The organism is Pseudomonas fluorescens, from assembly GCF_902497875.1.
GTDB classification, from domain to species: domain Bacteria; phylum Pseudomonadota; class Gammaproteobacteria; order Pseudomonadales; family Pseudomonadaceae; genus Aquipseudomonas; species Aquipseudomonas fluorescens_BR.
The window spans coordinates 172,227-215,685 of sequence record NZ_CABVHY010000012.1 but is presented as its reverse complement, the minus strand read 5'-3'; the positions used below and the strand labels follow the sequence as shown (position 1 = coordinate 215,685).

Annotated in this window: 48 protein-coding genes, 4 tRNA genes and 2 rRNA genes (1 of these 54 running past the window's edge); 53 read left to right on the top strand and 1 reads right to left on the bottom strand. The window is 55.4% G+C overall.

The genetic code is table 11. The features are described 5' to 3' along the window. The 52 genes from F8N85_RS14530 to bfr form a co-directional block, all read left to right on the top strand. Positions 1-2,624, top strand: a 23S ribosomal RNA gene (locus F8N85_RS14530); the annotation flags it as partial. A 172-nt stretch (positions 2,625-2,796) separates the two neighbouring features. Then, positions 2,797-2,912: ribosomal RNA gene (gene rrf, locus F8N85_RS14525) — 5S ribosomal RNA — on the top strand. A gap of 216 nt (positions 2,913-3,128) precedes the next feature. Further along, a complete protein-coding gene (gene birA / locus F8N85_RS14520) occupies positions 3,129-4,088 on the top strand; it encodes a bifunctional biotin--[acetyl-CoA-carboxylase] ligase/biotin operon repressor BirA (RefSeq protein WP_150804253.1) in 960 nt (319 codons plus the stop codon). Then, positions 4,078-4,827 (top strand): pantothenate kinase, encoded by a 750-nt coding sequence (locus F8N85_RS14515; protein ID WP_150804252.1) that lies wholly within the window; start codon positions 4,078-4,080, stop codon positions 4,825-4,827. Before birA ends, F8N85_RS14515 begins: the two co-directional genes overlap by 11 nt. A 7-nt stretch (positions 4,828-4,834) precedes the next feature. Further along, positions 4,835-5,281, top strand: a complete 447-nt coding sequence (locus tag F8N85_RS14510; protein WP_150804251.1) for a hypothetical protein — start codon at positions 4,835-4,837, stop codon at positions 5,279-5,281. Between the two features lie 142 nt (positions 5,282-5,423). Next, a tRNA-Tyr gene (locus F8N85_RS14505) sits at positions 5,424-5,508 on the top strand. A gap of 23 nt (positions 5,509-5,531) precedes the next feature. After that, positions 5,532-5,605: transfer RNA gene (locus F8N85_RS14500), tRNA-Gly, on the top strand. A 26-nt stretch (positions 5,606-5,631) separates the two neighbouring features. Continuing rightward, positions 5,632-5,707: transfer RNA gene (locus F8N85_RS14495), tRNA-Thr, on the top strand. Positions 5,708-5,791: 84 nt separating this feature from the next. Further along, positions 5,792-6,985, top strand: a complete 1,194-nt coding sequence (gene tuf, locus F8N85_RS14490; protein WP_150804250.1) for an elongation factor Tu — start codon at positions 5,792-5,794, stop codon at positions 6,983-6,985. 54 nt (positions 6,986-7,039) lie between these two features. Continuing rightward, positions 7,040-7,115, top strand: a tRNA-Trp gene (locus F8N85_RS14485). A 45-nt stretch (positions 7,116-7,160) separates the two neighbouring features. Further along, positions 7,161-7,529: a preprotein translocase subunit SecE gene (gene secE, locus F8N85_RS14480; RefSeq protein WP_150642951.1), complete on the top strand. Its 369-nt coding sequence runs from the start codon at positions 7,161-7,163 to the stop codon at positions 7,527-7,529. Positions 7,530-7,538: 9 nt separating this feature from the next. Beyond that, a complete protein-coding gene (gene nusG, locus F8N85_RS14475) occupies positions 7,539-8,072 on the top strand; it encodes a transcription termination/antitermination protein NusG (protein WP_150804249.1) in 534 nt (177 codons plus the stop codon). 118 nt (positions 8,073-8,190) lie between these two features. Next, positions 8,191-8,622: a 50S ribosomal protein L11 gene (gene rplK, locus F8N85_RS14470; RefSeq protein WP_003210097.1), complete on the top strand. Its 432-nt coding sequence runs from the start codon at positions 8,191-8,193 to the stop codon at positions 8,620-8,622. Beyond that, complete coding sequence (gene rplA, locus F8N85_RS14465; RefSeq protein ID WP_150642949.1) at positions 8,622-9,317, top strand: 50S ribosomal protein L1; 696 nt, start codon at positions 8,622-8,624, stop codon at positions 9,315-9,317. The genes rplK and rplA overlap by 1 nt, the downstream gene beginning before the upstream one ends. 198 nt (positions 9,318-9,515) lie before the next feature. Further along, complete coding sequence (gene rplJ, locus F8N85_RS14460) at positions 9,516-10,016, top strand: 50S ribosomal protein L10 (RefSeq protein WP_010467255.1); 501 nt, start codon at positions 9,516-9,518, stop codon at positions 10,014-10,016. Positions 10,017-10,096: 80 nt separating this feature from the next. Next, entirely contained in the window at positions 10,097-10,462 is a 366-nt protein-coding gene (gene rplL, locus F8N85_RS14455; RefSeq protein ID WP_150804248.1) for a 50S ribosomal protein L7/L12, read from the top strand. Positions 10,463-10,682: 220 nt separating this feature from the next. Next, positions 10,683-14,756, top strand: a complete 4,074-nt coding sequence (gene rpoB / locus F8N85_RS14450) for a DNA-directed RNA polymerase subunit beta (RefSeq protein ID WP_150804247.1) — start codon at positions 10,683-10,685, stop codon at positions 14,754-14,756. Between the two features lie 64 nt (positions 14,757-14,820). After that, positions 14,821-19,020, top strand: a complete 4,200-nt coding sequence (gene rpoC / locus F8N85_RS14445; protein ID WP_150804246.1) for a DNA-directed RNA polymerase subunit beta' — start codon at positions 14,821-14,823, stop codon at positions 19,018-19,020. 220 nt (positions 19,021-19,240) lie between these two features. After that, positions 19,241-19,612, top strand: a complete 372-nt coding sequence (rpsL, locus tag F8N85_RS14440) for a 30S ribosomal protein S12 (RefSeq protein ID WP_002555494.1) — start codon at positions 19,241-19,243, stop codon at positions 19,610-19,612. 118 nt (positions 19,613-19,730) lie between these two features. After that, on the top strand, positions 19,731-20,201 hold the full coding sequence (gene rpsG, locus F8N85_RS14435) for a 30S ribosomal protein S7 (RefSeq protein ID WP_010490886.1): 471 nt from the start codon (positions 19,731-19,733) through the stop codon (positions 20,199-20,201). A gap of 30 nt (positions 20,202-20,231) precedes the next feature. Beyond that, positions 20,232-22,334 carry an elongation factor G gene (gene fusA, locus F8N85_RS14430; protein WP_150804245.1) on the top strand — a complete coding sequence of 701 codons (2,103 nt, stop codon included), beginning with the start codon at positions 20,232-20,234 and terminating at the stop codon, positions 22,332-22,334. A 30-nt stretch (positions 22,335-22,364) separates the two neighbouring features. Beyond that, positions 22,365-23,558 carry an elongation factor Tu gene (tuf, locus tag F8N85_RS14425; RefSeq protein WP_150804244.1) on the top strand — a complete coding sequence of 398 codons (1,194 nt, stop codon included), beginning with the start codon at positions 22,365-22,367 and terminating at the stop codon, positions 23,556-23,558. Between the two features lie 140 nt (positions 23,559-23,698). Next, positions 23,699-24,010, top strand: coding sequence for a 30S ribosomal protein S10 (gene rpsJ / locus F8N85_RS14420; RefSeq protein ID WP_003186070.1), 312 nt, complete (start codon positions 23,699-23,701; stop codon positions 24,008-24,010). A gap of 80 nt (positions 24,011-24,090) precedes the next feature. Beyond that, the gene (gene rplC / locus F8N85_RS14415; protein ID WP_150804243.1) at positions 24,091-24,726 is read left to right on the top strand and encodes a 50S ribosomal protein L3; all 636 of its coding nucleotides are present in this window, start codon (positions 24,091-24,093) and stop codon (positions 24,724-24,726) included. 12 nt (positions 24,727-24,738) lie between these two features. Next, positions 24,739-25,341: a 50S ribosomal protein L4 gene (rplD, locus tag F8N85_RS14410; RefSeq protein WP_150642942.1), complete on the top strand. Its 603-nt coding sequence runs from the start codon at positions 24,739-24,741 to the stop codon at positions 25,339-25,341. Beyond that, the gene (gene rplW / locus F8N85_RS14405; protein WP_002555488.1) at positions 25,338-25,637 is read left to right on the top strand and encodes a 50S ribosomal protein L23; all 300 of its coding nucleotides are present in this window, start codon (positions 25,338-25,340) and stop codon (positions 25,635-25,637) included. Before rplD ends, rplW begins: the two co-directional genes overlap by 4 nt. Positions 25,638-25,651: 14 nt before the next feature. After that, positions 25,652-26,476 carry a 50S ribosomal protein L2 gene (gene rplB, locus F8N85_RS14400; protein ID WP_003176423.1) on the top strand — a complete coding sequence of 275 codons (825 nt, stop codon included), beginning with the start codon at positions 25,652-25,654 and terminating at the stop codon, positions 26,474-26,476. A 16-nt stretch (positions 26,477-26,492) separates the two neighbouring features. Further along, positions 26,493-26,768 (top strand): 30S ribosomal protein S19, encoded by a 276-nt coding sequence (gene rpsS / locus F8N85_RS14395; RefSeq protein WP_002555486.1) that lies wholly within the window; start codon positions 26,493-26,495, stop codon positions 26,766-26,768. Between the two features lie 13 nt (positions 26,769-26,781). Continuing rightward, positions 26,782-27,114 carry a 50S ribosomal protein L22 gene (rplV, locus tag F8N85_RS14390; RefSeq protein ID WP_003210077.1) on the top strand — a complete coding sequence of 111 codons (333 nt, stop codon included), beginning with the start codon at positions 26,782-26,784 and terminating at the stop codon, positions 27,112-27,114. A gap of 13 nt (positions 27,115-27,127) precedes the next feature. Further along, positions 27,128-27,814 carry a 30S ribosomal protein S3 gene (gene rpsC / locus F8N85_RS14385; protein WP_003176422.1) on the top strand — a complete coding sequence of 229 codons (687 nt, stop codon included), beginning with the start codon at positions 27,128-27,130 and terminating at the stop codon, positions 27,812-27,814. Between the two features lie 12 nt (positions 27,815-27,826). Then, the gene (gene rplP / locus F8N85_RS14380) at positions 27,827-28,240 is read left to right on the top strand and encodes a 50S ribosomal protein L16 (RefSeq protein WP_150804242.1); all 414 of its coding nucleotides are present in this window, start codon (positions 27,827-27,829) and stop codon (positions 28,238-28,240) included. Then, the gene (gene rpmC, locus F8N85_RS14375) at positions 28,240-28,431 is read left to right on the top strand and encodes a 50S ribosomal protein L29 (RefSeq protein WP_002555481.1); all 192 of its coding nucleotides are present in this window, start codon (positions 28,240-28,242) and stop codon (positions 28,429-28,431) included. The genes rplP and rpmC overlap by 1 nt, the downstream gene beginning before the upstream one ends. A gap of 2 nt (positions 28,432-28,433) precedes the next feature. Continuing rightward, a complete protein-coding gene (gene rpsQ, locus F8N85_RS14370; protein ID WP_003176419.1) occupies positions 28,434-28,700 on the top strand; it encodes a 30S ribosomal protein S17 in 267 nt (88 codons plus the stop codon). A 23-nt stretch (positions 28,701-28,723) separates the two neighbouring features. Beyond that, on the top strand, positions 28,724-29,092 hold the full coding sequence (gene rplN / locus F8N85_RS14365; protein WP_002555479.1) for a 50S ribosomal protein L14: 369 nt from the start codon (positions 28,724-28,726) through the stop codon (positions 29,090-29,092). Positions 29,093-29,103: 11 nt separating this feature from the next. Continuing rightward, positions 29,104-29,418 (top strand): 50S ribosomal protein L24, encoded by a 315-nt coding sequence (gene rplX, locus F8N85_RS14360; RefSeq protein WP_033059465.1) that lies wholly within the window; start codon positions 29,104-29,106, stop codon positions 29,416-29,418. A gap of 22 nt (positions 29,419-29,440) precedes the next feature. Further along, positions 29,441-29,980, top strand: a complete 540-nt coding sequence (gene rplE, locus F8N85_RS14355; RefSeq protein WP_003186044.1) for a 50S ribosomal protein L5 — start codon at positions 29,441-29,443, stop codon at positions 29,978-29,980. Positions 29,981-29,993: 13 nt separating this feature from the next. Continuing rightward, the gene (rpsN, locus tag F8N85_RS14350) at positions 29,994-30,299 is read left to right on the top strand and encodes a 30S ribosomal protein S14 (RefSeq protein WP_003176414.1); all 306 of its coding nucleotides are present in this window, start codon (positions 29,994-29,996) and stop codon (positions 30,297-30,299) included. Between the two features lie 209 nt (positions 30,300-30,508). Continuing rightward, on the top strand, positions 30,509-30,901 hold the full coding sequence (rpsH, locus tag F8N85_RS14345) for a 30S ribosomal protein S8 (protein ID WP_003186040.1): 393 nt from the start codon (positions 30,509-30,511) through the stop codon (positions 30,899-30,901). 12 nt (positions 30,902-30,913) lie between these two features. Then, positions 30,914-31,447, top strand: a complete 534-nt coding sequence (rplF, locus tag F8N85_RS14340) for a 50S ribosomal protein L6 (protein ID WP_003176412.1) — start codon at positions 30,914-30,916, stop codon at positions 31,445-31,447. A gap of 10 nt (positions 31,448-31,457) precedes the next feature. Next, on the top strand, positions 31,458-31,808 hold the full coding sequence (gene rplR, locus F8N85_RS14335; protein ID WP_003186037.1) for a 50S ribosomal protein L18: 351 nt from the start codon (positions 31,458-31,460) through the stop codon (positions 31,806-31,808). Between the two features lie 3 nt (positions 31,809-31,811). Next, the gene (gene rpsE, locus F8N85_RS14330; protein WP_003186035.1) at positions 31,812-32,312 is read left to right on the top strand and encodes a 30S ribosomal protein S5; all 501 of its coding nucleotides are present in this window, start codon (positions 31,812-31,814) and stop codon (positions 32,310-32,312) included. 2 nt (positions 32,313-32,314) lie between these two features. Then, positions 32,315-32,491: a 50S ribosomal protein L30 gene (gene rpmD, locus F8N85_RS14325; RefSeq protein WP_003444363.1), complete on the top strand. Its 177-nt coding sequence runs from the start codon at positions 32,315-32,317 to the stop codon at positions 32,489-32,491. 3 nt (positions 32,492-32,494) lie between these two features. Next, the gene (rplO, locus tag F8N85_RS14320; protein WP_002555470.1) at positions 32,495-32,929 is read left to right on the top strand and encodes a 50S ribosomal protein L15; all 435 of its coding nucleotides are present in this window, start codon (positions 32,495-32,497) and stop codon (positions 32,927-32,929) included. Next, positions 32,930-34,258, top strand: coding sequence for a preprotein translocase subunit SecY (gene secY, locus F8N85_RS14315; RefSeq protein WP_150804241.1), 1,329 nt, complete (start codon positions 32,930-32,932; stop codon positions 34,256-34,258). A 28-nt stretch (positions 34,259-34,286) separates the two neighbouring features. Then, a complete protein-coding gene (rpmJ, locus tag F8N85_RS14310) occupies positions 34,287-34,403 on the top strand; it encodes a 50S ribosomal protein L36 (protein ID WP_002555468.1) in 117 nt (38 codons plus the stop codon). Positions 34,404-34,532: 129 nt separating this feature from the next. Beyond that, positions 34,533-34,889: a 30S ribosomal protein S13 gene (rpsM, locus tag F8N85_RS14305; protein ID WP_003186020.1), complete on the top strand. Its 357-nt coding sequence runs from the start codon at positions 34,533-34,535 to the stop codon at positions 34,887-34,889. A 30-nt stretch (positions 34,890-34,919) separates the two neighbouring features. Beyond that, positions 34,920-35,309: a 30S ribosomal protein S11 gene (rpsK, locus tag F8N85_RS14300; RefSeq protein ID WP_002555466.1), complete on the top strand. Its 390-nt coding sequence runs from the start codon at positions 34,920-34,922 to the stop codon at positions 35,307-35,309. Positions 35,310-35,327: 18 nt separating this feature from the next. Next, complete coding sequence (rpsD, locus tag F8N85_RS14295) at positions 35,328-35,948, top strand: 30S ribosomal protein S4 (RefSeq protein ID WP_003210056.1); 621 nt, start codon at positions 35,328-35,330, stop codon at positions 35,946-35,948. 22 nt (positions 35,949-35,970) lie between these two features. Then, entirely contained in the window at positions 35,971-36,972 is a 1,002-nt protein-coding gene (locus F8N85_RS14290; RefSeq protein ID WP_003176403.1) for a DNA-directed RNA polymerase subunit alpha, read from the top strand. Between the two features lie 41 nt (positions 36,973-37,013). Then, a complete protein-coding gene (gene rplQ, locus F8N85_RS14285; protein ID WP_007924175.1) occupies positions 37,014-37,400 on the top strand; it encodes a 50S ribosomal protein L17 in 387 nt (128 codons plus the stop codon). A gap of 236 nt (positions 37,401-37,636) precedes the next feature. Continuing rightward, on the top strand, positions 37,637-39,085 hold the full coding sequence (locus F8N85_RS14280; RefSeq protein ID WP_150804240.1) for a catalase: 1,449 nt from the start codon (positions 37,637-37,639) through the stop codon (positions 39,083-39,085). A 154-nt stretch (positions 39,086-39,239) separates the two neighbouring features. Next, positions 39,240-39,704 carry a bacterioferritin gene (gene bfr, locus F8N85_RS14275; RefSeq protein WP_150804239.1) on the top strand — a complete coding sequence of 155 codons (465 nt, stop codon included), beginning with the start codon at positions 39,240-39,242 and terminating at the stop codon, positions 39,702-39,704. Between the two features lie 214 nt (positions 39,705-39,918). Here bfr and uvrA read toward each other — a convergent pair whose 3' ends face one another. Then, positions 39,919-42,753 carry an excinuclease ABC subunit UvrA gene (gene uvrA, locus F8N85_RS14270; protein WP_150804238.1) on the bottom strand — a complete coding sequence of 945 codons (2,835 nt, stop codon included), beginning with the start codon at positions 42,751-42,753 and terminating at the stop codon, positions 39,919-39,921. 177 nt (positions 42,754-42,930) lie between these two features. Between uvrA and F8N85_RS14265 the strand changes: the two genes are divergently transcribed. Continuing rightward, a protein-coding gene (locus F8N85_RS14265; protein WP_150804237.1) for an MFS transporter crosses the window boundary here: on the top strand, positions 42,931-43,459 show its 5' end (the start). The gene runs 869 nt beyond the window's last position; 529 of the gene's 1,398 nt are visible here — the first part of the coding sequence; it begins with the start codon at positions 42,931-42,933; its stop codon lies off the right edge, out of view.

Genomic DNA, 43,459 nt, shown 5'->3' with positions numbered 1-43,459 from the left:
CTTAAGTGGCTTTGAGATTAGCGGAACGCTCTGGAAAGTGCGGCCATAGTGGGTGATAGCCCTGTACGCGAAAATCTCTTAGTCATGAAATCGAGTAGGACGGGGCACGAGAAACCTTGTCTGAATATGGGGGGACCATCCTCCAAGGCTAAATACTACTGACTGACCGATAGTGAACTAGTACCGTGAGGGAAAGGCGAAAAGAACCCCGGAGAGGGGAGTGAAATAGATCCTGAAACCGTATGCGTACAAGCAGTGGGAGCCCACTTTGTTGGGTGACTGCGTACCTTTTGTATAATGGGTCAGCGACTTATTTTCAGTGGCGAGCTTAACCGAATAGGGGAGGCGTAGCGAAAGCGAGTCTTAATAGGGCGTCTAGTCGCTGGGAATAGACCCGAAACCGGGCGATCTATCCATGGGCAGGTTGAAGGTTGGGTAACACTAACTGGAGGACCGAACCGACTACCGTTGAAAAGTTAGCGGATGACCTGTGGATCGGAGTGAAAGGCTAATCAAGCTCGGAGATAGCTGGTTCTCCTCGAAAGCTATTTAGGTAGCGCCTCATGTATCACTGTAGGGGGTAGAGCACTGTTTCGGCTAGGGGGTCATCCCGACTTACCAAACCGATGCAAACTCCGAATACCTACAAGTGCCGAGCATGGGAGACACACGGCGGGTGCTAACGTCCGTCGTGAAAAGGGAAACAACCCAGACCGTCAGCTAAGGTCCCAAAGTTATGGTTAAGTGGGAAACGATGTGGGAAGGCTTAGACAGCTAGGAGGTTGGCTTAGAAGCAGCCACCCTTTAAAGAAAGCGTAATAGCTCACTAGTCGAGTCGGCCTGCGCGGAAGATTTAACGGGGCTCAAACCATACACCGAAGCTACGGGTATCACTTAGGTGATGCGGTAGAGGAGCGTTCTGTAAGCCTGTGAAGGTGAGTTGAGAAGCTTGCTGGAGGTATCAGAAGTGCGAATGCTGACATGAGTAACGATAATGGGTGTGAAAAACACCCACGCCGAAAGACCAAGGTTTCCTGCGCAACGTTAATCGACGCAGGGTTAGTCGGTCCCTAAGGCGAGGCTGAAAAGCGTAGTCGATGGAAAACAGGTTAATATTCCTGTACTTCTGGTTATTGCGATGGAGGGACGGAGAAGGCTAGGCCAGCTTGGCGTTGGTTGTCCAAGTTTAAGGTGGTAGGCTGAGATCTTAGGTAAATCCGGGATCTTAAGGCCGAGAGCTGATGACGAGTGTTCTTTTAGAACACGAAGTGGTTGATGCCATGCTTCCAAGAAAAGCTTCTAAGCTTCAGGTAACCAGGAACCGTACCCCAAACCGACACAGGTGGTTGGGTAGAGAATACCAAGGCGCTTGAGAGAACTCGGGTGAAGGAACTAGGCAAAATGGCACCGTAACTTCGGGAGAAGGTGCGCCGGTGAGGGTGAAGCATTTACTGCGTAAGCCCATGCCGGTCGAAGATACCAGGCCGCTGCGACTGTTTATTAAAAACACAGCACTCTGCAAACACGAAAGTGGACGTATAGGGTGTGACGCCTGCCCGGTGCCGGAAGGTTAATTGATGGGGTTAGCTAACGCGAAGCTCTTGATCGAAGCCCCGGTAAACGGCGGCCGTAACTATAACGGTCCTAAGGTAGCGAAATTCCTTGTCGGGTAAGTTCCGACCTGCACGAATGGCGTAACGATGGCGGCGCTGTCTCCACCCGAGACTCAGTGAAATTGAAATCGCTGTGAAGATGCAGTGTATCCGCGGCTAGACGGAAAGACCCCGTGAACCTTTACTATAGCTTTGCACTGGACTTTGAATTTGCTTGTGTAGGATAGGTGGGAGGCTTTGAAGCGTGGACGCCAGTTCGCGTGGAGCCAACCTTGAAATACCACCCTGGCAACTTTGAGGTTCTAACTCAGGTCCGTTATCCGGATCGAGGACAGTGTATGGTGGGTAGTTTGACTGGGGCGGTCTCCTCCTAAAGAGTAACGGAGGAGTACGAAGGTGCGCTCAGACCGGTCGGAAATCGGTCGTAGAGTATAAAGGCAAAAGCGCGCTTGACTGCGAGACAGACACGTCGAGCAGGTACGAAAGTAGGTCTTAGTGATCCGGTGGTTCTGTATGGAAGGGCCATCGCTCAACGGATAAAAGGTACTCCGGGGATAACAGGCTGATACCGCCCAAGAGTTCATATCGACGGCGGTGTTTGGCACCTCGATGTCGGCTCATCACATCCTGGGGCTGAAGCCGGTCCCAAGGGTATGGCTGTTCGCCATTTAAAGTGGTACGCGAGCTGGGTTTAGAACGTCGTGAGACAGTTCGGTCCCTATCTGCCGTGGACGTTTGAGATTTGAGAGGGGCTGCTCCTAGTACGAGAGGACCGGAGTGGACGAACCTCTGGTGTTCCGGTTGTCACGCCAGTGGCATTGCCGGGTAGCTATGTTCGGAATAGATAACCGCTGAAAGCATCTAAGCGGGAAACTAGCCTCAAGATGAGATCTCACTGGGACCTTGAGTCCCCTGAAGGGCCGTCGAAGACTACGACGTTGATAGGTTGGGTGTGTAAGCGCTGTGAGGCGTTGAGCTAACCAATACTAATTGCCCGTGAGGCTTGACCATATAACACCCAAGCAATTTGCATGCTTCGAGCTGAAAAGCGAAAAGGCACCAGATTGCGGTGTGTGAAGACGAAACGAACCGAAAGTTCGAGATACTCAGAAAACACCGAAAGCTATCACATACCCAATTTGCTGAAGCGAGGCCAACTGGCCACGACTCAGTACCCGAATTTCTTGACGACCATAGAGCATTGGAACCACCTGATCCCATCCCGAACTCAGCAGTGAAACGATGCATCGCCGATGGTAGTGTGGGGTTTCCCCATGTGAGAGTAGGTCATCGTCAAGATTAAATTCCGAAACCCCTATCTGCGTACGCAGGTAGGGGTTTTGTTTTTGCGCGCGATTTGCAGGAGCTGCCGCCAGGCGGCGATAAGGCCGCAACGGCCTTTAAAATAGAGCAGGCCCGACGAGATCTACAGTCGATCCGCATCTCTCTCGCCCTTTCTATGCAAGGGCTCTACGCATGGCTATCATGCGTGCCTTATTGTGAGGCGAGACTTGCATGCTGACGTTGTTGAAGCTTCTGAAGGATGGCCGATTCCATTCCGGGCAGGCGCTCGGTGCTGCTTTGGGCATCAGCCGCAGTGCTGTGTGGAAGCAACTGCAGCAGCTGGAAATCGAGCTGGGTTTGTCTATTCATAAGGTCCGTGGTCGCGGTTATCAGCTGGCTGCGCCGCTTACCCTGTTGAGTGCTGCCGAAATTGGCGAGCATTCGACCGCGTGTGCCTGGCCTGTTCTAGTCTTTGATTCCATCGACTCCACTAATGCAGAAGCCTTGCGCTCCATAGAGCGCGGGATGGCTGCGCCGTTCCTGGTGCTCGCCGAGCGGCAGACTGCTGGTCGTGGTCGACGTGGTCGCAAGTGGGTCAGTCCGTTTGCCGAAAATGTTTATTACAGCCTGGTGCTGCGTATCGAGGGCGGGATGCGTCAGTTGGAGGGGCTCAGTCTGGTTGTAGGGTTGGCGGTAATGCGCACCCTGCAAGAGTTGGGTATCTCTGGTGCAGGTTTGAAGTGGCCAAATGATGTGCTGGTCGGTCAGAAGAAGATCGCCGGGATCTTGCTGGAGTTGGTCGGAGACCCGGCAGATGTGTGTCATGTCGTGCTGGGTGTCGGGATTAATGTGAATATGCAGATGACCGAAGAGGTCGATCAGCAATGGACATCAGTACGGCTCGAGACGGGCAAGGCCTTTGATCGCAATCTGCTGGTGGCTCGCCTGGGAGACATGCTCCAGGCCTACTTGATTCGCCATCAGGAGTCAGGTTTTGCGGCTATCCAGGCGGAATGGGAGCAGAACCATTTGTGGCAAGGATGCGCGGTTTCCTTGATTGCCGGGGTGAACCGGATTGACGGCATTGTAATGGGCATCGATCGGCAGGGAGGGCTGCGTTTGAAGGTGGGTGCTGTGGAAAAGGTCTTCAGTGGTGGTGAGCTCAGTTTGAGGTTGCGTAATGATTCTTGAGCTTGACTGCGGTAATAGCTTCATCAAATGGCGCGTGCTTCATGCGGATGCCGCTCGGATGTTTTCCGAGGGCGTGGTTGATTCGGATCTCGCGTTGCTCGAGAGCTTGCGTGGCCTTGATGGTCTCGCCCTGAAGCACTGTCGGTTGGTCAGTGTCCGGACCAACGAGGAAACCGCTGTGCTGGTCTCTTCATTGGTCGAGGAGTTCGGCGTGTCGATTGCGCGCGCGCTGCCGGCGCGTGAAATGGCCGGGGTTCGTAACGGCTATGAGGATTACGAGCGGCTGGGGCTGGACCGCTGGCTCGCGATGCTCGGAGGCTTTCACCTCGCATCCGGAGCTTGCCTGGTGCTTGATTTCGGAACGGCGGTGACGGCTGACTTCATTGCTGCCGATGGTCAGCACCTGGGAGGCTTTATCTGTCCGGGGATACCGCTGATGCGCAATCAGTTGCGGACCCATACACGGCGAATCCGCTATGACGACCTGGCAGCCGAGCGCGCCCTGGAAAAGCTGGTTCCGGGTGTTACGACTGTCGAGGCGGTCGAGCGCGGATGCTCGTTGATGCTCAGAGGGTTTGTCCTGACTCAGCTGGAGTTGGCGCGCAGCTACTGGGGTGAAGATTTTGTGGTGTTTCTCACCGGTGGTGATGCGGGTCTGGTGTCCGAAGTCGTGCCTGGGGCGCGGGTTGTTCCGGATCTTGTATTTGTAGGCTTGGCCATGGCGTGTCCTTTGTCTTGAGGTTTTTATGCGTTGGTTGTTTCTGTTGTTGCTGGTTCTCAATGGGTTCTATTACGTCTGGCATCAACAGGAAGCGCCCATGCGAGCGAAGGACGTAACGCCACTGTCCTTGTATCGCGGCTCGCAGCAGGATATTCGTCTGTTGAGTGAGTCGGCTGGAGCGACGGCGGGGCGTGACAAGGTCAAGGCGGCCGATGTGGACAGCAATTGCCTCTTTATTGGAGGCTTTGCTCGTCAGGAAGCTGTCCAGGCGCTTGAGCGACGCTTGAGCGGGCTGGATATCAATACCAGGCCTCTGGCGCCCGGTCGTGCAGGCGACGCCGGTTATTGGCTGCGCGTGGCGCCGGAGAGCAGGCATTTGGCCAATGATTTGCTGCTGCAAAACCTTGCTAAAGAATTCAATGAGTTAAAACATAAAATAATGCTGTGCGAAGGCATTGCAACTGTCGAATAGTTTGCATAGAATGGCGCCCGCTTCGCAGTGAAGACCTTTAACGGTCAACGGTGTGAAACGAGGTCAACGCAGCTAACCTCAGGTTTTTAATGAGAAAATGCTTGACAGAAGGGCAGCATGATATAGAATGCTGCCTCGCTTAGGAGGGGTTCCCGAGCGGCCAAAGGGATCAGACTGTAAATCTGACGTCTACGACTTCGAAGGTTCGAATCCTTCCCCCTCCACCAATTTAGCGCGAGCTGAAAGCTCCGCGGGTATAGTTTAGTGGTAGAACCTCAGCCTTCCAAGCTGATGATGCGGGTTCGATTCCCGCTACCCGCTCCAAGTTTTCAGGTTGTGCAATGTGTTTCGCTCTTGTAGCTCAGTTGGTAGAGCACACCCTTGGTAAGGGTGAGGTCAGCGGTTCAAATCCGCTCAAGAGCTCCATATAACAAGGCAGATATGAAAATATCTGCCTTTGTTTTAATGGCTAGTGTGACCTGCTTAATTCTTCTCCTGAGGGTGATTTCGATGGCTAAGGAAAAGTTCGAACGTAATAAGCCGCACGTCAACGTGGGTACCATTGGTCACGTCGACCACGGTAAAACTACTCTGACTGCTGCCTTAACCCGCGTTTGCTCCGAAGTTTTCGGTAGCGCGAAGGTTGACTTCGACAAGATCGATAGCGCCCCGGAAGAAAAAGCTCGTGGCATTACCATCAACACCGCTCACGTTGAATATGACTCGGCCGTGCGTCACTACGCACACGTCGACTGCCCAGGTCACGCTGATTATGTGAAGAACATGATCACCGGTGCTGCGCAGATGGATGGTGCAATCCTGGTTTGCTCGGCCGCTGATGGTCCGATGCCGCAAACCCGTGAGCACATTCTGTTGTCGCGTCAGGTTGGTGTTCCGTACATCGTTGTCTTCCTGAACAAGGCTGACATGGTTGATGACGCGGAGCTGCTCGAACTGGTTGAAATGGAAGTGCGCGATCTGTTGAGCACTTACGATTTCCCGGGCGACGACACTCCGATCATCATTGGTTCCGCGCTGATGGCGCTGAACGGTCAAGACGATAACGAAATGGGCACTACTGCCGTTCGTAAGCTGGTCGAGACTCTGGATAGCTACATTCCTGAGCCGGTTCGCGCTATCGACAAGCCGTTCCTGATGCCGATCGAGGATGTGTTCTCGATCTCCGGTCGCGGTACTGTTGTAACCGGTCGTATCGAGCGTGGCATTGTAAAGATTCAAGAAGAGATCGAAATTGTCGGTCTGCGTGACACCATTAAGACAACCTGTACGGGTGTCGAGATGTTCCGCAAGCTACTCGACGAAGGTCGTGCTGGCGAGAACTGCGGTGTGTTGCTGCGTGGCACCAAGCGTGACGATGTCGAGCGTGGCCAGGTACTGGTCAAGCCGGGTAGCGTCAAGCCGCATACCAAGTTCGTTGCTGAAGTTTATGTTCTGAGCAAGGAAGAAGGTGGCCGTCATACGCCATTCTTCAAGGGCTACCGTCCGCAGTTCTACTTCCGTACGACTGACGTGACTGGTAACTGTGAGCTGCCAGAAGGCGTTGAGATGGTAATGCCAGGTGATAACGTTCAGATGACCGTTACCCTGATCAAGACCATCGCGATGGAAGATGGCTTGCGTTTTGCCATTCGTGAGGGCGGTCGTACCGTCGGAGCGGGTGTCGTGGCGAAAGTTATCGAGTAAGTTGTTGAAGTATCTTTGTCGGGCCGACATAATGGTCGGCCTGATTTTGTTTTTAGGTCAGTAGCTCAATTGGCAGAGCGACGGTCTCCAAAACCGTAGGTTGGGGGTTCGATTCCCTCCTGACCTGCCAGATTCACTCGGTGTGTCTGGCTTTCTTTTCACAGGATTTTCTTAGATGACTCCCAAGGCTGAAGCTCAAGGTTCTCGCTTCGATCTGCTCAAGTGGCTTGTAGTAGTCGCTTTGGTGGTTGTTGGTGTCGTGGGTAATCAGTATTACTCCTCTTCGCCGATCCTGTATCGCGTACTCGCTTTGCTTGTCATTGCTGCTGTAGCTGCTTTTGTAGGCCTACAGACCGCCAAGGGCAAGTCTTTCTTTGTACTCGCTAAGGAAGCTCGCACCGAAATTCGTAAAGTCGTATGGCCAACTCGCCAAGAAACCACGCAGACCACGTTGATCGTAGTGGCTGTTGTTCTGGTTATGGCGTTGCTGTTGTGGGGGCTTGATTCCCTGCTCGGCTGGCTTGTTTCCTTGATTGTTGGCTAAGGGTGTCCCGTGGCTAAGCGTTGGTACGTTGTGCATGCTTACTCGGGTTACGAGAAGCATGTCATGCGCTCGTTGATGGAGCGTGTAAAGCTGGCTGGCATGGAAGAAGGCTTCGGCGAAATTCTGGTTCCCACTGAAGAAGTGGTTGAAATGCGTAATGGCCAGAAACGCAAAAGCGAGCGCAAGTTCTTTCCAGGTTATGTGCTGGTACAGATGGATATGAATGAGGGTACTTGGCACTTGGTCAAGGATACCCCTCGCGTCATGGGCTTCATCGGCGGAACCGCTGACAAGCCTGCACCGATCACCGACAAAGAGGCGGAAGCAATTCTGCGTCGTGTTGCTGACGGTAGCGACAAGCCGAAGCCGAAAACGCTGTTCGAACCGGGTGAAGTGGTACGTGTCACCGACGGTCCGTTCGCCGATTTTAACGGCACGGTTGAAGAAGTTAACTACGAAAAGAGCCGTATCCAAGTGGCAGTGCTCATTTTCGGACGCTCTACTCCGGTAGAGCTAGAGTTCAGTCAGGTCGAAAAGGCATAACTGAACAAGCATCCCATACCCCGCAGCCTAAGGCTGTGGGGTTTTGTCGTCACTGGGATAAACGCGCAAGTAACCGGGGAGCCTTTCGAGGCGTTCGAACCCGTAATTGGAGTGCCTCATGGCCAAGAAGATTACCGCTTACATCAAGCTGCAAGTGAAGGCCGCTCAGGCTAACCCAAGCCCACCTGTTGGTCCTGCTCTGGGTCAGCACGGCGTGAACATCATGGAATTCTGCAAGGCTTTCAACGCCCGTACTCAGGGTATTGAACCAGGTCTGCCGACTCCAGTGATCATCACTGTCTACAGCGACCGTAGCTTCACGTTCGAAACCAAATCCACCCCTGCTTCGGTTCTGCTGAAGAAGGCTGCTGGTCTGACTAGCGGTTCCGCTCGTCCGAACACCGTTAAGGTTGGCACAGTTACTCGTGCTCAGCTGGAAGAAATCGCGAAAACCAAAAACGCGGATCTGACTGCAGCTGATATGGATGCAGCCGTGCGTACTATCGCCGGTTCTGCTCGTAGCATGGGCCTTAACGTGGAGGGTGTGTAATGGCTAAGCTGACCAAGCGCCAAAAGGCTATCGCCGGCAAAATCGAAGCAGGCAAGGCCTACAACTTTGTAGACGCTGCTGCACTGCTGACCGAGCTGTCGACTGTCAAGTTCAGCGAATCGGTTGATATCGCTGTAAACCTGGGTGTTGACCCGCGTAAATCCGACCAGGTTGTTCGTAGCGCTACTGTGCTGCCACACGGCACTGGCAAGACTGTTCGCGTTGCTGTGTTCACCCAGGGTCCAGCTGCCGAGGCCGCTCTGGCTGCCGGCGCTGACCGTGTAGGCATGGACGACCTGGCTGCCGAAATGAAGGGCGGCGACCTGAACTATGACGTAGTTATCGCATCCCCGGATGCCATGCGCGTTGTAGGCCAGTTGGGTCAGATCCTCGGTCCACGCGGTCTGATGCCTAACCCTAAAGTCGGCACCGTAACGCCAGACGTAGCTACCGCGGTTAAAAACGCCAAGGCTGGTCAGGTTCGTTATCGCACCGACAAAAACGGCATCATTCACACTTCCGTTGGCAAGGTCGGTTTCGACGCCGTCAAGCTGAAGGAAAACGTTGAAGCCCTGATCGCTGATCTGAAGCGTATCAAGCCAGCTTCCTCGAAAGGTATCTACGTCAAGCGCGTTACCCTGAGCACCACTATGGGCCCAGGTCTGGTCATCGACCAAGGCTCGCTGGACGTATAAGACACAGGTTGGCGCAAGCGATTGCGCCAATTGAAAGATTGGGGTCCCTGCCTGGCGGGGGCTATCCAAGACCGTAGGCGACGCAAGTCTTAAACCTCAAGCCTACGCAGATGGTGCTCCCGGTTCCTTACCGAATCAGACACCAAAACGACATCCGGCTTCGGTTGGATGAAACGGTAACAAGCAGGAGTTTTTCCCGTGGCAATTAAACTTGAAGACAAGAAGGCCATCGTCGCTGAAGTCAACAAGGCTGCCCAAGTTGCTCTGTCCGCTGTCGTGGCTGATGCCCGTGGCGTAACAGTAGGCGCTATGACCGGACTCCGTAAAGAGGCTCGTGAAGCTGGCGTTTACGTACGTGTTGTACGTAACACCCTGCTCAAGCGCGCCGTTGCTGGCACTCAATATGACGTGCTCAACGACGTGTTCACTGGCCCGACCTTGATTGCATTCTCCAAAGAACATCCGGGCGCTGCTGCTCGTATCTTCAAGGAATTCGCAAAAGGTCAGGACAAGTTCGAGATCAAGGCAGCTGCGTTCGAGGGCAAGTTCCTCGCAGCTAATCAGATCGACGTACTGGCAAGCCTGCCGACCCGTGACGAAGCAATTTCTCAGCTGATGAGCGTGATTCAAGGCGCTACCAGCAAATTGGCTCGTACTCTGGCGGCTCTTCGCGACCAGAAAGAAGCTGCCGCAGCCTGAGGCTGAGCAACTCCTTTTTACGTTTATTGTTTATTTCGATGGCCGCGTAGGCCGTCACCCCAATACAGGAATTTATAGTCATGTCTCTGACTAACGAGCAAATCATCGAAGCAATCGGCGAAAAATCCGTTCTGGAAATCGTTGAACTGATCAAAGCCATGGAAGAGAAGTTCGGCGTTTCCGCTGCTGCTGCTTCCGCTGGCCCAGCTGTTGCTGCTGCCGTTGTTGAAGAACAAACTGAATTCAACGTCAATCTGGTTGAGACTGGCGAGAAGAAAGTTAACGTGATCAAGGCTGTACGTGAGCTGACCGGTCTGGGCTTGAAAGAAGCCAAGGCAGTAGTTGACGGCTGCCCAGGCATGGTTCTGGAAGCAGTATCGAAAGACGCTGCTGAAAAAGCCAAGGCCGTGCTGGAAGAAGCAGGCGCTAAAGTCGAGCTGAAGTAAGCATCGACTTTGCGTCTCCAGCCCAAGCGTTAAGCGGAAGGCTGATGGCTGGTGGCTCTTGCCACCGGCCTTTTTCCGTTATTGGCAATCGACTCGGTCGTCGCCTCTAACGCGCTGTAACCACCCGATGCGGTGGCGCAAACCATGGGGTTTGCAAGATTTTCTGGCTGCTCCCGTCGGGAGGGGCCAAACAAGCAGGTGACCAAGCTGGGGAACGCTGATGGCTTACTCATATACTGAGAAAAAACGTATCCGCAAGGACTTTAGCAAGTTGCCGGACGTCATGGATGTGCCGTATCTCCTGGCAATCCAGCTGGATTCGTATCGTGAATTCTTGCAGGCGGGAGCGACTAAAGATCAGTTCCGCGACGTGGGCCTGCATGCGGCCTTCAAATCCGTTTTCCCGATCATCAGCTACTCCGGCAATGCTGCGCTGGAGTACGTCGGTTATCGCCTGGGCGAACCGGCATTTGATGTCAAAGAATGCGTGCTGCGCGGTGTCACGTACGCCGTACCTTTGCGGGTAAAAGTCCGTCTGATCATTTTCGACAAAGAATCGTCGAACAAAGCGATCAAGGACATCAAAGAGCAAGAAGTCTACATGGGTGAAATCCCCCTGATGACTGAGAACGGTACCTTCGTAATCAACGGTACCGAGCGTGTAATCGTTTCCCAGCTGCACCGTTCCCCGGGCGTGTTCTTCGACCACGACCGCGGCAAGACGCACAGCTCCGGTAAACTGCTGTACTCGGCGCGTATCATTCCTTACCGCGGTTCGTGGCTGGACTTCGAGTTCGACCCGAAAGACTGCGTGTTCGTGCGTATCGACCGTCGTCGCAAGCTGCCTGCATCGGTATTGCTGCGCGCGCTCGGCTATACCACCGAACAAGTGCTCGACGCGTTCTACACCACCAACGTTTTCCATGTGAGCGGTGAAACCCTCAACCTGGAACTGGTGCCTCAGCGCCTGCGCGGTGAAATCGCCGTCATCGACATCCTCGATGACAAAGGCAAGGTTATTGTCGAGCAGGGTCGTCGTATCACCGCTCGCCACATTAACCAGCTGGAAAAAGCCGGGATCAAAGAGTTGGTCATGCCCCTGGAATACGTTCTGGGTCGCACTACCGCCAAGGTCATCGTGCATCCGGCAACCGGCGAAATCCTGGCTGAGTGCAACACCGAGCTGAACACCGAGATCCTGGCGAAAATCGCCAAGTCCCAGGTCGTCCGCATCGAGACGCTGTACACCAACGATATCGACTGCGGTCCGTTCGTCTCCGACACGCTGAAGATCGACTCCACCAGCAACCAATTGGAAGCGCTGGTCGAGATCTATCGCATGATGCGTCCAGGCGAGCCGCCAACCAAGGACGCTGCCGAGACCCTGTTCAACAACCTGTTCTTCAGCCCTGAGCGCTATGACCTGTCTGCGGTCGGCCGGATGAAGTTCAACCGTCGTATCGGTCGTACCGAGATCGAAGGTTCGGGCGTGTTGTGCAAGGAAGACATCGTCGCGGTTCTGAAGACTCTGGTCGACATCCGTAACGGTAAAGGCATCGTCGATGACATCGACCACCTGGGTAACCGTCGTGTTCGCTGCGTAGGCGAAATGGCTGAGAACCAGTTCCGCGTTGGCCTGGTGCGTGTTGAGCGTGCGGTCAAAGAGCGTCTGTCGATGGCCGAAAGCGAAGGCCTGATGCCGCAAGACCTGATCAACGCCAAGCCAGTGGCTGCGGCGGTGAAAGAGTTCTTCGGTTCCAGCCAGCTTTCCCAGTTCATGGACCAGAACAACCCGCTGTCCGAGATCACCCACAAGCGTCGTGTCTCTGCACTCGGCCCTGGCGGTTTGACTCGTGAGCGTGCTGGCTTTGAAGTGCGTGACGTACACCCGACTCACTACGGTCGTGTATGCCCGATTGAAACGCCGGAAGGTCCGAACATCGGTCTGATCAACTCCCTGGCTGCCTATGCGCGCACCAACCAGTACGGCTTCCTCGAGAGCCCGTACCGTGTGGTGAAAGACGCTCTGGTCACCGACGAGATCGTATTCCTGTCTGCCATCGAAGAAGCTGATCACGTGATCGCTCAGGCTTCGGCCGCGATGAACGACAAGAAAATGCTGATCGACGAGCTGGTAGCTGTTCGTCACTTGAACGAGTTCACCGTCAAGGCGCCGGAAGACGTCACCTTGATGGACGTATCGCCGAAGCAGGTAGTTTCGGTTGCAGCGTCGCTGATCCCGTTCCTCGAGCACGATGACGCCAACCGTGCGTTGATGGGTTCGAACATGCAGCGTCAAGCTGTACCAACCCTGCGTGCTGACAAGCCGCTGGTCGGTACCGGCATGGAGCGTAACGTAGCCCGTGACTCCGGCGTTTGCGTCGTGGCTCGTCGTGGCGGCGTGATCGACTCCGTTGATGCCAGCCGTATCGTGGTTCGTGTTGCTGATGACGAAGTTGAAACCGGTGAAGCTGGTGTCGACATCTACAACCTGACCAAGTACACCCGCTCCAACCAGAACACCTGCATCAACCAGCGTCCGCTGGTTCGCAAGGGTGATCGGGTTCAGCGCAGCGACATCATGGCTGATGGTCCGTCCACCGATATGGGTGAGCTGGCTTTGGGTCAGAACATGCGCATCGCGTTCATGGCCTGGAACGGTTACAACTTCGAAGACTCCATCTGCCTGTCCGAACGTGTTGTTCAGGAAGATCGCTTCACCACGATCCACATCCAGGAACTGACCTGTGTGGCACGTGACACCAAGCTTGGGCCAGAGGAAATCACTGCAGACATCCCGAACGTGGGTGAAGCTGCACTGAACAAGCTGGACGAAGCCGGTATCGTTTACGTAGGTGCTGAAGTTGGCGCAGGCGACATCCTGGTCGGTAAGGTCACTCCGAAAGGCGAGACCCAACTGACGCCGGAAGAAAAACTGCTGCGTGCCATCTTCGGTGAAAAAGCCAGCGACGTTAAAGACACCTCCCTGCGCGTGCCTACCGGCACCAAGGGTACCGTCATCGACGTACAGGTCTTCACCCGCGACGGCGTTGAGCGTGATGCTCGTGCACTGTCGATCGAGAAGACTCAACTCGACGAGATCCGCAAGGATCTGAACGAAGAGTTCCGTATCGTTGAAGGCGCCACTTTCGAACGTCTGCGTTCCGCTCTGGTCGGCCACAAAGCCGAAGGCGGCGCCGGCCTGAAGAAAGGTCAGGACATCACCGACGAAATTCTCGACGGTCTTGAGCACGGCCAGTGGTTCAAACTGCGCATGGCTGAAGATGCTCTGAACGAGCAGCTCGAGAAGGCTCAGGCCTACATCGTTGATCGCCGCCGTCTGCTGGACGACAAGTTCGAAGACAAGAAGCGCAAACTGCAGCAGGGCGATGACCTGGCTCCGGGCGTGCTGAAAATCGTCAAGGTTTACCTGGCAATCCGTCGCCGCATCCAGCCGGGCGACAAGATGGCCGGTCGTCACGGTAACAAAGGTGTGGTCTCCGTGATCATGCCGGTTGAAGACATGCCGCACGATGCTAATGGCACCCCGGTCGACGTCGTCCTCAACCCGTTGGGCGTACCTTCGCGTATGAACGTTGGTCAGATCCTTGAAACCCACTTGGGCCTCGCGGCCAAAGGTCTGGGCGAGAAGATCAACCGCATGATCGAAGAGCAGCGTAAAGTTGCCGATCTGCGCAAGTTCCTGCACGAGATCTACAACGAGATCGGCGGTCGCAACGAAGATCTGGACAGCTTCTCCGACCAGGAAATCCTGGATCTGGCGAAGAACCTGCGTGGCGGCGTTCCAATGGCCACTCCAGTGTTCGACGGTGCCAAGGAAAGCGAAATCAAGGCCATGCTGAAACTGGCGGACCTGCCAGAAAGCGGCCAGATGCAGCTGACCGACGGCCGTACCGGCAACAAGTTCGAGCGCCCGGTTACTGTTGGCTACATGTACATGCTGAAGCTGAACCACTTGGTAGACGACAAGATGCACGCTCGTTCTACCGGTTCGTACAGCCTGGTTACCCAGCAACCGCTGGGTGGTAAGGCGCAGTTCGGTGGTCAGCGTTTCGGGGAGATGGAGGTCTGGGCACTGGAAGCATACGGTGCTGCATACACTCTGCAAGAAATGCTCACAGTGAAGTCGGACGATGTGAACGGCCGGACCAAGATGTACAAAAACATCGTGGACGGCGATCACCGTATGGAGCCGGGCATGCCCGAGTCCTTCAACGTGTTGATCAAGGAAATTCGTTCCCTCGGCATCGATATCGATCTGGAAACCGAATAACACGTGACGCGAATCGAGAGCGGGGCAGGATTGCCCGCTCTCTGCTCCGCCAGGAGGAAAGGCCTTGAAAGACCTACTGAATTTGCTGAAAAACCAGGGTCAAGTCGAAGAGTTCGACGCCATCCGTATTGGATTGGCCTCGCCTGAGATGATCCGTTCGTGGTCGTTCGGTGAAGTTAAAAAGCCGGAAACCATCAACTACCGTACGTTCAAACCAGAGCGTGACGGTCTGTTCTGCGCCAAGATCTTTGGCCCGGTAAAGGATTACGAGTGCCTGTGCGGTAAGTACAAGCGCTTGAAGCACCGTGGTGTGATCTGCGAGAAGTGCGGCGTTGAAGTCGCACTGGCCAAGGTTCGTCGTGAGCGCATGGCGCACATCGAACTGGCTTCGCCAGTTGCCCACATCTGGTTCCTGAAATCGCTGCCGTCGCGTATCGGCTTGCTGATGGACATGACCCTGCGTGATATCGAACGCGTTCTCTACTTCGAGAGCTATGTCGTTATCGATCCAGGCATGACCACCCTTGAAAAAGGTCAACTGCTGAACGATGAGCAGTATTTCGAAGCGCTGGAAGAGTTCGGCGACGATTTCGATGCCCGCATGGGTGCCGAAGCCGTTCGTGAACTGCTGCACGCTATCGACCTGGAACACGAGATTGGCCGTCTGCGTGAAGAGATTCCGCAAACCAACTCCGAAACCAAAATCAAGAAGCTGTCCAAGCGTCTGAAGTTGATGGAAGCCTTCCAGGGTTCCGGCAACCTTCCAGAATGGATGGTGCTGACCGTTCTGCCGGTTCTGCCGCCAGATCTGCGTCCGCTGGTACCGTTGGATGGTGGTCGTTTCGCGACGTCCGACCTCAACGACCTGTACCGCCGCGTGATCAACCGTAACAACCGCTTGAAGCGTTTGCTCGATCTGTCCGCTCCGGACATCATCGTGCGCAACGAAAAGCGTATGTTGCAAGAAGCTGTCGATGCCTTGCTCGACAACGGTCGTCGTGGCCGCGCTATCACCGGTTCCAACAAGCGTCCTCTGAAATCCCTGGCTGACATGATCAAGGGTAAGCAGGGTCGTTTCCGTCAGAACTTGCTCGGTAAGCGTGTTGACTACTCGGGTCGTTCGGTAATTACCGTAGGTCCGACCCTGCGTCTGCACCAGTGCGGTCTGCCGAAGAAAATGGCTCTCGAGCTGTTCAAACCGTTCATTTTCGGCAAGCTGGAAATGCGTGGTCTTGCTACCACCATCAAAGCTGCCAAGAAGATGGTCGAGCGCGAACTGCCAGAGGTCTGGGACGTTCTCGCTGAAGTGATTCGCGAACACCCGGTTCTCCTCAACCGTGCACCGACCCTTCACCGTCTGGGTATCCAGGCGTTTGAACCGGTACTGATCGAAGGTAAGGCTATCCAGCTGCACCCTCTGGTCTGTGCTGCGTACAACGCCGACTTCGACGGCGACCAAATGGCCGTGCACGTACCGCTGACGCTGGAAGCCCAGCTCGAAGCGCGTGCGTTGATGATGTCGACCAACAACATTCTGTCGCCAGCCAACGGTGAGCCAATCATCGTTCCGTCGCAGGACGTTGTATTGGGTCTGTACTACATGACTCGTGAAGCGATCAACGCCAAGGGCGAAGGTCGTGTGTTCGCGGATCTGCAGGAAGTTGACCGTGTGTTCCGTGCCGGCGAAGCCGCACTGCACGCCAAGGTCAAAGTGCGGATCAACGAAACCGTCAACGATCGTGATGGTGGCAGCGTCAAGAACACCCGTATCGTCGACACCACTGTCGGCCGTGCGCTGTTGTTCCAGGTTGTTCCACCTGGCCTGTCGTACGACGTGGTCAACCAGCCGATGAAGAAAAAGGCGATCTCCAAGCTGATCAACCAGTGCTACCGCGTGGTTGGTTTGAAAGAGACCGTGATCTTCGCTGACCAGTTGATGTACACCGGTTTTGCCTATTCGACCATTTCCGGCGTTTCCATCGGTGTTAACGACTTCGTTATCCCGGATGAGAAAGCGGCCATCATCGGTGCTGCTACCGATGAAGTGAAAGAGATCGAAAGTCAGTACGCCTCCGGCCTGGTAACCCAGGGCGAGAAGTACAACAAAGTGATCGACCTTTGGTCCAAGGCGAACGACGAAGTGTCCAAGGCGATGATGTCGAACCTCTCGAAAGAGAAGGTTATCGACCGTCACGGCGTCGAAGTCGACCAAGAGTCCTTCAACTCGATGTACATGATGGCCGACTCGGGCGCGCGGGGTTCTGCTGCGCAGATCCGTCAGCTCGCCGGTATGCGTGGCCTGATGGCCAAGCCGGACGGTTCCATCATTGAAACGCCGATTACTGCGAACTTCCGTGAAGGTTTGAGCGTACTTCAGTACTTCATCTCCACTCACGGTGCTCGTAAAGGTTTGGCGGATACCGCGTTGAAAACTGCGAACTCCGGTTACCTGACTCGTCGTCTGGTAGACGTGGCGCAGGATCTGGTTGTGACCGAGATCGATTGCGGCACCGAACATGGCCTGGTAATGACTCCGCACATTGAAGGCGGTGACGTTGTAGAGCCGTTGGGTGAGCGCGTATTGGGTCGTGTCATTGCCCGTGACGTATTCAAGCCAGGTACCGAGGACGTTATCGTTCCTGCCGGCACCCTGGTGGATGAGAAGTGGGTCGAGTTCATCGAACTCAACAGCATCGACGAAGTGATCGTACGTTCGCCGATCAGCTGCGAAACCCGCTATGGCATCTGTGCCAAGTGCTACGGCCGTGACCTGGCTCGTGGTCACCAGGTGAACATCGGTGAAGCGGTCGGCGTTATCGCTGCCCAGTCCATCGGTGAGCCGGGTACCCAGCTGACGATGCGTACGTTCCACATTGGTGGTGCGGCAAGCCGGACCTCCGCGGCCGACAGCGTTCAGGTGAAAAATGGCGGTACCGTCCGTCTGCACAACCTGAAGCACGTTGAGCGAGTGGATGGCTGCCTGGTTGCTGTGTCCCGTTCCGGTGAGTTGGCGATCGCTGATGACTACGGTCGTGAGCGCGAGCGCTACAAGCTGCCGTACGGTGCTGTGATTTCGGTTAAAGAAGGTGACAAGGTCGACGCTGGCGCAATCGTGGCCAAGTGGGATCCGCACACTCACCCAATCGTTACCGAAATGAAAGGTACCGTGACCTACGTGGGCATGGAAGAAGGCATCACGATCAAGCGTCAGACTGACGAATTGACCGGTATGACCAACATTGAAGTACTCGACGCCAAAGACCGTCCAGCTGCCGGTAAAGACATCCGTCCTGCCGTGAAGATGGTCGGTGTCGATGGCAAGGATCTGCTGTTGCCAGGTACCGACGTACCGGCTCAGTACTTCCTGCCAGCCAACGCCCTGGTCGGCGTGGCGGATGGTGTGCAGGTTGCGATCGGTGATGTTATCGCGCGTATCCCGCAAGAAACTTCGAAAACCCGTGACATCACCGGTGGTCTGCCGCGTGTTGCCGACTTGTTCGAAGCCCGTCGTCCGAAAGAAGCCTCGATTCTGGCTGAAGTCAGCGGCACCATCGCGTTCGGTAAAGAGACCAAAGGCAAGCGCCGTCTGGTCATTACCCCGAACGACGGTACCGATCCGTATGAAGAGCTGATTCCGAAGTGGCGTCACCTGAACGTCTTCGAAGGCGAACAGGTTAACCGCGGCGAAGTTATCTCCGACGGTCCGAGCGATCCACACGACATCCTGCGTCTGCTGGGTGTGAGTGCGCTGGCCAAGTACATCGTTAACGAGATCCAGGACGTTTACCGTCTGCAAGGCGTGAAGATCAACGATAAGCACATCGAGACCATCCTGCGTCAGATGCTGCGTAAAGTTGAAATCGCTGAATCTGGCGATTCCACTTTCATCAAGGGCGACCAGATGGAATTGACTCACGTTTTGGTCGAGAACGAGCGTTTGAGCGCGGACGAGAAATTCGTTTCCAAGTTCACTCGTGTGTTGCTGGGTATCACCAAGGCGTCGTTGTCCACCGAATCGTTCATCTCGGCGGCCTCTTTCCAAGAGACCACTCGCGTACTGACCGAAGCGGCGGTAACCGGCAAGCGCGATTACCTGCGCGGCCTGAAAGAAAACGTGGTCGTGGGTCGTCTGATCCCGGCCGGTACCGGTCTGGCTTATCACAGCGAGCGCAAGCGTCGCCGTGATGCTGACAAACCGTTGCGCGTGAGCGCCAGTGAAGTGGAAGCTGCACTGACCGAAGCGCTGAACTCGAGCGGTAACTGAGTTCTGCGGTAAATAAGTGTCGGGCCCTGGCAGCCCTGCCTGACCAGCCTGGGGGATTTTTTCCCTGGGGTTGGTAGGGTAGGGAGGTCGGGGCCTTGCCTTGACTGGGGACGAGAACCTCTTTAGACTCTTGTACCCCTAAATTTGGCGGGAATTCGTTCCTGCCATTTTGCTTTTCTTGCAAGACAATAGCGTCGCAAGACAACAGTGGAGCTAGTAGATGGCAACTATCAACCAGCTGGTACGTCAGCCGCGTAAGCGTATCGTCGAGAAATCCGACGTGCCTGCGCTGCAGAACTGCCCGCAACGTCGTGGCGTATGCACCCGTGTGTATACCACCACGCCGAAAAAACCTAACTCGGCACTGCGTAAAGTATGCCGTGTGCGTCTGACCAACGGTTTCGAGGTTTCCTCGTACATCGGCGGTGAAGGCCACAACCTGCAAGAGCACAGCGTGGTACTGATCCGCGGCGGTCGTGTAAAAGACTTGCCAGGTGTTCGTTACCACACCGTTCGCGGCTCCTTGGATACTTCCGGCGTTAAAGGTCGTAACCAGGGTCGTTCGAAGTACGGTACCAAGAAGCCTAAGTAGTAGTGGCTTTTTGTAAAAAACTGAATTCTATTTTTCTGAGTCGATAAGAGTAAGGTCGGAGGCGTCCCGCAAGGGCACCGATTCCGAGCGAACCTGAAGACCGTTTGAGGGCTTATCCATGCCAAGAAGACGCGTAGCAGCCAAGCGCGAAGTGCTTGACGATCCAAAATACGGAAGCCAAATCCTGGCCAAGTTCATGAACCACGTGATGGAAAGCGGCAAGAAAGCCGTTGCCGAGCGTATCGTTTATGGCGCGCTGGACAAGGTTAAAGAACGCAAGAACAGCGATCCCCTGGAAATCTTCGAGAAAGCTCTCGACGCCATCGCTCCGCTGGTCGAAGTAAAGTCGCGCCGTGTAGGCGGTGCTACTTACCAGGTTCCGGTCGAAGTTCGTCCGTCCCGTCGTAACGCCCTGGCAATGCGCTGGTTGGTAGACTTCGCCCGCAAGCGCGGCGAGAAGTCTATGGCTCTGCGTTTGGCTGGCGAACTGTTGGACGCTGCTGAAGGTAAAGGTGCTGCAGTTAAGAAGCGTGAAGACGTGCACCGTATGGCTGAAGCCAACAAGGCTTTCTCGCACTACCGCTTCTAATTTTAGCGTCAATAATTTTGCGAGGGCTTTATGGCTCGTACTACTCCGATTAACCGCTACCGTAACATTGGTATCGTTGCTCACGTGGATGCTGGCAAAACCACCACCACCGAGCGCGTCCTTTTTTACACTGGCGTAAACCACAAGATGGGCGAGGTGCATGACGGCGCCGCGACCACAGACTGGATGGTGCAGGAGCAGGAGCGTGGTATTACCATTACTTCTGCTGCGATCACTACCTTCTGGCAAGGTTCTTCCAAGCAGTACGACAAGTACCGCTTCAACGTCATCGACACCCCGGGCCACGTTGACTTCACGATTGAAGTTGAGCGTTCCCTGCGTGTACTCGATGGCGCGGTCGTTGTGTTCTGCGGTACCTCGGGTGTTGAGCCTCAGTCGGAAACCGTATGGCGTCAAGCCAACAAATACGGCGTTCCACGTCTTGTTTACGTCAACAAGATGGACCGTGCTGGTGCGAACTTCCTGCGCGTGATCGAACAGATCAAAAAGCGTCTGGGTCACACCCCGGTGCCTATCCAGTTGGCTATCGGTGCCGAAGACAAGTTCCTGGGTCAGATCGATCTGATCAACATGGAAGCTGTGTACTGGGACGACGCTGACAAGGGCATGGTTCCTCGTCGCGAAGCTATCCCTGCAGATATGCAGGAATTGGCTGAAGAGTGGCGTGACAACCTGGTGCAGGCAGCCGCCGAAGCCAACGATGAACTGATGAACAAGTACCTCGAAGGTGAAGAACTCACCATCGCGGAAATCAAGGGTGCTCTGCGTCAGCGTACTATCGCTGGCGAAATCGTCCTGGCTGTTTGCGGTTCTTCCTTCAAGAACAAGGGTGTTCCCCTGGTTCTCGACGCCGTTATCGATTACCTGCCGGCACCCGTCGACATTCCTGCCATCAAGGGTACCGACCCGGATGACGAGACTATCGAACTGGAGCGTCATGCAGACGACAGCGAACCGTTCTCGGCGCTGGCGTTCAAGATCGCTACCGACCCATTCGTGGGTACTTTGACCTTTGTCCGGGTTTACTCGGGCGTGTTGAGCTCCGGTGACGGCGTGATCAACTCGGTTAAAGGCAAGAAAGAGCGCGTGGGTCGTATGGTGCAAATGCACGCAAACGCCCGTGAAGAAATCAAGGAAGTACGCGCTGGTGACATCGCGGCCTTGATCGGCATGAAGGACGTCACCACTGGCGAGACTTTGTGCACCGCTGACAAGCCAATCATCCTGGTTCGCATGGACTTCCCGGAGCCGGTTATTTCGGTCGCCGTTGAGCCCAAGACCAAGGACGACCAGGAAAAAATGGGTATCGCTCTGGGCAAACTTGCTCAGGAAGATCCATCTTTCCGCGTCAAGACTGATGAAGAGACCGGTCAAACGATCATCTCTGGCATGGGCGAGTTGCACCTGGACATCCTGGTTGACCGGATGCGCCGTGAGTTCAACGTCGAAGCCAACATCGGCAAGCCACAGGTTTCCTACCGTGAGAAGATCACGAAGGCCTGTGAGATCGAAGGCAAGTTCGTTCGCCAGTCCGGCGGTCGTGGTCAGTTCGGCCACTGCTGGATCCGTTTTGCACCTGCTGACGAAGGTCAGGAAGGTCTGCAATTCGTGAACGAAGTGGTTGGTGGTGTGGTTCCTAAGGAATACATCCCGGCTATCCAGAAGGGTATCGAAGAGCAGATGAAGAACGGCGTTGTGGCCGGCTATCCGCTGATCGGCCTGAAGGCGACCGTTTTCGATGGTTCTTACCACGACGTCGACTCCAACGAGATGGCGTTTAAGGTGGCTGCTTCCATGGCAACCAAGCAACTGGCTACCAAAGGTGGTGGTGTGTTGCTTGAGCCGGTGATGGCGGTAGAGGTTGTTACACCTGAGGACTATATGGGTGACGTGATGGGCGACTTGAATCGTCGTCGCGGCATGATTTTGGGTATGGAAGACACGGTCTCCGGCAAAGTGATTCGCGCCGAAGTTCCGCTGGGTGAGATGTTCGGTTATGCGACCGACGTCCGTTCCATGTCCCAGGGTCGCGCGAGCTACTCTATGGAATTCAAAAAATACGATGTAGCTCCGTCGCATATCGTCGAAGCTGTCACTAAAAAACAAGGCTGATTCAGTCCTTTAGGCAAGGAGTTAATTGTCGTGGCTAAAGAAAAATTTGTACGTGACCTCCCGCACGTCAACGTTGGCACCATCGGTCACGTTGACCATGGTAAAACCACGCTGACCGCAGCTCTGACTCGCGTCTGCTCCGAAGTTTTCGGTTCGGCCGTTGTTGCTTTCGACAAGATCGACAGCGCTCCGGAAGAAAAGGCTCGTGGTATCACCATCAACACTGCGCACGTTGAATACAACTCGCTGATCCGTCACTACGCTCACGTTGACTGCCCAGGTCACGCTGACTATGTGAAGAACATGATCACCGGTGCTGCGCAGATGGATGGCGCGATCCTGGTTTGCTCGGCCGCTGATGGTCCGATGCCACAGACTCGTGAGCACATCCTGCTGTCCCGTCAGGTAGGCGTACCGTACATCGTTGTCTTCCTGAACAAGGCTGACATGGTTGACGACGCTGAGCTGCTGGAACTGGTTGAGATGGAAGTGCGCGATCTGCTGAGCACTTACGACTTCCCGGGCGACGACACTCCGATCATCATCGGTTCCGCTCTGATGGCTCTGAACGGCCAAGATGACAACGAAATGGGCACCACTGCCGTTCGTAAACTGGTTGAGACTCTGGACAGCTACATTCCAGATCCAATCCGTGTTATCGACAAGCCGTTCCTGATGCCAATCGAAGACGTATTCTCGATCTCGGGTCGCGGTACTGTTGTGACCGGTCGTATCGAGCGCGGTATCGTCAAGGTTCAGGATCCGCTGGAAATCGTTGGTCTGCGTGACACTACCCTCACCACCTGCACCGGTGTTGAAATGTTCCGTAAGCTGCTCGACGAAGGTCGTGCTGGCGAGAACTGCGGCGTTCTGTTGCGTGGTACCAAGCGTGACGACGTTGAGCGTGGCCAGGTTCTGGTCAAGCCAGGTTCGGTCAAGCCGCACACTACCTTCGAAGCTGAAGTGTACGTGTTGAGCAAAGAAGAAGGCGGTCGTCACACTCCGTTCTTCAAAGGCTACCGTCCACAGTTCTACTTCCGGACCACTGACGTGACCGGTAACTGCGAACTGCCGGAAGGCGTTGAAATGGTAATGCCAGGCGACAACATCAAAATGGTTGTCACCCTGATCAAAACCATCGCAATGGAAGATGGTCTGCGTTTCGCTATTCGTGAAGGCGGTCGTACCGTCGGCGCTGGCGTCGTAGCCAAAATCATCGCCTAAGCGTTGATTGATAAAAGAGCCCCCGCTTGCGGGGGCTTTTTTATTGGGTTGACACTTTGTGGGCCCGTCTATAGAATTGCGCCTCCTTTTAACGGGCGTATTGCGCTCGGTGGGAATAGCAGCCTGGAGTCTGAAATCCAATGCAAAATCAGCAAATCCGTATCAGGTTGAAGGCTTTTGACCATCGCCTGATCGACCAATCCACCCAGGAAATCGTGGAAACCGCGAAACGTACTGGTGCTCAAGTGCGTGGTCCGATTCCACTGCCTACCCGTAAAGAACGGTTCACCGTTCTGGTCTCTCCGCACGTCAACAAAGACGCGCGCGACCAGTATGAGATCCGTACTCATAAGCGCGTACTGGACATCGTCCAGCCAACGGATAAAACCGTTGATGCACTTATGAAGCTTGATCTTGCGGCCGGTGTGGAAGTACAGATCAGCCTCGGCTAAGACTCGGTCTTAGTCGTGTAACGCTCTGAAATGGGCGGCCATAGCGGGTGAAAGCCCCGTACACTCATGAGGTTTACAACATGACTATTGGTGTAGTCGGTCGTAAATGCGGTATGACCCGTATTTTCACCGAAGAAGGTGTCTCCATTCCGGTCACGGTCATTGAGATCGAGCCGAATCGCGTCACCCAGTTCAAAACTGAAGAAACCGATGGCTATCGTGCAGTGCAAGTCACTGTCGGCGAGCGTCGTGCTTCGCGTGTGACTGCTGCTCAAGCAGGTCACTTCGCTAAAGCAAACGTTGCAGCTGGTCGCGGCGTCTGGGAGTTCCGTCTTGAAGAAGGCGAGTACCAGGCTGGCGATCTGATCAACGCTGAAATCTTCGCCGCTGGTCAACTGGTCGATGTGACCGGTCAGTCCAAGGGTAAAGGCTTCCAGGGTACGATCAAGCGTTGGAATTTCCGTGGCCAAGACAACACTCACGGTAACTCCGTTTCCCACCGCGTCCCGGGCTCTATTGGCCAGTGCCAGACTCCTGGTCGTGTATTCAAGGGCAAAAAAATGTCCGGTCATATGGGCGCTGAGCGCGTGACCGTGCAGTCCCTCGAAGTAGTGCGCGTCGACGCTGAACGCAATCTGTTGTTGGTCAAGGGTGCTGTTCCTGGCGCTACTGGCGGCAACCTGGTTGTACGTCCAGCGGCCAAGGCTCGCGGTTAAGGGGAAGCTGACATGCAATTAAATGTAAATGACGCTCAAGCGATCGAAGTTTCCGAACTGACATTTGGCGGCGAGTTCAACGAGACACTGGTTCACCAAGCAGTCGTGGCCTACATGGCCGGCGGCCGTCAGGGTACCAAGCAGCAAAAGACCCGTTCCGACGTTCGTGGTGGCGGTAAGCGCCCTTGGCGTCAGAAAGGTACTGGCCGTGCTCGTGCCGGTACTATCCGTAGCCCAATCTGGCGTGGCGGCGGTACCACTTTCGCAGCTCGTCCACAGGATCACTCCCAGAAGCTCAACAAGAAGATGTACCGCGCAGCAATGCGTTCCATCCTTGCTGAACTGGTGCGTACTGATCGTCTGGTCGTGGTTCAGGACTTCGCTGTTGAAGCACCGAAAACCAAAGATCTGCTGAACAAGCTGAATGGCATGGGTCTGACTGATGTCCTGATCGTGTCCGATGCTGTTGATCAGAACCTGTACCTGGCTGCTCGCAACCTGCCACACGTTGATGTACGTGACGTGCAAGGTTCCGATCCAGTTAGTCTGATCGCATACGACAAGGTGTTGATCACCGTGTCGGCCGTGAAGAAATTCGAGGAGCTGCTGGGATGAACCAGGAACGCGTATTTAAAGTTCTGCTTGGCCCGCACGTTTCCGAGAAGGCTACGGTTCTGGCAGACAAGAAAGGCCAGTTCGTTTTCAAGGTTGCTACTGATGCAACCAAGCTGGAAATCAAGAAGGCCGTCGAAAGCCTGTTCAGCGTGAAAGTAGAGCGTGTTACTACCCTGAATGTTCTGGGTAAGAGCAAGCGCACTGCTCGCGGTCTGGGCAAGCGTAATGACTGGAAGAAGGCAGTTATCTCCCTTCAGCCAGGCCAAGATCTCGATTTCAGCAGCAGTGCTGAGTAAGGAAGGGGTGCATCATGGCAATCGTTAAATGCAAACCGACTTCCCCTGGCCGCCGTTTTGTGGTCAAGGTGGTCAACCAGGAGCTGCATAAAGGCGCTCCTCACGCACCGCTGCTCGAGAAGAAATCGAAGACTGGTGGTCGTAACAACAATGGTCGCATTACCACTCGTCACATCGGTGGTGGCCATAAGCAGCATTATCGTCTGGTCGATTTCCGTCGCAACGACAAAGATGGCATCTCTGCCACTGTCGAGCGTATTGAATACGATCCAAACCGTACTGCTCACATCGCTCTGCTGCTGTACGCAGATGGCGAGCGTCGCTACATCATCGCCCCTAAAGGCGTGAGCGCTGGCGACCAGCTGATCGCAGGTGCCTTGGCGCCGATCAAGCCGGGCAACGCTCTGCAACTGCGTAACATTCCAGTTGGTAGCACCGTACACGGCATCGAATTGAAGCCGGGTAAAGGCGCGCAAATCGCTCGTTCCGCTGGTGCTTCGGCTCAGCTGATCGCTCGTGAAGGTGTCTACGTGACCCTGCGTCTGCGCTCTGGTGAGATGCGTAAAGTATTGGCTGAATGCCGTGCGACCCTGGGCGAAGTCTCGAACTCCGAGCACAGCCTGCGTTCGCTGGGTAAAGCTGGTGCCAAACGCTGGCGTGGCGTTCGCCCAACCGTTCGTGGTGTTGCCATGAACCCGGTTGACCACCCACATGGTGGTGGTGAAGGTCGTACCTCTGGTGGTCGTCATCCGGTATCGCCATGGGGCTTCCCGACTAAGGGCGCGAAGACTCGTGGTAATAAGCGTACCGACAAAATGATCGTCCGTCGTCGCAAGTAAATAGAGGGATACGACAGTGCCACGTTCTCTGAAAAAAGGTCCTTTTATTGATCTTCACCTACTGAAGAAGATCGAAGTGGCGGCGGAAAAGAACGATCGCAAACCAGTGAAAACCTGGTCGCGCCGTTCCATGATCCTGCCACAAATGGTCGGTCTGACCATTGCTGTGCATAACGGTCGTCAACATGTTCCAGTTCTCGTGAACGAAGACATGGTCGGCCACAAACTAGGCGAGTTTGCCGGTACCCGCACATATCGTGGGCACGTGGCAGACAAGAAAGCCAAGCGTTAAGGGGTAAGGAATGATGGAAGTAGCCGCTAAGTTGTCGGGCGCTCGAATCTCCGCCCAGAAAGCCCGCTTGGTCGCCGACCAGATCCGCGGGAAGAAGGTGGGCGAAGCGCTCAACCTGTTGGCTTTCAGCAGTAAGAAAGCCGCCGAGATCATCAAGAAAGTGCTGGAGTCGGCCGTAGCCAACGCCGAGCATAACGAAGGCGCAGACGTTGATGACCTTAAAGTCAGCACCGTTTTCGTCAACGAAGGGCGTTCGCTGAAGCGAATCATGCCACGAGCCAAAGGCCGTGCTGATCGCATCGTCAAGCGGTCTTGCCATATCACTGTCAAGGTTGCTGACAAGTAACGGAGTCGAAGAGATGGGTCAGAAAGTACATCCCATTGGCATTCGCCTGGGAATCGTCAAGGAACACACCTCCGTCTGGTATGCAGACGGCCGGACTTATGCGGACTATTTGTTCGCTGATCTGAAGGTGCGTGAGTATCTCCAAGACAAACTAAAAAGCGCGTCCGTAAGCCGTATCGATATCCATCGTCCGGCTCAAACTGCACGTATCACCATCCACACCGCTCGCCCGGGTATCGTTATCGGGAAGAAAGGTGAAGATGTTGAGAAACTGCGTCAGGACCTGACCAAGCAAATGGGTGTGCCTGTGCACATCAATATCGAAGAGATCCGCAAGCCGGAGCTCGACGGTATGCTGGTTGCGCAGAGCGTAGCTCAGCAGCTGGAGCGTCGCGTAATGTTCCGTCGCGCTATGAAACGCGCTGTACAGAACGCCATGCGCATTGGTGCCAAAGGCATCAAAATCCAAGTGAGCGGTCGTCTCGGCGGTGCTGAAATCGCACGTACTGAATGGTATCGCGAAGGTCGTGTGCCACTGCACACCCTGCGTGCCGACATCGACTATGCCAACTACGAAGCTCACACCACTTATGGTGTGATCGGTGTAAAGGTTTGGATCTTCAAAGGCGAAGTAATTGGTGGTCGCCAAGAAGAGCTGAAACCACAAGCACCAGCGCCTCGTAAAAAAGCTGCTAAGTAAGGGGTACGCCAAATGTTGCAACCAAAGCGTACGAAGTTCCGCAAGCAGATGACTGGCCACAACCGTGGCTTGGCATTGCGCGGTAGCAAAGTCAGCTTCGGCGAATATGCGCTGAAGTCTGTAGCTCGTGGTCGTCTCACCGCTCGTCAGATCGAGTCAGCGCGTCGTGCTCTGACCCGTCACGTTAAACGTGGCGGCAAGATCTGGATCCGTGTATTCCCGGACAAGCCTGTCACCAAAAAGCCACTCGAAGTTCGGATGGGTAAAGGTAAGGGTAACGTGGAGTACTGGGTTGCCCAGATTCAGCCAGGCAAAGTCCTGTATGAAATCGAGGGTGTTACTGAAGAGCTGGCGCGTGAGGCTTTTGCCCTGGCTGCTGCAAAGCTGCCGCTCGCCACCGCCTTTGTTAAACGGACGGTGATGTGATGAAAGCGAATGAACTTCGTGAAAAATCCGCACAGCAGCTGAACGAGCAACTGCTCGGCCTGCTGCGCGACCAGTTCAATCTGCGTATGCAGAAAGCAACTGGCCAGTTGGGGCAGTCTCATCTGCTCTCGCAAGTTAAGCGTGACATTGCTCGCGTGAAGACTGTGCTCAACCAGCAGGCAGGTAAGTGATCATGGCTGAAGCCGAAAAAACTGTCCGTACGCTGACTGGCCGTGTTGTCAGCGACAAGATGGACAAAACCATCACCGTTCTGATCGAGCGCCGCGTTAAGCACCCGATCTACGGTAAATATGTTAAGCGTTCGACTAAGCTGCACGCGCACGACGAAACCAATCAGTGCCACATCGGCGACAAAGTCACTATTCGTGAAACTCGTCCCCTGGCCAAGACCAAGTCTTGGGCACTGGTTGATGTTCTCGAACGCGCTGTGGAAGTCTAAGGACTAGGGGTCGGAGAAATTATATGATTCAGACTCAATCCATGCTCGATGTGGCCGATAACAGCGGCGCTCGCCGTGTTATGTGCATCAAGGTGCTGGGTGGCTCCCATCGTCGTTACGCTGGTATCGGTGACATCATCAAAGTTACCGTGAAGGAAGCAATTCCTCGCGGTAAAGTGAAAAAAGGCCAAGTGATGACTGCTGTTGTAGTCCGCACTCGTCACGGCGTTCGCCGTGCAGATGGCTCCATTATCCGCTTTGATGGCAACGCTGCTGTTCTTCTGAACAACAAGCAAGAGCCGATCGGCACCCGTATCTTTGGGCCAGTGACCCGTGAACTTCGTACTGAGAAGTTCATGAAGATCGTCTCGCTCGCCCCAGAAGTGCTGTAAGGAGATCCGACATGCAAAAGATTCGTCGTGACGACGAGATCATCGTGATCGCCGGCAAAGACAAAGGTAAGCGCGGTAAGGTGCTTAAGGTTCTCGCTGACGACCGTCTGGTCGTTGGTGGTCTGAACCTGGTCAAGCGTCATACCAAGCCTAACCCGGCGTCGGGCGTACAAGGCGGTATCGTCGAAAAAGAAGCGCCACTGCACGCTTCTAACGTCGCCATTTTCAACGGCGAAACCAACAAGGCTGACCGCGTTGGTTTCAAAGTAGAAGACGGCAAGAAAATTCGTGTCTTCAAGTCGACCCAAAAAGCGGTTGATGCTTGAACACTGCTAGGTAGATAAGACCATGGCACGACTAAAAGAGATTTACCGGAAGGAAATCGCTCCGAAACTTAAGGAAGAACTTAAGCTTTCGAACGTGATGGAAGTTCCGCGCGTTACCAAAATCACCCTGAACATGGGTCTGGGCGAAGCGATCGGCGACAAAAAAGTCATCGAGCACGCTGTTGCTGACCTGGAAAAGATCACCGGTCAAAAAGTCGTTGTGACTTACGCTCGGAAATCCATCGCTGGCTTTAAAGTCCGTGAAGGTTGGCCGATCGGCGTCAAAGTGACTCTGCGCCGTGAGCGTATGTATGAATTCCTGGATCGTCTGCTGTCGATCTCCCTGCCTCGGGTTCGCGACTTCCGCGGCCTGAATGCCAAGTCCTTCGATGGTCGTGGTAACTACAGCATGGGCGTTAAAGAGCAGATCATCTTCCCGGAAATCGACTACGACAAGATCGATGCTCTCCGCGGTCTGGACATTACCCTGACCACCACTGCTCGGACAGATGATGAAGGTCGCGCACTGCTGCGCGCTTTCAAATTCCCGTTCCGCAACTGATTGGAGTAGGAAAATGGCCAAGATGAGCATGAAAAACCGCGAGCTGAAGCGTCAGCTCACGGTTGCCAAGTACGCCAAAAAGCGTGCAGCACTGAAAGCTATCATCGTTGATCTGAACGCAAGTCCAGAAGCACGTTGGGAAGCTACAGTTGCTCTGCAGAAGCAGCCACGTGACGCAAGCGCTTCGCGCATGCGTAACCGCTGCCGCCTGACCGGTCGTCCACACGGCGTTTACCGCAAGTTCGGCCTTGGCCGTAACAAACTGCGTGAAGCTGCAATGCGTGGTGACGTACCTGGTCTGGTTAAAGCCAGCTGGTAAGCACTGTCAAAGTCTCGATGGCCAGGATCGCAAGATCCTGACCGTCGGTGGCCTTGAATCTGAATCAAGCCCCTTTTGGGGCTTGATTCATTTGTGGGGTGTGTCTAGAATACCCGGCTCGCCTGAGCCCGTACTTTTTTCGTACGGATGTACTCGGCGACACGTAGTAGCCGCAAGGCTAATTTTTTTGTATTAGGAGCGTCTAGCCCATGAGTATGCAGGACCCGTTAGCGGACATGCTAACTCGAATCCGTAATGCCCAGATGGCTGAAAAGTCCGTCGTAAGCATGCCATCTTCTACTTTGAAGGTAGCTGTTGCCAAAGTCCTGAAGGACGAAGGTTACATTGCGGGTTATCAGATCAGCAGCGAAATCAAGCCACTGCTGTCTATCGAGCTGAAATATTTCGAAGGCCGTCCGGTCATCGAAGAAGTGAAGCGCGTTAGCCGTCCAGGCCTGCGTCAGTACAAGTCCGTCGATGATCTGCCGAAAGTTCGTGGCGGTCTCGGTGTGTCTATCGTCTCCACCAACAAAGGTGTGATGACGGATCGTGCTGCGCGCGCTGCCGGTGTCGGCGGCGAAGTTCTTTGCACTGTGTTCTAAGGGGGGATAAGCATGTCACGCGTCGCTAAGAACCCCGTTAAGCTGCCAGCCGGTGTCGAAGTCAAATTCGCAGGCCAACAGCTTTCGGTGAAGGGTGCCAAGGGTACTCTCGAACTGAACATCCATTCGTCCGTTGAGATTGTTGAAGAAGCCGGTGAGCTGCGTTTTGCTGCTCGCAATGGCGATCAACAGACTCGCGCAATGGCTGGTACCACTCGTGCGTTGGTAAACAACATGGTCCAAGGCGTAAGCCAAGGCTTCGAGCGCAAGCTCCAGCTGGTCGGTGTTGGTTACAAAGCGCAAGCAAAAGGCACAGTGCTGAACCTGGCTCTTGGCTTCTCGCACCCAGTGGATTATGAACTGCCGGAAGGCATCACCGCTGAGACTCCTAGCCAGACCGATATCCTGATCAAGGGCATCGATAAGCAGCTGGTAGGTCAAGTGGCCGCCGAGATCCGCGACTTCCGTCCACCAGAGCCGTACAAAGGCAAAGGTGTGCGCTACGCGGACGAAGTCGTCCGTCGTAAAGAAGCCAAGAAGAAGTAGGGCATAGCAAATGACCGACAAAAAAGTTACTCGACTGCGTCGCGCTCGCAAAGCACGCCTGAAAATGCACGAACTCGAAGTCGTGCGTCTCTGCGTGTTCCGTTCGTCGCAGCACATCTACGCCCAGGTCATTTCGGCCGACGGCAACAAAGTCCTGGCAAGTGCCTCGACTTTGGATAAAGAACTGCGTGATGGCGCCACTGGCAACATCGACGCGGCCACTAAGGTTGGCCAGCTGGTCGCTACGCGTGCTAAAGCCGCTGGCGTCTCGCAGGTGGCTTTCGACCGCTCTGGCTTCAAGTACCACGGTCGCGTTAAGGCGCTGGCTGATGCTGCTCGTGAAGCTGGGCTGGAGTTCTAAGTTATGTCAAATAACGACCAAAAGCGCGACGAAGGCTACATCGAGAAGCTGGTTCAAGTTAACCGCGTAGCCAAAACCGTTAAAGGCGGCCGTATCTTCACTTTCACCGCGTTGACCGTGGTGGGTGATGGTAAAGGGCGCGTTGGCTTCGGCCGTGGTAAGTCACGTGAAGTGCCTGCCGCGATCCAGAAGGCAATGGAAGCTGCTCGCCGCAACATGATCCAAGTTGATCTGAACGGCACCACGCTGCAGTACGCAATGAAGTCCGCCCATGGCGCTTCGAAGGTGTACATGCAGCCTGCTTCTGAAGGTACCGGTATCATCGCTGGCGGCGCTATGCGTGCTGTCCTCGAAGTTGCTGGCGTTCAGAACGTTCTGGCCAAGTGCTATGGCTCGACTAACCCGGTAAACGTGGTTCACGCCACTTTCAAAGGTTTGAAAGCTATGCAGTCTCCTGAATCCATTGCCGCCAAGCGTGGCAAAAGCGTCAAGGAGATCTTCTGATCATGGCTACCGTTAAAGTAACGCTGATCAAAAGCATGACCGGCCGTATCCCTAATCACAAATTGTGCATCAAGGGTCTGGGTCTGCGTCGCATCGGTCACACTGTAGAAGTACTTGATACTCCCGAGAATCGCGGGATGATCAACAAGGCTTACTACATGCTGCGTGTCGAGGGTTAATCGATGAAACTCAATGATCTGAGTCCAGCGCCGGGTTCCCGTCGCGAAAAGCATCGTCCGGGCCGTGGTATCGGTAGTGGTTTGGGCAAGACCGGTGGCCGTGGCCACAAAGGTCAGTCCTCCCGCTCCGGTGGCACCATTGCTCCAGGCTTTGAAGGCGGTCAACAGCCGCTGCATCGTCGTCTGCCGAAGTTCGGTTTCGTTTCCCTGAAGGCCATGGACCGCGCAGAAGTGCGTCTGTCCGAGCTGGCTAAAGTGGAAGGCGACATCGTCACCGTGCAGTCCCTGAAGGATGCCAACGTGATTAACCAAAACGTACAACGTGTGAAAATCATGTTGTCCGGTGAAGTTACTCGCGCAGTCACCATCAAGGGTATCGCCGCCACCAAAGGTGCGCGTGCGGCTATCGAAGCAGCTGGCGGCAAGTTCGAGGAATAAATGGCTAAGCAAGGTGCTCTCTCTGCGCTCGGCAAAGGCGGTATGTCTGAACTCTGGGCTCGTCTGCGTTTTCTGTTCCTGGCGATTATCGTCTACCGAATAGGCGCACACATCCCGGTTCCAGGTATCAACCCGGACCGACTCGCAGACCTGTTTCGACAGAATGAGGGGACCATTCTTAGCTTGTTCAACATGTTTTCCGGCGGCGCGCTGGAACGGATGAGCATCTTTGCACTGGGGATCATGCCGTACATCTCGGCATCGATCATCATGCAGCTGATGACCGCCGTCAGCCCGCAGCTGGAGCAGTTGAAGAAGGAAGGTGAAGCTGGCCGTCGCAAGATTAGCCAGTACACCCGCTACGGCACCGTCGTCCTTGCTCTTGTTCAGGCTATCGGCATGTCCGTTGGTCTGGCAGGGCAGGGCGTTGCGTTCACTGGTGACTTTGGCTTCCATTTCATCGCGGTATCCACTTTTGTGGCTGGTGCGATGTTCATGATGTGGCTGGGTGAACAGATTACTGAGCGTGGTGTTGGTAACGGTATCTCGATGTTGATTTTCGCAGGTATCGTCGCCGGTCTTCCGAGTGCAGTCGGGCAGTCTTTCGAGTCTGCGCGTCAGGGTGATATCAATATTTTCGCCCTGGTTGCCATCGGTTTGCTGGCAGTAGCGATTATCGGTTTTGTGGTGTTCATTGAGCGTGGTCAGCGGCGTATCGCCGTTCATTACGCCAAGCGTCAGCAAGGCCGCAAGGTGTTTGCTGCGCAGACTAGCCACTTGCCGCTGAAAGTGAATATGGCCGGTGTTATTCCTGCTATCTTCGCGAGCAGCATTTTGCTGTTCCCGGCTTCGTTGGGTGCCTGGTTCGGTCAGTCTGAAGGTATGGGCTGGTTGCAGGACATCTCGCAGTCGATCGCTCCTGGTCAGCCGTTGAATATTCTGCTGTTTAGTGCAGGGATTATTTTCTTCTGCTTCTTCTATACGGCGTTGATGTTCAATCCGAAAGACGTAGCGGAAAACCTGAAGAAGTCCGGTGCCTTTATTCCGGGCATCCGTCCAGGCGAGCAGTCTGCGCGCTACATTGATGGCGTTCTGACCCGTTTGACCATGTTCGGTGCTCTATATATGACGGCCGTGTGCTTGCTGCCCCAGTTCCTGGTGGTTGCAGCAAACGTACCGTTCTACCTTGGCGGGACCTCGTTGCTGATCGTCGTCGTGGTTGTGATGGACTTCATGTCCCAAGTACAATCGCACCTCGTTTCGCACCAGTACGAATCCCTGATGAAGAAAGCCAACCTGAAGGGCTACGGCAGCGGCATGCTGCGCTGAAGCACCCATAAGGTTCGAGGAGTTGGTGATGAAAGTTCGTGCATCGGTGAAAAAGCTGTGCCGTAACTGCAAAATTATTCGCCGCGAAGGTGTTGTTCGAGTAATTTGCAGCGCGGAACCGCGTCACAAACAGCGCCAAGGCTGAGTGTGATCCGCTTGAAGCCCAGCAGCTAGTGCGCTGCTGGGTTGATTATTTGTTATTACAGCGATATTATCTCGCGCCCTATTTCTTGGCTTCCGGGGCGTAGGTAGCTGTCAATTGGAGTCCCACTGAATGGCCCGTATTGCAGGCGTTAACATTCCAGATAACAAGCACACTGTTATCTCGCTGACCTACATCTATGGTGTTGGTCGCACTACTGCACAGAAAATTTGTGCAGTGACTGGGGTAAACCCAGCCGCAAAGATCAAGGATCTGAGCGACGAGCAGATTGAACAGCTGCGTGGCGAAGTGGCGAAGTTCACCACTGAAGGTGACCTGCGTCGCGAAATCAACATGAAAATCAAGCGTTTGATGGACCTCGGTTGCTATCGCGGTCTGCGTCATCGTCGTGGTCTTCCAGTACGCGGTCAGCGTACCAAGACTAACGCGCGTACCCGTAAAGGTCCGCGTAAGCCGATCCGCAAGTAATCGCCCCAGCGAATCGACAGGAAATTAATCATGGCAAAACCTGCTGCTCGTCCTCGTAAAAAAGTCAAAAAGACAGTGGTTGATGGCATCGCCCACATCCACGCGTCTTTTAACAACACCATCGTGACCATTACCGACCGTCAGGGTAACGCGCTTTCTTGGGCTACCTCCGGTGGTTCGGGTTTCCGCGGTTCTCGCAAGTCCACCCCGTTCGCTGCTCAAGTAGCTGCTGAACGTGCTGGTCAAGCTGCGCTGGAATATGGCCTGAAAAACCTCGACGTCAACGTCAAAGGTCCAGGTCCAGGTCGTGAGTCTGCTGTCCGTGCATTGAACGGCTGTGGCTATAAGATCGCCAGCATCACCGACGTGACGCCAATCCCGCACAACGGGTGCCGTCCGCCGAAGAAGCGCCGCGTGTAATCCAGGAGATTGTAAAGAATGGCTCGTTACATTGGTCCAAAATGCAAACTCGCTCGTCGCGAAGGCACCGATCTCTTCCTGAAGAGCGGCGTGCGCGCGATCGAATCGAAGTGCAACATCGAAGCAGCACCTGGTATCCACGGCCAACGCCGCGGTCGCCAGTCCGATTACGGCACCCAACTGCGTGAAAAGCAGAAAGTCCGTCGTATCTACGGCGTTCTCGAGCGTCAATTCAGCGGCTACTACAAAGAAGCTGCTGGCAAGAAAGGTGCAACCGGTGAAAACCTGCTGCAACTGCTCGAATGCCGTCTGGACAACGTTGTATACCGTATGGGCTTTGGTTCGACTCGTGCCGAATCCCGTCAGCTGGTATCGCACAAATCCGTCAGCGTTAACGGTCAGACCGTAAACGTGCCGTCGTACCAGGTTCGTGCTGGTGACGTGGTCGCGATTCGCGAGAAAGCAAAGAACCAACTTCGCATTGTCCAAGCTCTCGATCTGTGTGCCCAACGTGGCCGCGTAGAATGGGTAGAAGTAGACACTGAGAAGAAGTCGGGCGTTTTCAAGAACGTTCCTGCTCGCAGTGATCTGTCCGCCGACATCAACGAAAGCCTGATTGTCGAGCTCTACTCCAAGTAAGGGCTAGAAAATAGGTGCATCCATGCAGATTTCGGTAAATGAGTTCCTGACACCCCGTCACATTGATGTGCAGGTTGTCAGTCCAACCCGCGCCAAGATCACTCTCGAGCCTCTCGAGCGTGGTTTTGGCCACACCCTGGGCAACGCGCTGCGCCGCATCCTGTTGTCCTCAATGCCCGGCTGTGCAGTAGTCGAGGCCGAGATTGACGGTGTGCTCCACGAGTACAGCGCCATCGAAGGTGTACAGGAAGACGTAATTGAAATCCTGTTGAACCTTAAAGGTCTGGCTATCAAGCTGCACGGCCGTGACGAAGTTACGCTGACCTTGTCGAAGAAGGGTTCGGGGGTGGTTACCGCTGCCGATATTCAGCTGGATCATGATGTCGAGATCGTTAATCCCGATCACGTAATCGCTAACCTGGCGTCTAACGGCGCCCTGAACATGAAGCTCACCGTAGCTCGTGGTCGTGGTTATGAACCGGCCGACTCGCGTCAGAGCGATGAAGACGAAAGCCGCAGCATTGGTCGCTTGCAGCTTGACTCTTCGTTCAGCCCGGTTCGCCGTATCGCATACGTGGTGGAAAACGCCCGTGTCGAGCAGCGTACTAACCTGGACAAGCTGGTTATTGATCTGGAAACCAACGGTACCCTGGATCCTGAAGAGGCTATCCGTCGTGCTGCAACCATCCTGCAACAGCAGTTGGCTGCGTTCGTCGACCTCAAAGGTGACAGTGAGCCAGTGGTAATCGAGCAAGAAGACGAGATCGATCCGATCCTGCTTCGCCCGGTTGACGATCTGGAACTGACTGTACGTTCGGCTAACTGCCTTAAGGCGGAAAACATTTACTACATCGGCGACCTGATTCAGCGTACCGAAGTAGAACTGTTGAAGACTCCGAACCTGGGCAAGAAATCCTTGACTGAAATCAAGGACGTTCTGGCCTCCCGCGGTCTGTCCCTCGGCATGCGCCTCGACAACTGGCCGCCTGCAAGTCTTAAGAAGGACGACAAGGCGACTGCCTGATCGTCGTAATCACCGAACGTGAGTTTGGTAAGGAATGAACCATGCGTCATCGTAAAAGTGGTCGTCACCTGAGCCGTACCAGCTCGCACCGCAAGGCCATGTTTCAAAACATGGCGGTGTCGCTGTTCGAGCACGAGCTGATCAAAACTACACTGCCAAAAGCCAAAGAACTGCGTCGCGTTGCTGAGCCGCTGATCACTTTGGCCAAGACAGACAGCCTGGCTAACCGCCGTCTGGCCTTCGACCGTACTCGTTCGAAAGCCATCGTTGGTAAGCTCTTCAACGACCTGGGCAAGCGTTACGCTACCCGTGAGGGTGGCTACCTGCGCATCCTCAAGTGCGGTTTCCGCGCTGGCGACAACGCGCCTATGGCGTACGTCGAGTTGGTTGATCGTGCTGTCGGCGGTGAAGCTGTATCCGCTGAGTAAGACGTCAAATACAAAAAACCGGGCCTAGTGCCCGGTTTTTTGTGTCCGCTCGATAAGCAAACCTTCCTTTATCTCAGCCCCTGCGCTGCTGCAGTGCTGCCATCTGCTCATTGGTGTCATTAGTTATTTTCTATCGAAGCCCACAAATTAATGAATTTGATGGTGACATGTTGATGGTCAATACTCCCTCCCAGCCGATTAGCCGGCAGTTAAAGACTGACAGAGGAAGTTTGAGCATGAGCCAGAATAAAACGCTAACGACAGCCAGTGGCGCTCCAGTCGCCGACAACCAGAATTCCCGCTCAGCCGGCCCCCGTGGTCCGCTGCTGCTCGACGATTTCCATCTGCTCGAGAAACTTGCACACTTCAACCGCGAAAACATCCCGGAGCGGCGAGTCCATGCCAAGGGTTCGGGTGCTTACGGTACGTTCACGGTGACCCGTGATATCACCCAGTACACCAGCGCCAAGCTGTTTGAATCCGTTGGCAAGCAGACCCCGACCTTCCTGCGTTTCTCTACCGTAGGCGGCGAGCGCGGCTCGGCGGATACCGAGCGCGACCCACGCGGCTTCGCGCTGAAGTTCTATACCGAAGAAGGCAACTGGGACATTGTTGGCAACAACACCCCGGTGTTCTTTATCCGTGACCCACTGAAATTCCCCGACTTTATCCACACCCAGAAGCGCTTGCCGCAGAGCAATCTGAAGAGCGCGCAGATGATGTGGGACTTCTGGTCGCATTCGCCTGAGGCGTTGCACCAGGTCACCATCCTGTTTTCGGATCGCGGGATCCCTGATGGCTACCGGCACATGCACGGCTTCGGTAGCCACACCTATAGCCTGATCAGCGCCAATGGCGAACGGCACTGGGTAAAATGGCACTACAAAACCAGGCAAGGCATCAAGAACCTGGCTCCGGCAGAAGCGGCGCGACTGGCCGGTACTGACCCGGACTACGCCCAGCGCGACCTGTTCGGTGCCATCGAGCGCGGGGAGTTCCCGAAATGGCGCGTGTGCATTCAGATCATGACCGAGGCCCAGGCCGCGGCGCACTACGAGAACCCGTTCGACGTAACCAAAACCTGGTCGCAGAAGGAGTTCCCGCTGATCGAAGTGGGTGAGCTGGAGCTGAACCGCAACCCGCAGAACTATTTCGCGGAAGTCGAACAGGCGGCGTTCGGGCCAAGCAATATGGTGCCAGGTGTCGGTCTGTCGCCGGACCGCATGCTGCAAGGTAGGGTCTTCGCCTATGCCGATGCCCATCGTTACCGTGTCGGCACCAATCACCAGCAGCTGCCGGTGAATGCCCCACGCAACACCGTCAATACTTACCAGCGCGATGGCTCCATGGCCTTTGGCAGCAACGGTGGCGGTGCTCCGAACTACGAGCCCAACAGCTACGCCGATGCGCCGAAACAGGCTCCGCAATACGCCGAACCTGCGCTGGCTTTGAGCGGTGCGGCAGATCGTTATGATCACCGCGAAGACACCGACTACTACAGCCACGCCGGTGCCTTGTTCCGTTTGATGAACGACGAACAGAAAACCCTGCTGATCAACAACATTGCAGGTGCCATGGCCGGGGTTTCTACCGATGTGGTTCAGCGTCAGTTGCAGCATTTCTTCAAGGCAGATGTCGCTTATGGAGAGCGGATCGCAACGGCCTTGGGCGTAGCGCTTAACTAAGTCTAAACGAGAAGCAGAACCGCCCTCATTTGGGCGGTTTTTGCGTTATTTAACCTGCTTTTCTCAGAATATCTTCGCTTTTATTGCGATAGGCGAGTGACCTGCAAGTCAGCTTGGTTCAAACTATAGACTTTCAAGCAGGGAGATTCAGGCGATGCAAGGCCACCCGGATGTAATCGATTATCTCAACACGTTGCTAACGGGCGAACTGGCGGCGCGCGATCAATATTTCATCCATTCGCGGATGTATGAGGACTGGGGCTTTACCGAGCTCTACGAGCGCATCAACCACGAGATGGAAGAAGAGACCCAACACGCTGACGCCCTGATGCGCCGGATCCTGATGCTCGAAGGCACACCGCGCATGCGTGCGGACGATCTGGACGTCGGCGCCACGGTGCCTGAGATGCTTGCCTGCGACCTGCGCCTGGAATACAAGGTGCGTGCCGCGCTGTGCAAGGGTATCGAGCTCTGCGAGCTGCACAAGGACTATGTCAGCCGCGAGATCCTGCGTCTCCAGTTGGCCGACACCGAAGAAGATCACGCCTACTGGCTGGAAAAACAGCTGGGTCTGATCAAGCTGGTGGGCCTGGAGAACTACCTGCAGTCGCAGTTCTGAAGTTGAGTCGACCCCCGGTCCGTAGCAGCTGCCGAAGGCTGCGTTCGGCCGCGCAGCGGTCGTGATATAGGGTTGCGAGACTCTGCAGGAAGAATAGGGAGTCCGGATTTACGACGGCTTCGCCGCCGAACGCAGGCTGCGCCAGCTGCTACGGTTCCTGAGACACAAAAAAGCCCCTGTCACTGACGAAGTGACAGGGGCTTTTTCATTGGGCTCAGGCCCTGTCGCGTTCCAGCAGCGGCTTCAGGTAGTAGCCGGTATACGACTGCTCCATTTCCGCCACTTCTTCCGGGGTGCCGACAGCAATGATCTGTCCGCCCTTGGAGCCCCCTTCAGGTCCCAGGTCCACCAGCCAGTCGGCGGTCTTGATCACGTCCAGGTTGTGCTCGATCACCACCACAGTGTTGCCGTGGTCGCGCAGGCGATGCAGGACGTCGAGCAGTTGCTGGATATCGGCGAAGTGCAGGCCAGTGGTCGGCTCATCGAGGATATACAGGGTCTTGCCGGTATCGCGCTTGGACAGTTCGCGAGACAGCTTGACCCGCTGCGCCTCGCCACCGGACAAGGTAGTCGCCGATTGTCCCAGCTTGATATAGGACAGACCGACGTCCATCAACGTCTGAAGCTTGCGCGCCAGAGCCGGCACCGCATCGAAGAACACTCGCGCTTCCTCGATGGTCATCTCGAGGGTTTCGTGGATGTTCTTGCCCTTGTACTTGATCTCCAGCGTTTCGCGGTTGTAGCGCTTGCTCTTGCAGACGTCGCACGGCACATAGATGTCCGGCAGGAAGTGCATTTCCACCTTGATAAGGCCATCGCCCTGACAGGCCTCGCAGCGCCCACCCTTGACGTTAAACGAGAAGCGCCCCGGGCCGTAACCGCGGGAGCGTGATTCCGGCACACCGGCGAACAGCTCGCGAATCGGTGTGAACAGCCCGGTATAGGTCGCCGGGTTGGAGCGCGGGGTACGACCGATCGGGCTTTGGTCGATATCCACCACCTTGTCCAGATGCTGCAGGCCGTCGATGCTGTCGTGGGCCGAAGCCTCGAGGGTAGTCGCACCGTTCAGCGCCGTGGCGCTGAGCGGGAACAGCGTGTTGTTGATCAGCGTCGATTTGCCCGAGCCGGACACACCGGTAACGCAGGTCAGCAGGCCGATCGGAATATCCAGGTCGACATCGCGCAGATTGTTGCCGCGGGCGCCCTTGAGCGACAACGAGAGCTTCTTGTTGCGTGGCGTACGTTTGGCCGGCACGGCGATCTTCACCCGGCCGGACAGGTACTTGCCGGTCAGTGAATCGGGGTGGGCCATGACTTCGGCCGGTGTACCTTCGGCGACGATGTGCCCGCCGTGTATGCCAGCCCCCGGGCCGATATCCACCACATAGTCGGCCAGACGAATCGCATCTTCGTCATGCTCGACCACAATCACCGTGTTGCCGATATCGCGCAGATGTTTCAGGGTGCCGAGCAGTCGGTCGTTATCGCGCTGATGCAAGCCGATCGACGGTTCGTCGAGGATATACAGCACCCCGACCAGACCGGCGCCGATCTGGCTGGCCAGACGGATACGCTGGGCTTCGCCGCCGGACAAAGTGTCGGCACTGCGATCCAGGGACAGGTAGTCCAACCCGACATTGACCAGGAACTGCAAGCGCTCGCGGATTTCCTTGAGAATCTTGTCGGCGATTTCGCCACGTCGACCGGTCAGTTTCAGGCCGCCGAAGTACTCACACGCATCGCCAATCGGCAAGCTGGTGACCGCCGGCAGGGTCTTCTCGCCGACCCACACATGCCGTGCCTCGCGCCGTAGCCGGGTGCCACGACAATCCGGGCACGATTGGGTAGCGAGGAACTTGGCCAGTTCTTCGCGCACGGAGGCCGACTCGGTTTCCCGGTAGCGCCGCTCCAGGTTTGGCACGATGCCCTCGAACGGGTGCGAGCGTTTGACGATATCGCCACGGTCGTTCAGGTATTTGAAGTCGACATTTTGGGAGCCGCTGCCATGCAGAATGAATTTCTGCTGATCGGCCGGCAGCTCATTGAATGGCTCCTCCAGGCTGAACTTGTAATGGGAGGCCAGCGACCCGAGCATCTGGAAGTAATAAACGTTGCGCCGGTCCCAGCCGCGAATCGCGCCCTCGGCCAGGGTCAGTTCGCCATTGACCAGGCGCTTGATATCAAAGAACTGCTTCACCCCCAGACCGTCGCAAGTCGGGCAGGCACCGGCCGGGTTGTTGAAGGAGAACAGCTTGGGTTCCAGCTCGCTGATGGCGTGGCCGCAGATCGGGCAGGCAAAGCGCGCGGAAAAAATGATTTCTTCGCCGGGCTCGTCGTCCATCGGCGCCACCAGGGCTATGCCGTCGGCGAGTTTCAAGGCGGTTTCGAAGGACTCGGCCAGACGCTGCTGCAAGTCGGGGCGAACCTTGAAGCGGTCGACCACCACATCAATCGAATGCTTCTTCTGTTTATCCAGCTTCGGCAACTCATCCAGTTCGCAGAGCTTGCCATTCACCCGGGCTCGCACGAAGCCCTGGGCGCGCAGTTCTTCGAACACCGAAAGGTGCTCGCCTTTGCGCTCGCGAATCACCGGGGCCAGCAGCATCAGCTTGCTGCCTTCGGGCTGCGCCATCACCAGATCGACCATCTGGCTGACGGTCTGCGCCTCCAATGGGATATCGTGGTCCGGGCAGCGTGGCATGCCGACGCGAGCGTACAGCAGACGCAGGTAGTCGTAGATTTCGGTGATGGTGCCGACGGTCGAGCGCGGGTTGTGCGAAGTCGACTTCTGTTCGATGGAGATCGCCGGTGACAGACCTTCGATGGTATCGACGTCAGGTTTTTCCATCATCGACAGGAATTGCCGGGCGTAGGCCGACAGCGATTCGACGTAGCGTCGCTGGCCTTCGGCGTACAGCGTGTCAAAAGCCAGGGACGACTTGCCGGATCCGGACAAGCCGGTGATGACGATCAGTTTGTCCCGTGGCAGGGTCAGGTCGATATTCTTCAGGTTGTGGGTTCGGGCCCCACGAATCAGGATCTTGTCCAAAGTGGCCTCGCTCGGCGGGCGTAAACGTAGGAGTATAAGGCCAAATACTGGATGGATGCACACTATCAAATGAGCGTGACGTAGCCATATATCAAAGCTGCGCGTCAAAGCGTCGCGATGTACCCCGTCAATCGATGGGACTGGTAGAATCGCCGCCGGTTCACATGAGGTTTATCCATGCACGATCCCCACAGCGAACGCATGAGTGGCAGCGAGACCCGCGCGGCAAGCGGTCTGGCCCTGGTGTTCGCCTTCCGTATGCTTGGCATGTTTATGGTGTTGCCGGTCCTGGCGACCTATGGCATGGATCTCGCGGGAGCGACCCCGGCCCTGATCGGGCTGGCGATTGGCGCTTACGGCCTGACCCAGGCGATGTTCCAGATACCGTTCGGAATCGTTTCCGACCGCATAGGCCGGCGCCCGGTCATCTACCTGGGGCTGATTGTCTTTGCCCTCGGCAGTGTGCTGGCGGCCAACGCCGATTCGATCTGGGGCGTGATCGCCGGACGGATCCTGCAAGGCGCCGGGGCGATTTCCGCGGCGGTCATGGCCTTGCTGTCAGACCTGACCCGGGAACAGCATCGGACGAAAGCCATGGCCATGATCGGCATGACGATCGGTCTGTCGTTCGCTGTCGCAATGGTTGTAGGACCGTTGCTGACCCGTGCCTTCGGTCTGTCCGGGTTGTTTCTCGCCACAGGCGCCA

Excerpts from the sequence above, each read along its gene's own strand:
- birA (WP_150804253.1), top strand. The coding sequence starts at position 3,129 with ATGCTGACGTTGTTGAAGCTTCTGAAGGATGGCCGATTCCATTCCGGG.
- F8N85_RS14515 (WP_150804252.1), top strand. The coding sequence starts at position 4,078 with ATGATTCTTGAGCTTGACTGCGGTAATAGCTTCATCAAATGGCGCGTG.
- F8N85_RS14510 (WP_150804251.1), top strand. The coding sequence starts at position 4,835 with ATGCGTTGGTTGTTTCTGTTGTTGCTGGTTCTCAATGGGTTCTATTAC.
- tuf (WP_150804250.1), top strand. The coding sequence starts at position 5,792 with ATGGCTAAGGAAAAGTTCGAACGTAATAAGCCGCACGTCAACGTGGGT.
- secE (WP_150642951.1), top strand. The coding sequence starts at position 7,161 with ATGACTCCCAAGGCTGAAGCTCAAGGTTCTCGCTTCGATCTGCTCAAG.
- rplK (WP_003210097.1), top strand. The coding sequence starts at position 8,191 with ATGGCCAAGAAGATTACCGCTTACATCAAGCTGCAAGTGAAGGCCGCT.
- rplA (WP_150642949.1), top strand. The coding sequence starts at position 8,622 with ATGGCTAAGCTGACCAAGCGCCAAAAGGCTATCGCCGGCAAAATCGAA.
- rplL (WP_150804248.1), top strand. The coding sequence starts at position 10,097 with ATGTCTCTGACTAACGAGCAAATCATCGAAGCAATCGGCGAAAAATCC.
- rpoB (WP_150804247.1), top strand. The coding sequence starts at position 10,683 with ATGGCTTACTCATATACTGAGAAAAAACGTATCCGCAAGGACTTTAGC.
- rpsL (WP_002555494.1), top strand. The coding sequence starts at position 19,241 with ATGGCAACTATCAACCAGCTGGTACGTCAGCCGCGTAAGCGTATCGTC.
- rpsG (WP_010490886.1), top strand. The coding sequence starts at position 19,731 with ATGCCAAGAAGACGCGTAGCAGCCAAGCGCGAAGTGCTTGACGATCCA.
- fusA (WP_150804245.1), top strand. The coding sequence starts at position 20,232 with ATGGCTCGTACTACTCCGATTAACCGCTACCGTAACATTGGTATCGTT.
- rpsJ (WP_003186070.1), top strand. The coding sequence starts at position 23,699 with ATGCAAAATCAGCAAATCCGTATCAGGTTGAAGGCTTTTGACCATCGC.
- rplC (WP_150804243.1), top strand. The coding sequence starts at position 24,091 with ATGACTATTGGTGTAGTCGGTCGTAAATGCGGTATGACCCGTATTTTC.
- rplD (WP_150642942.1), top strand. The coding sequence starts at position 24,739 with ATGCAATTAAATGTAAATGACGCTCAAGCGATCGAAGTTTCCGAACTG.
- rplW (WP_002555488.1), top strand. The coding sequence starts at position 25,338 with ATGAACCAGGAACGCGTATTTAAAGTTCTGCTTGGCCCGCACGTTTCC.
- rplB (WP_003176423.1), top strand. The coding sequence starts at position 25,652 with ATGGCAATCGTTAAATGCAAACCGACTTCCCCTGGCCGCCGTTTTGTG.
- rplV (WP_003210077.1), top strand. The coding sequence starts at position 26,782 with ATGGAAGTAGCCGCTAAGTTGTCGGGCGCTCGAATCTCCGCCCAGAAA.
- rpsC (WP_003176422.1), top strand. The coding sequence starts at position 27,128 with ATGGGTCAGAAAGTACATCCCATTGGCATTCGCCTGGGAATCGTCAAG.
- rplP (WP_150804242.1), top strand. The coding sequence starts at position 27,827 with ATGTTGCAACCAAAGCGTACGAAGTTCCGCAAGCAGATGACTGGCCAC.
- rpmC (WP_002555481.1), top strand. The coding sequence starts at position 28,240 with ATGAAAGCGAATGAACTTCGTGAAAAATCCGCACAGCAGCTGAACGAG.
- rpsQ (WP_003176419.1), top strand. The coding sequence starts at position 28,434 with ATGGCTGAAGCCGAAAAAACTGTCCGTACGCTGACTGGCCGTGTTGTC.
- rplN (WP_002555479.1), top strand. The coding sequence starts at position 28,724 with ATGATTCAGACTCAATCCATGCTCGATGTGGCCGATAACAGCGGCGCT.
- rplX (WP_033059465.1), top strand. The coding sequence starts at position 29,104 with ATGCAAAAGATTCGTCGTGACGACGAGATCATCGTGATCGCCGGCAAA.
- rplE (WP_003186044.1), top strand. The coding sequence starts at position 29,441 with ATGGCACGACTAAAAGAGATTTACCGGAAGGAAATCGCTCCGAAACTT.
- rpsN (WP_003176414.1), top strand. The coding sequence starts at position 29,994 with ATGGCCAAGATGAGCATGAAAAACCGCGAGCTGAAGCGTCAGCTCACG.
- rpsH (WP_003186040.1), top strand. The coding sequence starts at position 30,509 with ATGAGTATGCAGGACCCGTTAGCGGACATGCTAACTCGAATCCGTAAT.
- rplF (WP_003176412.1), top strand. The coding sequence starts at position 30,914 with ATGTCACGCGTCGCTAAGAACCCCGTTAAGCTGCCAGCCGGTGTCGAA.
- rplR (WP_003186037.1), top strand. The coding sequence starts at position 31,458 with ATGACCGACAAAAAAGTTACTCGACTGCGTCGCGCTCGCAAAGCACGC.
- rpsE (WP_003186035.1), top strand. The coding sequence starts at position 31,812 with ATGTCAAATAACGACCAAAAGCGCGACGAAGGCTACATCGAGAAGCTG.
- rpmD (WP_003444363.1), top strand. The coding sequence starts at position 32,315 with ATGGCTACCGTTAAAGTAACGCTGATCAAAAGCATGACCGGCCGTATC.
- rplO (WP_002555470.1), top strand. The coding sequence starts at position 32,495 with ATGAAACTCAATGATCTGAGTCCAGCGCCGGGTTCCCGTCGCGAAAAG.
- secY (WP_150804241.1), top strand. The coding sequence starts at position 32,930 with ATGGCTAAGCAAGGTGCTCTCTCTGCGCTCGGCAAAGGCGGTATGTCT.
- rpmJ (WP_002555468.1), top strand. The coding sequence starts at position 34,287 with ATGAAAGTTCGTGCATCGGTGAAAAAGCTGTGCCGTAACTGCAAAATT.
- rpsM (WP_003186020.1), top strand. The coding sequence starts at position 34,533 with ATGGCCCGTATTGCAGGCGTTAACATTCCAGATAACAAGCACACTGTT.
- rpsK (WP_002555466.1), top strand. The coding sequence starts at position 34,920 with ATGGCAAAACCTGCTGCTCGTCCTCGTAAAAAAGTCAAAAAGACAGTG.
- rpsD (WP_003210056.1), top strand. The coding sequence starts at position 35,328 with ATGGCTCGTTACATTGGTCCAAAATGCAAACTCGCTCGTCGCGAAGGC.
- F8N85_RS14290 (WP_003176403.1), top strand. The coding sequence starts at position 35,971 with ATGCAGATTTCGGTAAATGAGTTCCTGACACCCCGTCACATTGATGTG.
- rplQ (WP_007924175.1), top strand. The coding sequence starts at position 37,014 with ATGCGTCATCGTAAAAGTGGTCGTCACCTGAGCCGTACCAGCTCGCAC.
- F8N85_RS14280 (WP_150804240.1), top strand. The coding sequence starts at position 37,637 with ATGAGCCAGAATAAAACGCTAACGACAGCCAGTGGCGCTCCAGTCGCC.
- bfr (WP_150804239.1), top strand. The coding sequence starts at position 39,240 with ATGCAAGGCCACCCGGATGTAATCGATTATCTCAACACGTTGCTAACG.